At 70.0% G+C, this 53,741-nt stretch carries 62 protein-coding genes (2 of these 62 cut by a window edge); 40 read left to right on the top strand and 22 right to left on the bottom strand.

Translation table 11 applies throughout. The features are described 5' to 3' along the window. On the top strand, positions 1 to 578 hold the 3' portion of the coding sequence (locus LDL49_RS28985) for an ABC transporter ATP-binding protein (RefSeq protein ID WP_225295390.1). It extends 319 nt beyond the left edge of the window; only the last 578 of its 897 coding nucleotides appear in the window; the start codon falls outside the window, past its left edge; it ends in the stop codon at positions 576 to 578. Positions 579 to 639: 61 nt separating this feature from the next. Here the strand turns inward: LDL49_RS28985 and LDL49_RS28980 are convergent, their stop codons facing one another. After that, entirely contained in the window at positions 640 to 1,557 is a 918-nt protein-coding gene (locus LDL49_RS28980; RefSeq protein ID WP_225295388.1) for an LLM class F420-dependent oxidoreductase, read from the bottom strand. Between the two features lie 241 nt (positions 1,558 to 1,798). Here LDL49_RS28980 and LDL49_RS28975 point away from each other — a divergent pair, with 241 nt between their 5' ends. From LDL49_RS28975 to LDL49_RS28965, 3 genes are read left to right on the top strand one after another with little or no spacing between them, the layout of a single operon-like run. Next, complete coding sequence (locus LDL49_RS28975; RefSeq protein WP_225295386.1) at positions 1,799 to 4,171, top strand: glycoside hydrolase family 6 protein; 2,373 nt, start codon at positions 1,799 to 1,801, stop codon at positions 4,169 to 4,171. Positions 4,172 to 4,213: 42 nt separating this feature from the next. Continuing rightward, positions 4,214 to 4,558, top strand: a complete 345-nt coding sequence (locus LDL49_RS28970; protein ID WP_225295383.1) for an STAS domain-containing protein — start codon at positions 4,214 to 4,216, stop codon at positions 4,556 to 4,558. Further along, the gene (locus LDL49_RS28965) at positions 4,548 to 5,117 is read left to right on the top strand and encodes an STAS domain-containing protein (protein WP_225295381.1); all 570 of its coding nucleotides are present in this window, start codon (positions 4,548 to 4,550) and stop codon (positions 5,115 to 5,117) included. Before LDL49_RS28970 ends, LDL49_RS28965 begins: the two co-directional genes overlap by 11 nt. Before the next feature lie 26 nt (positions 5,118 to 5,143). Here LDL49_RS28965 and LDL49_RS28960 read toward each other — a convergent pair whose 3' ends face one another. Then, a complete protein-coding gene (locus LDL49_RS28960; RefSeq protein WP_225295379.1) occupies positions 5,144 to 6,559 on the bottom strand; it encodes a hypothetical protein in 1,416 nt (471 codons plus the stop codon). A gap of 558 nt (positions 6,560 to 7,117) precedes the next feature. Between LDL49_RS28960 and LDL49_RS28955 the strand changes: the two genes are divergently transcribed. After that, positions 7,118 to 8,437: a hypothetical protein gene (locus LDL49_RS28955; RefSeq protein WP_225295378.1), complete on the top strand. Its 1,320-nt coding sequence runs from the start codon at positions 7,118 to 7,120 to the stop codon at positions 8,435 to 8,437. Between the two features lie 326 nt (positions 8,438 to 8,763). Here LDL49_RS28955 and LDL49_RS28950 read toward each other — a convergent pair whose 3' ends face one another. Together LDL49_RS28950 and LDL49_RS28945 are read right to left on the bottom strand one after the other, a co-directional pair. Further along, on the bottom strand, positions 8,764 to 8,967 hold the full coding sequence (locus LDL49_RS28950; protein ID WP_225295376.1) for a hypothetical protein: 204 nt from the start codon (positions 8,965 to 8,967) through the stop codon (positions 8,764 to 8,766). Between the two features lie 338 nt (positions 8,968 to 9,305). Then, positions 9,306 to 9,983 carry a GntR family transcriptional regulator gene (locus LDL49_RS28945; protein ID WP_225295373.1) on the bottom strand — a complete coding sequence of 226 codons (678 nt, stop codon included), beginning with the start codon at positions 9,981 to 9,983 and terminating at the stop codon, positions 9,306 to 9,308. 97 nt (positions 9,984 to 10,080) lie between these two features. Between LDL49_RS28945 and LDL49_RS28940 the strand changes: the two genes are divergently transcribed. The 13 genes from LDL49_RS28940 to LDL49_RS28885 all read left to right on the top strand — a co-directional run bounded on the left by LDL49_RS28940 (position 10,081) and on the right by LDL49_RS28885 (position 24,318). Then, positions 10,081 to 10,917, top strand: a complete 837-nt coding sequence (locus LDL49_RS28940; protein ID WP_225295371.1) for an FAD binding domain-containing protein — start codon at positions 10,081 to 10,083, stop codon at positions 10,915 to 10,917. A gap of 138 nt (positions 10,918 to 11,055) precedes the next feature. After that, complete coding sequence (locus tag LDL49_RS28935; RefSeq protein ID WP_225295369.1) at positions 11,056 to 11,559, top strand: (2Fe-2S)-binding protein; 504 nt, start codon at positions 11,056 to 11,058, stop codon at positions 11,557 to 11,559. Then, on the top strand, positions 11,556 to 12,986 hold the full coding sequence (locus LDL49_RS57225; protein ID WP_263655636.1) for a xanthine dehydrogenase family protein molybdopterin-binding subunit: 1,431 nt from the start codon (positions 11,556 to 11,558) through the stop codon (positions 12,984 to 12,986). Before LDL49_RS28935 ends, LDL49_RS57225 begins: the two co-directional genes overlap by 4 nt. Before the next feature lie 2 nt (positions 12,987 to 12,988). Continuing rightward, positions 12,989 to 14,008 carry a xanthine dehydrogenase family protein molybdopterin-binding subunit gene (locus LDL49_RS57220; RefSeq protein WP_263655635.1) on the top strand — a complete coding sequence of 340 codons (1,020 nt, stop codon included), beginning with the start codon at positions 12,989 to 12,991 and terminating at the stop codon, positions 14,006 to 14,008. Further along, positions 14,002 to 14,304, top strand: coding sequence for an EthD family reductase (locus tag LDL49_RS28925; RefSeq protein ID WP_225295367.1), 303 nt, complete (start codon positions 14,002 to 14,004; stop codon positions 14,302 to 14,304). Before LDL49_RS57220 ends, LDL49_RS28925 begins: the two co-directional genes overlap by 7 nt. Next, on the top strand, positions 14,301 to 15,164 hold the full coding sequence (locus LDL49_RS28920) for an AAA family ATPase (RefSeq protein WP_225295365.1): 864 nt from the start codon (positions 14,301 to 14,303) through the stop codon (positions 15,162 to 15,164). Before LDL49_RS28925 ends, LDL49_RS28920 begins: the two co-directional genes overlap by 4 nt. Continuing rightward, the gene (locus LDL49_RS28915; RefSeq protein WP_225295363.1) at positions 15,157 to 16,326 is read left to right on the top strand and encodes a VWA domain-containing protein; all 1,170 of its coding nucleotides are present in this window, start codon (positions 15,157 to 15,159) and stop codon (positions 16,324 to 16,326) included. Before LDL49_RS28920 ends, LDL49_RS28915 begins: the two co-directional genes overlap by 8 nt. 3 nt (positions 16,327 to 16,329) lie before the next feature. Then, positions 16,330 to 17,217, top strand: a complete 888-nt coding sequence (locus LDL49_RS28910) for an amidohydrolase family protein (protein ID WP_225295361.1) — start codon at positions 16,330 to 16,332, stop codon at positions 17,215 to 17,217. 144 nt (positions 17,218 to 17,361) lie between these two features. Then, positions 17,362 to 18,993 (top strand): serine/threonine protein kinase, encoded by a 1,632-nt coding sequence (locus LDL49_RS59305; protein WP_372470450.1) that lies wholly within the window; start codon positions 17,362 to 17,364, stop codon positions 18,991 to 18,993. Between the two features lie 111 nt (positions 18,994 to 19,104). Beyond that, the gene (locus tag LDL49_RS28900; protein ID WP_225295358.1) at positions 19,105 to 20,943 is read left to right on the top strand and encodes a glycoside hydrolase family 97 protein; all 1,839 of its coding nucleotides are present in this window, start codon (positions 19,105 to 19,107) and stop codon (positions 20,941 to 20,943) included. 190 nt (positions 20,944 to 21,133) lie between these two features. Continuing rightward, on the top strand, positions 21,134 to 22,465 hold the full coding sequence (locus tag LDL49_RS28895; protein WP_225295357.1) for a BNR-4 repeat-containing protein: 1,332 nt from the start codon (positions 21,134 to 21,136) through the stop codon (positions 22,463 to 22,465). A 140-nt stretch (positions 22,466 to 22,605) separates the two neighbouring features. Beyond that, a complete protein-coding gene (locus tag LDL49_RS28890) occupies positions 22,606 to 23,505 on the top strand; it encodes a CHRD domain-containing protein (RefSeq protein ID WP_225295355.1) in 900 nt (299 codons plus the stop codon). A gap of 153 nt (positions 23,506 to 23,658) precedes the next feature. Next, entirely contained in the window at positions 23,659 to 24,318 is a 660-nt protein-coding gene (locus tag LDL49_RS28885) for a HupE/UreJ family protein (RefSeq protein WP_225295353.1), read from the top strand. 23 nt (positions 24,319 to 24,341) lie between these two features. Here LDL49_RS28885 and LDL49_RS28880 read toward each other — a convergent pair whose 3' ends face one another. Beyond that, positions 24,342 to 25,253 carry a LysR family transcriptional regulator gene (locus LDL49_RS28880; protein WP_225295351.1) on the bottom strand — a complete coding sequence of 304 codons (912 nt, stop codon included), beginning with the start codon at positions 25,251 to 25,253 and terminating at the stop codon, positions 24,342 to 24,344. A gap of 62 nt (positions 25,254 to 25,315) precedes the next feature. Next, entirely contained in the window at positions 25,316 to 25,888 is a 573-nt protein-coding gene (locus LDL49_RS28875; protein WP_225295349.1) for a MauE/DoxX family redox-associated membrane protein, read from the bottom strand. 161 nt (positions 25,889 to 26,049) lie between these two features. Between LDL49_RS28875 and LDL49_RS28870 the strand changes: the two genes are divergently transcribed. From LDL49_RS28870 to LDL49_RS28850, 5 genes are all read left to right on the top strand, one after another. Then, positions 26,050 to 26,190: a hypothetical protein gene (locus tag LDL49_RS28870; RefSeq protein ID WP_225295347.1), complete on the top strand. Its 141-nt coding sequence runs from the start codon at positions 26,050 to 26,052 to the stop codon at positions 26,188 to 26,190. Then, on the top strand, positions 26,175 to 26,768 hold the full coding sequence (locus LDL49_RS28865) for an ATP-binding cassette domain-containing protein (protein WP_225295345.1): 594 nt from the start codon (positions 26,175 to 26,177) through the stop codon (positions 26,766 to 26,768). The genes LDL49_RS28870 and LDL49_RS28865 overlap by 16 nt, the downstream gene beginning before the upstream one ends. Beyond that, a complete protein-coding gene (locus LDL49_RS28860; RefSeq protein ID WP_225295343.1) occupies positions 26,765 to 27,112 on the top strand; it encodes a S26 family signal peptidase in 348 nt (115 codons plus the stop codon). Before LDL49_RS28865 ends, LDL49_RS28860 begins: the two co-directional genes overlap by 4 nt. A 233-nt stretch (positions 27,113 to 27,345) precedes the next feature. Next, complete coding sequence (locus LDL49_RS28855) at positions 27,346 to 28,170, top strand: hypothetical protein (protein ID WP_225295341.1); 825 nt, start codon at positions 27,346 to 27,348, stop codon at positions 28,168 to 28,170. A 155-nt stretch (positions 28,171 to 28,325) separates the two neighbouring features. Then, positions 28,326 to 29,276 carry a slipin family protein gene (locus tag LDL49_RS28850; RefSeq protein ID WP_225295340.1) on the top strand — a complete coding sequence of 317 codons (951 nt, stop codon included), beginning with the start codon at positions 28,326 to 28,328 and terminating at the stop codon, positions 29,274 to 29,276. Positions 29,277 to 29,324: 48 nt separating this feature from the next. Here the strand turns inward: LDL49_RS28850 and LDL49_RS57215 are convergent, their stop codons facing one another. The 3 genes from LDL49_RS57215 to LDL49_RS28840 form a co-directional block, all read right to left on the bottom strand. After that, positions 29,325 to 29,447: a hypothetical protein gene (locus LDL49_RS57215; RefSeq protein ID WP_263655634.1), complete on the bottom strand. Its 123-nt coding sequence runs from the start codon at positions 29,445 to 29,447 to the stop codon at positions 29,325 to 29,327. 130 nt (positions 29,448 to 29,577) lie between these two features. Beyond that, positions 29,578 to 31,194 carry a phospholipase A2 gene (locus LDL49_RS28845; RefSeq protein WP_225295338.1) on the bottom strand — a complete coding sequence of 539 codons (1,617 nt, stop codon included), beginning with the start codon at positions 31,192 to 31,194 and terminating at the stop codon, positions 29,578 to 29,580. Positions 31,195 to 31,488: 294 nt separating this feature from the next. Next, positions 31,489 to 32,487 (bottom strand): endonuclease/exonuclease/phosphatase family protein, encoded by a 999-nt coding sequence (locus tag LDL49_RS28840; RefSeq protein ID WP_225295637.1) that lies wholly within the window; start codon positions 32,485 to 32,487, stop codon positions 31,489 to 31,491. 237 nt (positions 32,488 to 32,724) lie between these two features. On the opposite strand from LDL49_RS28840, the gene LDL49_RS28835 reads away from it, so the two are divergent. From LDL49_RS28835 to LDL49_RS28820, 4 genes are all read left to right on the top strand, one after another. Next, on the top strand, positions 32,725 to 33,135 hold the full coding sequence (locus tag LDL49_RS28835) for a DUF6069 family protein (protein ID WP_225295336.1): 411 nt from the start codon (positions 32,725 to 32,727) through the stop codon (positions 33,133 to 33,135). Between the two features lie 20 nt (positions 33,136 to 33,155). Beyond that, the gene (locus LDL49_RS28830) at positions 33,156 to 33,512 is read left to right on the top strand and encodes a YciI family protein (RefSeq protein WP_225295335.1); all 357 of its coding nucleotides are present in this window, start codon (positions 33,156 to 33,158) and stop codon (positions 33,510 to 33,512) included. Then, entirely contained in the window at positions 33,509 to 34,723 is a 1,215-nt protein-coding gene (locus LDL49_RS28825; protein ID WP_225295333.1) for an RNA polymerase sigma factor, read from the top strand. Before LDL49_RS28830 ends, LDL49_RS28825 begins: the two co-directional genes overlap by 4 nt. Positions 34,724 to 34,862: 139 nt before the next feature. Beyond that, a complete protein-coding gene (locus tag LDL49_RS28820; RefSeq protein ID WP_225295331.1) occupies positions 34,863 to 35,726 on the top strand; it encodes a hypothetical protein in 864 nt (287 codons plus the stop codon). A gap of 44 nt (positions 35,727 to 35,770) precedes the next feature. Here the strand turns inward: LDL49_RS28820 and LDL49_RS28815 are convergent, their stop codons facing one another. After that, the gene (locus LDL49_RS28815; protein WP_225295329.1) at positions 35,771 to 38,005 is read right to left on the bottom strand and encodes an Orn/Lys/Arg family decarboxylase; all 2,235 of its coding nucleotides are present in this window, start codon (positions 38,003 to 38,005) and stop codon (positions 35,771 to 35,773) included. Positions 38,006 to 38,096: 91 nt separating this feature from the next. Then, complete coding sequence (locus LDL49_RS28810; protein WP_225295327.1) at positions 38,097 to 38,525, bottom strand: hypothetical protein; 429 nt, start codon at positions 38,523 to 38,525, stop codon at positions 38,097 to 38,099. A gap of 188 nt (positions 38,526 to 38,713) precedes the next feature. On the opposite strand from LDL49_RS28810, the gene LDL49_RS28805 reads away from it, so the two are divergent. From LDL49_RS28805 to LDL49_RS28795, 3 genes are all read left to right on the top strand, one after another. Beyond that, positions 38,714 to 39,358 carry an acyl-homoserine-lactone synthase gene (locus LDL49_RS28805; protein WP_225295325.1) on the top strand — a complete coding sequence of 215 codons (645 nt, stop codon included), beginning with the start codon at positions 38,714 to 38,716 and terminating at the stop codon, positions 39,356 to 39,358. A 182-nt stretch (positions 39,359 to 39,540) separates the two neighbouring features. Further along, entirely contained in the window at positions 39,541 to 39,786 is a 246-nt protein-coding gene (locus LDL49_RS28800) for a hypothetical protein (protein ID WP_225295323.1), read from the top strand. A gap of 57 nt (positions 39,787 to 39,843) precedes the next feature. Further along, complete coding sequence (locus LDL49_RS28795) at positions 39,844 to 41,040, top strand: hypothetical protein (protein ID WP_225295321.1); 1,197 nt, start codon at positions 39,844 to 39,846, stop codon at positions 41,038 to 41,040. Positions 41,041 to 41,082: 42 nt separating this feature from the next. On the opposite strand, the gene LDL49_RS28790 is transcribed toward LDL49_RS28795, so the two are convergent. Then, positions 41,083 to 42,246: a glycerophosphodiester phosphodiesterase gene (locus LDL49_RS28790; protein WP_225295319.1), complete on the bottom strand. Its 1,164-nt coding sequence runs from the start codon at positions 42,244 to 42,246 to the stop codon at positions 41,083 to 41,085. Positions 42,247 to 42,435: 189 nt separating this feature from the next. Further along, positions 42,436 to 43,353, bottom strand: a complete 918-nt coding sequence (locus tag LDL49_RS28785; protein ID WP_225295317.1) for an aldo/keto reductase — start codon at positions 43,351 to 43,353, stop codon at positions 42,436 to 42,438. 275 nt (positions 43,354 to 43,628) lie between these two features. On the opposite strand from LDL49_RS28785, the gene LDL49_RS28780 reads away from it, so the two are divergent. Next, complete coding sequence (locus tag LDL49_RS28780) at positions 43,629 to 44,519, top strand: helix-turn-helix transcriptional regulator (RefSeq protein ID WP_225295315.1); 891 nt, start codon at positions 43,629 to 43,631, stop codon at positions 44,517 to 44,519. Between the two features lie 61 nt (positions 44,520 to 44,580). On the opposite strand, the gene LDL49_RS28775 is transcribed toward LDL49_RS28780, so the two are convergent. Further along, positions 44,581 to 44,802: a DUF397 domain-containing protein gene (locus tag LDL49_RS28775; RefSeq protein WP_225295313.1), complete on the bottom strand. Its 222-nt coding sequence runs from the start codon at positions 44,800 to 44,802 to the stop codon at positions 44,581 to 44,583. Next, positions 44,793 to 45,614 (bottom strand): helix-turn-helix domain-containing protein, encoded by an 822-nt coding sequence (locus LDL49_RS28770; protein ID WP_225295311.1) that lies wholly within the window; start codon positions 45,612 to 45,614, stop codon positions 44,793 to 44,795. Before LDL49_RS28770 ends, LDL49_RS28775 begins: the two co-directional genes overlap by 10 nt. A 219-nt stretch (positions 45,615 to 45,833) precedes the next feature. On the opposite strand from LDL49_RS28770, the gene LDL49_RS28765 reads away from it, so the two are divergent. Further along, complete coding sequence (locus LDL49_RS28765; protein ID WP_225295309.1) at positions 45,834 to 46,346, top strand: ATP-binding protein; 513 nt, start codon at positions 45,834 to 45,836, stop codon at positions 46,344 to 46,346. Here LDL49_RS28765 and LDL49_RS28760 read toward each other — a convergent pair. Then, the gene (locus LDL49_RS28760) at positions 46,330 to 47,175 is read right to left on the bottom strand and encodes an alpha/beta fold hydrolase (RefSeq protein ID WP_225295307.1); all 846 of its coding nucleotides are present in this window, start codon (positions 47,173 to 47,175) and stop codon (positions 46,330 to 46,332) included. The two genes, LDL49_RS28765 and LDL49_RS28760, sit on opposite strands and share 17 nt — an antisense overlap. Positions 47,176 to 47,234: 59 nt before the next feature. On the opposite strand from LDL49_RS28760, the gene LDL49_RS28755 reads away from it, so the two are divergent. Next, entirely contained in the window at positions 47,235 to 47,786 is a 552-nt protein-coding gene (locus LDL49_RS28755; RefSeq protein WP_225295305.1) for a helix-turn-helix domain-containing protein, read from the top strand. A 41-nt stretch (positions 47,787 to 47,827) separates the two neighbouring features. After that, complete coding sequence (locus tag LDL49_RS28750; RefSeq protein WP_225295303.1) at positions 47,828 to 48,343, top strand: HAD domain-containing protein; 516 nt, start codon at positions 47,828 to 47,830, stop codon at positions 48,341 to 48,343. 27 nt (positions 48,344 to 48,370) lie between these two features. Here the strand turns inward: LDL49_RS28750 and LDL49_RS28745 are convergent, their stop codons facing one another. Beyond that, entirely contained in the window at positions 48,371 to 48,808 is a 438-nt protein-coding gene (locus LDL49_RS28745; RefSeq protein WP_225295301.1) for a DUF6010 family protein, read from the bottom strand. 133 nt (positions 48,809 to 48,941) lie between these two features. On the opposite strand from LDL49_RS28745, the gene LDL49_RS28740 reads away from it, so the two are divergent. Then, positions 48,942 to 49,904 (top strand): GlxA family transcriptional regulator, encoded by a 963-nt coding sequence (locus tag LDL49_RS28740; protein ID WP_225295299.1) that lies wholly within the window; start codon positions 48,942 to 48,944, stop codon positions 49,902 to 49,904. Here the strand turns inward: LDL49_RS28740 and LDL49_RS28735 are convergent. From LDL49_RS28735 to LDL49_RS28720, 4 genes are all read right to left on the bottom strand, one after another. Next, complete coding sequence (locus LDL49_RS28735; RefSeq protein ID WP_225295297.1) at positions 49,859 to 50,098, bottom strand: hypothetical protein; 240 nt, start codon at positions 50,096 to 50,098, stop codon at positions 49,859 to 49,861. The two genes, LDL49_RS28740 and LDL49_RS28735, sit on opposite strands and share 46 nt — an antisense overlap. 71 nt (positions 50,099 to 50,169) lie before the next feature. After that, positions 50,170 to 50,406 carry a GNAT family N-acetyltransferase gene (locus tag LDL49_RS28730; RefSeq protein WP_225295295.1) on the bottom strand — a complete coding sequence of 79 codons (237 nt, stop codon included), beginning with the start codon at positions 50,404 to 50,406 and terminating at the stop codon, positions 50,170 to 50,172. An 18-nt stretch (positions 50,407 to 50,424) separates the two neighbouring features. Continuing rightward, positions 50,425 to 50,826 carry a DNA-binding protein gene (locus LDL49_RS28725; RefSeq protein WP_225295293.1) on the bottom strand — a complete coding sequence of 134 codons (402 nt, stop codon included), beginning with the start codon at positions 50,824 to 50,826 and terminating at the stop codon, positions 50,425 to 50,427. Next, a complete protein-coding gene (locus LDL49_RS28720; RefSeq protein WP_225295291.1) occupies positions 50,823 to 51,071 on the bottom strand; it encodes a type II toxin-antitoxin system CcdA family antitoxin in 249 nt (82 codons plus the stop codon). Before LDL49_RS28720 ends, LDL49_RS28725 begins: the two co-directional genes overlap by 4 nt. Before the next feature lie 252 nt (positions 51,072 to 51,323). On the opposite strand from LDL49_RS28720, the gene LDL49_RS28715 reads away from it, so the two are divergent. The 4 genes from LDL49_RS28715 to LDL49_RS28700 all read left to right on the top strand — a co-directional run bounded on the left by LDL49_RS28715 (position 51,324) and on the right by LDL49_RS28700 (position 53,019). Continuing rightward, on the top strand, positions 51,324 to 51,626 hold the full coding sequence (locus LDL49_RS28715) for a hypothetical protein (RefSeq protein ID WP_225295289.1): 303 nt from the start codon (positions 51,324 to 51,326) through the stop codon (positions 51,624 to 51,626). A gap of 82 nt (positions 51,627 to 51,708) precedes the next feature. After that, positions 51,709 to 52,146 (top strand): MarR family winged helix-turn-helix transcriptional regulator, encoded by a 438-nt coding sequence (locus LDL49_RS28710; protein WP_225295287.1) that lies wholly within the window; start codon positions 51,709 to 51,711, stop codon positions 52,144 to 52,146. A 166-nt stretch (positions 52,147 to 52,312) separates the two neighbouring features. Continuing rightward, positions 52,313 to 52,771 carry a hypothetical protein gene (locus LDL49_RS28705; RefSeq protein ID WP_225295285.1) on the top strand — a complete coding sequence of 153 codons (459 nt, stop codon included), beginning with the start codon at positions 52,313 to 52,315 and terminating at the stop codon, positions 52,769 to 52,771. After that, positions 52,768 to 53,019, top strand: coding sequence for a hypothetical protein (locus tag LDL49_RS28700; protein WP_225295284.1), 252 nt, complete (start codon positions 52,768 to 52,770; stop codon positions 53,017 to 53,019). The genes LDL49_RS28705 and LDL49_RS28700 overlap by 4 nt, the downstream gene beginning before the upstream one ends. Positions 53,020 to 53,036: 17 nt before the next feature. On the opposite strand, the gene LDL49_RS28695 is transcribed toward LDL49_RS28700, so the two are convergent. Then, on the bottom strand, positions 53,037 to 53,489 hold the full coding sequence (locus tag LDL49_RS28695; protein ID WP_225295283.1) for a winged helix-turn-helix transcriptional regulator: 453 nt from the start codon (positions 53,487 to 53,489) through the stop codon (positions 53,037 to 53,039). Positions 53,490 to 53,581: 92 nt separating this feature from the next. On the opposite strand from LDL49_RS28695, the gene LDL49_RS28690 reads away from it, so the two are divergent. Next, positions 53,582 to 53,741 carry the 5' end (the start) of a PPOX class F420-dependent oxidoreductase gene (locus LDL49_RS28690; RefSeq protein WP_225295281.1) on the top strand. Its footprint extends 227 nt past the window's final position, so the window shows 160 of its 387 coding nt (coding positions 1-160); it begins with the start codon at positions 53,582 to 53,584; its stop codon lies beyond the right edge, outside the window.

The following is a 53,741-nucleotide window of genomic DNA, read 5'->3' as shown; positions in this document are numbered from 1 at the left end:
CTGGCACGGCCGAAGAACTGCTGGAGCGGGTCAACCTGCCCGCCGCCTACGCCCGCAGGTATCCGCACGAGCTGTCCGGCGGCCAGCGGCAGCGGGTGGCGATCGCCCGTGCGCTGGCACCCCGCCCCAAGGTGCTGCTGGCCGACGAGCCGGTCTCGATGCTGGACGTGTCGATCAGGCTGGAGATCCTCAACCTGATCGACCGGCTCAAGAGGGAGGAGGAGCTGGCCGTCCTCTACGTCACGCACGACCTGGCCACCGCGCGCTACTTCGCCCGCGACATCATGGTCATGTACCGGGGGCAGATCGTCGAGCGCGGCCCGGCCGACGACGTCATCCTCGCGCCGCGGCACCCGTACACCCGGCTGCTGGCCGAGGCCGCCCCCGACCCGTGGGCGGCGCACGAGGACGGACGGCCCGCCCGGCAGGAGCGCAGGAGCGGGCCGCCCGTCGCCAGTGGGTGCCTGTTCCGGAACCGCTGCCCGTACGCCGCCGACGCGTGCGCCGGCCAGATCCCCACCTACGGCGAGGAGCACCGCGTCCGATGTGTCCTGGGGGAGGGCGAGCCTGCGGCGTGAGGCGTCCTGGGCGGCGGCGAGCCCGCGGCGTGAGGTGGGACGGCGAGTCGCGCCGGGACTGTCAGCTCGAGACCACGTCGCTTTGGGCCAGGATGCGCAGGTGTTCCAGCAGTTCGCCGCTGGTCTCGGCGAGCGGCTGGATGCAGACGTGGTCGGCGCCGGCGTCGAGGTGGGCCCGTACCCGCGCGATGATCGTCTCCGGGTCGCCCCAGGCCACGATGGCGTCGACCAGGGCGTCGCTGCCGCCGTCGGCGAGGTCTTTGTCGTCCCAGCCCAGCTCGCGCAGGTTGTTGGCGTAGTTGGGCAGCGCGAGGTAGTGCGTCGTGAAACCGCGGGCGATCTGCCGGGCCCGCTCCGGGTCGGTCTCGAGCAGGACCGTCTGCTCCGGTGCCAGCACCGGATCGGGGCCGAGGACCGCCCGGGCGCGCGCGGTGTGCTCCGGGGTGACGAAATAGGGGTGCGCGCCCTGGGCACGCTTCGCGGCCAGGTCCAGCATCTTGGGTCGTAGCGCGGCCAGCAGCCGCGGCGCCGGCTCGGGCAGGGGGCCGCCGTACTCCGACGCGTCCATGGCATCGAGGTACGCGCGCATAGCGGACACCGGCTTGCTGTAGTCATGGCCTCGCGCCGACACCAAGGGCGCGTGGCTCACGCCGAGGCCGAGCACGAACCGGCCGTCGTACGCCTCCGCGAGGGCGTTGGCCCCGGTCGCAACGGCGGTGGCGTCCCGGGCCCAGATGTTGGCGATGCCGGTGGCGATCATCATCTGCCGCGTTCCGCTCAACAGGATGGCCGAATGGACCAGCGCCTCCTTGGCCTTCGGCCCCTCACCCACCCATAGGGTCCCGTAGCCCAGACTCTCGATCTCGGCAGCCGCGTCCCGCTCGAAGGAGGCCGACTCGCCGCCCAGCGTGCTGTTCCAGACCCCCACTCGGCCCATGCGCCGCTTCAGCGCCGCGACATCAATCGTCGTATCGGGCATCACAACTCCCCGCCTCGTCGTCAGAGTGGATCTCACGATACGTAACGGATCATCGGGGCAGGTTAATGCCCGATTCACGGGTTGCCGTATTTCGGCGGTCCGCGGCGTGCCTGAACCCGGGTGCCGTGGGAGCCGTACCTTCTGACGACTGTCTGGAGCGGAAAGTCCTGTTGCGTGCAGGCGTCAGCAGGACCTGGCGCCTTTCTGGACAGGACCTGGCGTCTTTCTGGATGGGCAGGCGATGGCACACGGCACCAAGCACGGCGACGCGGTGGACGGGACGATCGGCGGTGACCCCCGGCGGGTCGGCGGCCATCGCATCATCCGCCGGCTGGGCGCGGGCGGGATGGGCGTGGTCTACCTCGCCGAGGGCGGGTCGCGGACCCTGGTGGCGATCAAGGTCATTCACCGGCACCTCGCCGGCGACCCGGAGTTCCGCCGGCGCTTTCGCCGCGAGGTCGCCACCGCGCAGCGGGTCGCCCGCTTCTCCACGGCTCCCGTGCTCGAGGCCGATCTGGACGGCGACCTGGCCTACGTCGTGACCGAGTACGTGCCGGGGCCGACGCTGTACAGCGCGGTCAAGGAGTGGGGACCGATGGCGGGCTCGGAGCTCGAAGGGCTCGCCATGAGCATGGCGGTCGCGCTGGGGGCGATCCACGCGGCGGGCGTCGTCCACCGGGACCTCAAGCCGTCCAATGTCCTGCTGTCCCCGGCGGGCCCGAAGGTCATCGACTTCGGCCTCGCCTTCGCGGCCGACTCCACCACCCTCTCCGTCACCAGGATGGGCACGCCGGCGTACATGTCTCCGGAACAGGTACGGGGGCTGCCGCTCGCGACGGCCTCCGACGTCTTCGCCTGGGGCGGGGTGGTGGTCTTCGCGGCCTGCGGGCAGCCGCCGTTCGGCTACGGGGCGGGGCACGAGGTGCTCTACCGGGTGGTCCACGACGATCCGGTGCTCCCCAAGCTGGAGGGGGTGCTCGGGGAACTGGTGCCACGGGCGCTGAGCAAGGACCCGGGGGCGCGGCCGACGGCGGCGGAGCTGGTGGAGGCGTTCGCCGAGGGCCCGACCACACGCCTGCCACCCGCCGCCACCGTCCCGCCCACCGCCGCCGCCGCCCCGCCCGCTGCCGCTTTGGCTCCGGCGGACGCGCTCGCCACCGAGCCCCGTCTCGGCGCTCGGCCACCTGCCCCCGTGAGCGAGACCTCGGCCGACGCGCTCGACCCCCAGCCTCCGGGCGCGTCATTCGAAGCGTTCGGGGCCGAGCCGGCGGGGGGCGATTCCAGGAGCCAGCCGACCACTCCGGAGCCAGGAGGCGGCGTCGTCGCCGGGGCGGGCAAGGACCGGCGCCGCCGCCGCAGGGCCACGTCGAGGCGGCGGGTGTCGAGACGACGGCGGGTGTGGGGCGGTGCCGCCCTCGCCTTGGTGACGGCGGGCGCCATCGTCACCTCCCTGGCGATCACCCACCGCGCCCCCCTGCTTCCCGGCCCGTCCGCGCGCCCCGCCGACGACCCCGCCGTGGCGCAGGACGCGGGCACGCGGTGGCGGAAACTCCCCGGCGAGAACCCCCTGCGCGCCGCCGGCGTCCGCTTCTACGCGCAGCCGGACACCGACGCGGCCCGCCAGGCGCGGACCTGGTCGGCGCAGGGCAGGACGGCCGACGCCGCCCTGATGCGGTCCCTGTCGGAGGTCCCCCAGGCCATCTGGCTCAGCGGCGGCTCACCCGCCGACATCTCCCGTACGGTCCGCGAGACGGTCACCCAGGCGGATCAGCAGCGGACTGTCCCCGTGTTCGTCACCAACAACATCCCGGGCCGTGACTGCTGGAACGGCGGCGCCCCGAACACCGCCACCTACCGCACCTGGATCGACGCCGTCGCCGAGGGCATCGGAAACCGGCCCGCCGTGGTCGCCCTGGAGCCCAGCGCCCTGGCCCGGCTGCCCGGCAGCCCGGAGTGCCCGCAGGGCGGGGAGATCGCCGCCGTCCAGCGGTACGCCGATCTCTCCTACGCCGTGGAGACCCTCACCGGCCTGGCCGGCACCGCCGTCTACCTCGATGGCGGGCTGGCGGGGTGGCCCGCGTTCACGCAGATCGCCGACCGGCTGGTCAACGCGGGGGCGGTCCGCGCCGACGGCTTCTACGTCAACGCGGTCGGTTACCGCCCGACCGCCCGCTCACTCGCGTACGCCGCGAAGCTGTCCAGATGTGTCTACCTGAGGGCGGCGTCGCGGACGACCTCGTGCGCCGACGCGGCCCTTGCCGCCGTACCGGACGCCGCGCCCGGTCTGCCGCACTTCGTCATCGACACGAGCCGGAACGGGACAGGCGAGTGGCAGCCGCCGGCCGGGCGGTTCCCGGCACCGGACGAATGGTGCAACCCTCCGGGCAGGGGCGCGGGGGCCCGGCCGACCGCCGACACCGGCAGCCCGCTGGCCGACGCGTCGCTGTGGCTCAACAGCCCGGGGTTCTCCAACGGCCAGTGCACGCGGGGCACCTCGGGACCGGCGGACCCGGCGTATGGCATCGTCACCCCGGCCGCCGGTCAGTGGTGGCCCGACCAGGCCCTTGAGCGGGCACGGAACGCGGTTCCGCCGCTTCGGCCCAGTGCCCCATAGTGTGGACGTGCCGGGGAGCACGGCGTCCCGCCTGCTCCCCATATGGTCGCCGCGGCCACCTATCACCACGACGCGCTGCTCCGCATCTGCCGCCAATACGCCCCGCCGGGCATCCGGCTGGCCGGGCAGCTCGACCGGTCGGCCGAAGACGCGCTCAGGCTGGCCCTGAGCGAAACCATTCGGGTCGATGACGACATCACCGTTAACATGGCCGAACTCTCCTTCATCGACCTGTCCAGCGCTCGTATGATCATTGACGCCGTCCGTAGCCTGCCCGAGCCGCGCAGAGCGACACTGCGCTGCAGCCCGGCCATCCGCCCGCGATTCGCCCTGCTCGGTGCCTCCGCGCTGCCCGGACTCAGCTTGGTGGCCACTCATGACGGGTAACCGGCCACCCGGCCGCCCGACGTCGTCCTCCGGAGAGCTGGAGGATCAGCGGCATCCGGAGGGCCCGGTCGAGTCGGCCGTACTCCTGGACCAGGCCTTCGACCGCGGCTCGCTCTACGCGCTGCGGGCGACACTGGAGGCGCACGCGAGCCAGGCGGGGCTGCCCGAGGGCCGAAGCGCGGACCCCGGCGGCACCGTCGTCACCGTGGATTTCGCGCTGCCCAGCCCGCTCCGCCCCGCCTTCAAGCTGACCCGCCATTCCCAGAACGGCCGCACCACACTGAGCCTGGTGGGCGATCTCGACCAGCGGACGGCTCCGGACGTCATCGCCACCGTCGAGGACCTGATCTCGACGACCAAGCGCTTGCGGCTCGTCCTGGACCTGAGCGGCATGACGTTCTGGGACTCCACCGGCATCACCGCCCTCGTCACCGCACAGGAGCACGTCGCCGCCGCTTCGGGCGCGACCATGGCCCTGGCCGGACTCTCGACGGAGCACCAGGGACGCCTTGACTCCCTTGGATTCGTCTCCTTCACCTACGACAACGCCAGCCACTAGAGCGGTGTCGTCGTCGACTTCCCTTGTCACCATGCATGCACCAAGGGTGGATTCTGCTTGACGGGAACCACCTGGGTGTGACCGGTTTCGAGGTCGAGGCGCAGCAGTTGTGAGCGGGCCCCGCCGCACGGAGGCGGTCCGGCCAGAGGCGGCTGGTCCATCTCCGCGGCCTCCCGGTTGACGCCGACCAGCACGTACCGACCGGACGGGTTCAGCGCCAGCGATTGGATGAGGCCGCAGTCCACCGCCAGGACCTTCCTGACCAGCCGCGTCCCCTCATACAGGACGAGCGTGCGAGCCGGCCTGCCTAACGTGCGCAGTTGCCGCCCCCCGGGCAGGGACAGGAGCGAACGGGTCAACTCGGGCTCGGGCGGCACGGCGACCTCCCCGATCGCGCCCGTGCCCACGTCGAGGGTGGTCAGGCCGCCGGTCGGGACTCTGTGCTCGGGGAGCGCGAGAATCCGGGCGTCCAGCCACTGGAGACCATCGCCGCTGACCGGCCATTCGCGTTCCAGGGTGCCCGCGAAGTGGGTTTCGCCTGTGATCCGCCCGTAGGCGATGCGGCCCTCGGCCGAGACGGCCAGACCGCTGACCGTGCCCTTGAGGGTGGGAGTGAGCTGCTCGCCGACCGTGATCCGGCCCTCGTTGCTCATGGACAGCCGGTAGAGGCGGGAGTAACGGCTCGACGGGCTGGTGAGCGCCGCGACGTAGTGGCCGGGTTCGGTGTCGCGGACGATGCGATCGTACTGAAAGTAGGTCCGCGTCGCCTCGGGCAGCAGGCTCACCGGCTCGCCGGACTCCAGGTCGAGCACGTACGGCCGGTCCACGCCGGCCACCGCGAAACGCGGGGTGCCGTCGGCGTTGACCGGCAGCCCGATCAGCGCGGTGAGCAGGAACGCGGCCAGTACAACGGCCGCCACCGCCACCCCGGCGGCGCGCAACTCGGTCAGACGCGGCCGAGTCCCCGCGCCCGCGATCCCGGCCAGCAGGACCATGGTGGCGGGGGAGAGCAACCAGACCAAGATCAGGCGCAGCACCAAGAACGACGGCGGCGGCACCTGCGCGTACAGGCACTCCTGCCAGGCGAAGGGCAGGTCGGGAGACAGCCGCTCCTCGGCCTCGGCCAGCGCGGCGGGGAGCAGGGCGACCACCAGTCCCAGCGTGACGGGCAGCAAGGAACTGCCCCGGCTCGCGTTGGGACCGCCCCGGGGCCACGACCGGATCGCCCAGCACGCGGCCAGCGCCAGCAGTACGGGCTGGAGCCAGACGGCCCAGTCACCGAGGAAGCCGGCCACCTGGGCAGCCGGAACGGGCTGGGGCCAGTCCATCCACCCGTCACCGCCGCAGCGGACCATCACCGTTTCGGTGAGCAGCGGCTCGACCAGCAGTTTCCACAGCGACAGCGCCACGGCCGCCGACCAGAAGAACCTAGTTACGCGCATCGGGGGGCTTTCCGCGTTCTGAGTAGGGGGCCGGAGCAGCTTAGCGGCCGCCGCGGCCGCCATGATCACCTATGCGCACCGGATCCGCCGGCCGGACGCCAACGCCAAGGGCGTCCCGTACGTCGTCAGCGACGATGCAGCCATGGTTCATGGCCGCGTCCGGCTCGGGGACACTGCCGGCGACGATTGCTTCACCCGTGCACGGAGATCGATCCATTATTCGTTCTTCCTCTGCAGAGCCTGGCCCGAAAGGTTCACTAAAGCCGGAAGTGTTACGGCTGGTCGCCATCGGAGAGCTACGCTCCCCCTTTGCCAGGCTCCTCTACGGAGGCCAGTGGACCGAGCTAGTAGCGATCAGCGAACGGAGGCCTCGTGGCACAGCCGCCCTACCAGGCCGGGCCCGGTGCGTGGCAGCCGCAGGGCCAACCACGCCATGCCAGTAGCGGGCCGCAGGGCATGTACGGGAATGCGCAGCAGCCGCAACCGTCCTACCCCCTTGGCCCGCCGTATGCGCAGGGAGGGCCACCGCCCCCGCGGCGGCGCAGGAAGTCGGGGTGTATGGCGGCGCTGTTGGGCGTCTCTGGGCTGCTGATAGCCGCCTTGGTGATCGCCGTCGGCTTCGTGGTGGTGCCCAAGCTGCGAGGCGATGTCCGTCCGAGCGCACGGGGAGACCGCACCGCCTCGCCGGAGCCCGGGCGGGACATCGCCAAGGGCGGCGGCAAGCTGAAGACGGTCGAGCGTGACGGCTACGACGGGCTGACAGGGGAGGAGGCGGAGGGGATCGCCGATCCTGGGCCGCTGGTGGCGAAACCCGGCCGCTCGCCGCGCCGGTACGCCGGCTCACCGGTCATCTCAGCCTGCACTCTGCTGACGTTCGCCGATCTGACCAAGCTCGGGCTGCTTCTACATCCCAATCCCCTGATCGGATCGTACCGGCGCTCCTACTTCGACGGGCAGGGCAACGGTCCGATCGAGAAGGGCGGGCTGTTCGTCCCGAGCGACCCGCCGAACAGCTGCGAGTACGTGCTGTTGCCGAAGTCCCCGGTGAAGATCTCGGTTTTTCAGGAGAGCTACACCAGTTCCCGCGCCATGGACTACTCCTTCGATCGCTACAGCACGAGGCCGGCGATCGGCGACGTGACGGTGCGGGAGCGCAAGCCCAGCTCGAGCCGGGTGAACGAGACCATCGACTACCTGTACTACGTTCTACGGCTGAAGAACACGGTCGTGCAAGTGGACTTGTCGCTACAGCGCGGACCCCGGCAGGCGAAGCTCAAGCGGGCGCTGCTGGCGACGATCGCCGGCAACCTGGTGGAGCGCTCGGCGGATCCGGCGGGCATCCCTTCTATCGCCTATAACAGCCCTCTGATCACCGCGAAGCCGGCGCCTGCGTGCGCCCTCATCGACGCCAAGGACTTCCAGACGCTGTTCCACCGGCCGGCCGCGCCGTTCGTCGGGGAGGAGTTCGGCAGCGCGGCCGGCAGGACGAACTTCAGCATCGGCACCAGCATCCCCGACCGGAACGAGTACGCCTACGTCTACACACGGTGCGAGCGGAGCACAGGGCACAACTACCTCACTGACCGGTACAAACTGCAGGTAGAGGTCATCAGCTACATGGCCGATGCCGCGCCCGCGCACTCTATCGGCTTCAGCAGGCCGCTCGACGGCGGGCAGCCGCTGACCCGTCCTGCGGGCGAGGAGTCGTACTGCGTGACCCGGCCCTATGCCCGATCGGCCGGCGCGCTGGTGTTCCGGAAGGGGCGATTCCTGGTGACGCTGTGGATGACTGAGCCCGATGATGTTCAGCGCTTCGACCCGCGCGAGCGGTGCAGGCGCATCGCCTCCGTGGCGCAGCGGGTGGCCGGCAGACTGTAAGGCCCCTGCCCTGGAAGGCACGCCGACCGCATGCGGCGGCTCGTCGCAACCGCGCCACCTTCGCGGAGTTCATCAGTGGTCGGGCGGGGAGAGGTGATGAAGATCCGCATGGTGATCTCGTCACCGCTCACACCGGTACACCGGCGCTGCCCACCATGGTGTTCTCGTTTTCTGGATCGCATATACAGCGCGGCGACGGCGAACTTCTCGATGATGGGTAACTCGCCAACACGCCGTCGCGGGGAGCTGATGTTGCGCCCTGGACCGGTGTCTATGGCCATGTCCGCCCCGGCCCGCCCTCGCGCCGATGGGCTGCGGTCAAGCCGCTAGGTCCTTCTCCTGGGGAACGACACGGCCTCCGCCTCCACCGAGTCGTCGACGCTCTGCCGTACTGCCGTACCCGTGTCGACGATCTCGCCGACCATACGCCTCGCCCAGGAGAGCACCAGGTCGGGGCCGTCGTCCTCCATGTACGCCCGCTGGAACTCCCTGCCCGCCGAGTCACCGCCCCATGGGGCGGCGACGTGCATGCGGAGTAAGAGAATAGGGGAGGAACTCCTGTTTCAGGAATGCGCTGTGACGTCGTTCGCGGAAATCTGTCGGTGGCATGGCGGCACGTGCGGTGGCGGAGGGGACCAGGGTCACCCATGGCTGGTGGTCCACCATTTCGGCTCCCGTGACGCGTTGATCGAGGAGGCCCTGGCCGCCCACACCGTCCATACCAGTCCCCGGCACCTGTGCTGAGGTAGCGCCGACCACATCGTGCGGAGAAAGGTCAGCCTGTCCTGCGCTCAGGAGGTGGCTTCCGCCCGGGCCGACTATGAACTTGGCGGCAGATGACCAGGGCGTGGGTGCGGGAGGCCGGTGGTCAGCCCGCGGCGGAGTCGCGGGTGCGCCCGTGGGCGTCGTGCGGGAGGTCGGCGTAGTGCCACTGGTGGTCGCGGGCGTGCCGGCACGCGGTCTCCAGGTCGCCTTCCTCGATCGTGGCCAGCAGGTCGGCGTGGTCGCGGGCGATGTCGTGCAGGTCGACCTCGGTGGCGACCATCGTGACCGACGTGCGCGCCTCGATCTGCAGGCCCTCCCATGAGAGCTTGAGCAGCTCGTTGTGCGCGGCCTCGACGATGCGCCGGTGGAAGGACACGCTGGCGCGGCCCGATGCCTCGCCGTCGCCGCTCTCGGCGGCGGCCCGCATCGCCGCCACGTCCGTACGCAATGCCTCCACCGGTACGGTCCCGGCCAGCAGGGCGAGCCGGGTGGCCGTCTCCTCCAGCGCCGCCCGTACGACGTAGCTCTCGCGCAGTGTCTCCTGGACGAAGGGCCGGACGAAGGTGCCGCGGCGCGGCTGGGTCTCCACCAGCCGCATCACCTCCAGCTCGCGCAGCGCCTCGCGCACCGGCGCCTGGCTGGTGCCGTACGTGGCCGCGAGCCGGGTCTCCACCAGCCGCTCGCCGGGCCTGAACTGGCCGGACACGATCCTGCCGACCAGCGAATCGCGGATCTGCCGGGCCAGCGTGAGACGCGGCAGCTTGGAGGGCTCATCAGCCATGGAGTGATCCTACCGATTATCGATGGCCATCTTGACTCCTCCTACCTCGATAATCAATTATCGATAATTAGACGCCGAGGGCAGGGAGGGCCGCGACATGGTGATCCAGGCGGTACACGTGCCGGAGTCCGCCGAGGCCGTGGTCACCTGCTCGGCACGGGGTGGCTGGATCATGGGCGGCGGCACCGTGGTGATGCCGCTGGTGAACAGCGGGGCCGCGTCCGTGACCGAGCTGATCAGCCTGCGCCGGGCGGGGCTGGACGGCGTCGAGGCGCGCGACGGGGTGGCCAGGATCGGGGCGGCGGCCACCCTGGCCGCCGTCGGCGAGCATCCCGGGCTCGCCTTCCTGCGCCCCGCGCTGCGGACGATCGGCTCTCCGACCATCCGCAACCAAGCCACTGTGGGTGGCAACCTGTTCGTCGCGCAGCCGTACGGCGATCTGGCCGTCTGCCTGCTCGCCCTCGACGCGACCTGCGAGATCGCCGGGCCGGACGGACGGCGCGACGCGCCGGTGGCCGACGTGCTGGGTTCCGGGGTCGGGTCGGGCGAGGTCGTCGTGGCGGTACGGGCTACGCTGCCGGAGCCGGGCACCTGGTACTACCACAAGGCCATGCGCCGCCGCCTCAACTCGGCGGCGATCGTGACCGTCGCCTCCGTGACCCGTACCTCTGACGGTGGGGTCACCTCCGATGGCGTGGTCGCCTCCGCCGCGATCGCGCTTGGCGGCGTCGCCCCGCGTCCGGTGCGCGCGGTGTCGGCCGAGCGGCTGTTGCGGGGGCGCCCGCTGACTCCCGAGGTCCTCACCGAGGCGGGTGAGGCGGCCGCCCGTGGTGACATCGACCCCTTCGACGACGCCTACGCCAGCGCGTGGTACCGGAGGCGGGTGCTGCCGGTGCATCTGCGGCGCGCGTTCATCCCTCCGGTGGTGCGGTGACCACGATGGTTGTCCAGGTGGTTCGTCACGCGACCGTCTCGATCCCCGTGACGGGTCCGTGGTGGCGGGGGTCCCCTGGGAAAGGCCCCTTCGGGGGAGCGGAAGAACGGATGCCTGCGCGTCAGAAAGAGGTGGACCGTGCCGTCACAGATCGTCTCGCTCGTCGTCAACGGTGAGCGGCGGGAGTTCATCGCCGTGCCGGGGGCCACGCTGCTCGCGAGCCTGCGGGAGTCGCTGGGGCTCACCGCGGCCAAGCGCGGTTGCGCGCAGGGCGCCTGCGGTACCTGCACCGTTCTGGTCGATGGTCGGCCCGAGGTGGCCTGCCTGGTCGCGGTGGAGACCGTCGCCGGCCGCGAGGTCCGCACGCTGGAGGGGGTCGCCGCCGGTGGTGAGCTGGACGAGGTGCAGAGTGCCTTCGTTGACTGCTTCGCCACTCAGTGCGGCTTCTGTACGGCCGGCATGATCATGGTCGCCGAGGCGCTGCTCGAACGGGATCCCGATCCGAGCGAGGAGGACGTCGTGGAGGCGATCTCGGGCAACGTCTGCCGGTGCACCGGCTACCGGCCCATCGTGATCGCCATCCTGGAGGCGGCCAGGCGCCGCCGCGCCAAGTCCCCGCAGGAGGAGGCGGTGGCGCGATGACGGATCGGCTCGCCCCCACGTACCGGCTCGCTCCCATCGACACGAGTACGTTCGCCGACGAGCGGGCCGCCGCCGGCACGGGCGTGGACGGTGGCGGCGACTTCACCGTGATCGGCTCGGTCGTTCAGCGTTCCGACGCGCGCGGGCACGTCACCGGGCGCACCGAGTTCTTCGAGGACGTGGCCCCGGCGCGGCTCGCCCACCTCAAGATGCACCGCTCCGACCGGCACCACGCCAGGATCCTGGACGTCGACCTGAGCGAGGCCCTGGCCGTGCCCGGTGTCCTGCGGATCCTCACCCACGCCGACATCCCGAACAACCTCTACACCCCGCTCAAGCTGATCGGCGTCGGACCCGACGATGAGCCCATCCTGGCCGTGGACAAGGTGCGGTACCTCGGCGAGCCCATCTGCGCCGTGGTCGCCGAGACCGAGGCGGCCGCGCTGGAGGGTGCGGCCAGGGTCAGGGTCGCCTACGAGGATCTGCCACCGGTCTTCGACGTCGAGGAGGCCCTGAAGGAGGGCGCGCCGCTGGTCAACGAGTACCACGGGCAGAACCACTTCATCTACGAGGGTCACCACTGCCGGCGGATCCGGTTCGGTGACGTGGAGGCGGCGTTCGCGCGGGCCGACCACGTTTTCGAGTGGCGCTACCAGTCCGCGCCGATCGAGCAGGCTCCTGCCGAGACCACCGGCTGCGTCGTGGTGCCGCAGGCCGATGGGCGGCTGCGCATCCACTCCGACACCCAGGCGTGCTTCTTCACCCTGGACAACACCGCGTTGATCCTGGAGACGCCGTTCAACAAGTTACGCATCGTCGGCGGTACGGTCGGCGGCGGCTTCGGCGGCAAGGTGGACGTGGTGGTCGAGCCGGTCGCGTGCGTGGCCGCGATGGCCACCGACCGGCCGGTCAAGTTCGTGTACGACCGGGCCGAGGAGATGCAGGTCTCCTCGCCGCGCGCGGCCGAGCGCATCTACATCAAGGACGCCGTGATGGCCGACGGCCGGATCATCGGCCGCAAGGTCACGCTGTACGTCGACGCCGGCGCGTACGCCCGCCACACCCCGTACGGCACCACCAAGGCCGCCGCTCACCTGCCCGGCCCGTACTCGATCCCGAACGTGTGGGCCGACTGCCACTGCGTCTTCACCAACCGCACGCCCTCCAGCGCCATGCGCGGGTTCGGCGTGACCATCGCCGACTTCGCGCTGGAGTCGCAGATGGACCGGATCGCCCGCGCCCTGGACCTGGACCCGCTGCGGCTGCGCCTGCTCAACGCCTACCGCGACGGGGACCTCAAGGCCCACCGTAAGGTCGCCGAGGGTACGGCCCTGGTCGAGGTGATCCAGAAGGCGGCGGAGATGGCCGGGCACGAGCTGCCCGAGGCGTACCGCCGCATGTCCTCCACGACCCGAGAGGGGCTGTAGCGATGGCGCTGCTGCGCGGGCGCGGATACGCGTCGGTCAACTACCCGACCGGCATGAACCTGGGCGGCGACCCCTCGCAGGCGCTGATCCACGCCACCACCACGGGCACGTTCGTGATCTCGCTGTCCTCGGTGGACCTGGGCCAGGGCATCAAGACGATCGCCGCCCAGTGCGCCGCGGAGACGCTCGGCCTGCCGATCGCGAACGTGCTCGTCGACACCGCCGACACCGACACCGGCCCGCACTGCATGGGTACCTTCGCCAGCCGCGGCACCCACCGCGTCGGCAACGCCGTCATCATGGCCGCCGCCGAGGCGCGCGGCGTGATGCTGGAGGTGGCCGCCGAGGAGCTGGAGGTGGACGCCGCCGACCTGGAGACCGACGGCACCGGCTTCATCCGGCTCAAGGGCGCGGAGGAGAAGCGCATCCACATCACCGACCTGGCGCTGGCCGCGCACTTCAAGCACGGGCGGACGATCTCCGGTCGCGGCATCTACCTCAAGGAGCCGAGCGCGCCGGTGCCCGAGACGGGGGAGATGGACCCCGACTCCTGCCAGGCGCACGCGTGTACGGCCGCCGTCGTCGAGGTCGACGACGAGACCGGGGTGGTGGAGGTGCTGGAGCTGTACAACGCGTACGAGATCGGCCGGGCGCTCAACCCGGCCATGGCGACGCAGCAGGTGGAGGGCGGGGCCTGGATGGGCGTGTCGCACGCCCTGTTCGAGACCACCGAGCCCTACTACCCGTCGCGCGAGCACGGGCCGCGCGACTTCGCCGGGTACCTGATGCCCGGCCCCGCCGACATTCCCGTACAGCACAGCCTGTTCCTTGAGCGCCCGGCCGGAAACGGGCCGTACGGCGCGAAGGGGATCGGCGAGATGACGGCGAACGCCCCGATCCCGGCCATCGCCAACGCGATCTTCGACGCCTGCGGCGTGCGCCTGGAGTCGATGCCGTTCACCCCCGAACGCGTCCTGCGCGGGCTCGACGCCCTGCGCCTGAAAGTGGAGGAACCATGCTGAAAGTAGTCTCCCTGCTCAAGCGGGCCGAGGGCCTGTCCCACGAGGAGTTCGCCAAGTGGGTGGTGGAGGACCACGTCGAGTTCGCCAAAAGGCTGCCCGGCCTGCGCAAGTACACGGTCAGCGTCACCACCGGCGACGGCGGGGCGTACGACTCGGTGAACGAGCTGTACTTCGACGACGAGGACGCCCGCGCCGCCGCGTTCGGCTCCGAGGACGGCAAGGCCGCCGCGGCCGACGCCGCCGCGCACACCTCCCAGCGCGTCCACCTGCTGACCACCGAGCACGCCCAGTTGTGACCCTCTGGCGCGAGGGCGAACTGGCCGCCGCGCTGGAGGGCGCGGGCTACTTCGCCGACGAGGGGCTGTGCACGGCCATCCACCTGGCGTTGCGGCTGGGCCGGCCGCTGCTGCTGGAGGGCGAGCCGGGCGTCGGCAAGACCGAGGTCGCCGCGGTGCTCTCGCGTGTCACCGGCCTGGACCTGATCCGGCTGCAGTGCTTCGAGGGGCTGGACTCCGGCCAGGCGCTGTACGAGTGGGACTATCCCAAGCAGCTCCTCCAGGTCCGGGTGGCCGAGAGCCGGGGCCAGGACGTCGGTGATCTGTACCGCGAGGAGTTCCTGCTGCGCCGGCCGCTGCTGCGCGCCGTACAGGCCGAGCGGGGCGCGGTGCTGCTGATCGACGAGATCGACCGGGCCGACAGCGAGTTCGAGGCGTTCCTGCTGGAGTTCCTGGGCGACTTCCAGATCACGATCCCGGAGCTGGGCACGGTACGGGCGCGCACGCCGCCGATCGTGGTGCTGACCTCCAACCGCACGCGCGAGCTGCACGACGCGCTCAAGCGGCGCTGCCTCTACCACTGGATCGCCTTTCCCGAGCCGGACCGCGAGCGGGCGATCCTGCGCGCGGCCGTTCCCGGGCTGGAGGAGCGGGCGGCGGAGGGGCTCGTACGGGCGGTGCAGCGTGTACGCCGGCTGCCGCTGCTCAAGCGGCCCGGCATCGCCGAGTCGGTGGAGTGGGCGCGCGGCGCGCGGGCGCTGGCCGAGGGCGGCAGCCCGTGGCCAGTGGCGCTGCGCCGGGCACTCGGCCTGCTGATCAAGGACGAGGAGGACACCCGGCTCCTCCTCGCGCACGCGGAGGAGGTGTTCGACGATGCCTGACCTGACCCCCGCCGCGGACCATCTCTGGGGGTTTCTCACCGCGTTGCGCAGCGTGGGCGTGCCCGCCGCGCCGACCAAGCGCGCGGACCTGCTGTGGGCGATCGCCGAGTCCCCGCCGCCCGACCTGACCACGCTGTACTGGTACGCCCGGATCACCCTGCTCCAGAACGTGGACGACCTGCCCGCCTTCGACCGGGTCTTCGACGCCTGGTTCCGGCAGGGGGGACCTGGCGGGGAAGACCCGCCGCCCGAAGGCGACGAGGGCGGCGCGCCGTCCCCCGGTGGACCCGGCGAGGACGACCCGCCACGTGAGGTACGGCCGGGCGACGGCATCGAGGCCAGCACCCTGAGCACCTACGGCACCCGCGAGTTCGGCCGGACCGGCGAGGGGCGGCACGCGCTCATGCGCACGCTCGAAGCCGCCTGGCCCGCCGTCCTCCCCGCCACGCCGTCACGGCGACGCCGCCCGGCCCGGTCAGGGGACCGGCTGGACGTGCGGCACGCGTGGCGGCGCGCCCATCGCCACGACGGGGAGATCATCGAGCTGCGCCGCCTCGCCCGCCCGCCGCGTCCGCGCCGCCTGCTGATCCTGGTCGACGTCTCCGGCTCGCTGCGGCTGCACACCCCGGACCTGCTCCGCGTCGCGCACACCGCGCTGCGCGCGGCGCCGGCCCGTACGGAGGTGTTCACCTTCGGCACCCGGCTCACCCGGATCACCGCCGCGCTGTCGCACCCGCATGCCGATCAGGCGCTGCGGGCCGTGTCGGGGCTGGTCACGGACGCGGACGGCGGGACGGCGATCGGCGCGGCGCTGGCGCGGTTCCTGGGCAACCCACGCTTCGCGGCGCTCGCCCGCGGCGCGCTCGTGATCGTGCTGTCCGACGGGCTCGAACGCGGCGACTGCGCCCCCATGGTGCGCGCCACGGCCCGCCTGTCGCGGCTCGGCCACCGGCTCGTCTGGTGGTCCCCGCTGGCCTGCTCGCCGACCTACCGCCCCGCCACGCGCGCCATGGCCGCCCAGCTCCCGAGCCTGGACCACCTCGGCGGCGTACGCGATCCGCCCACCGCATTGGAGGAGGTACGCCGCCTCCCCGCCGTCCTGTCCGGCCCCCGCCACACCGCGGCGCGACGCTGGTCCACCCCACCACCCTTGGGAGCTTGAGTTTTGGACGGAATCGTGGACGCGCACCATCACATCTGGCGGGCCGCCGATCTGCCCTGGCTCCAGGGGGAGATGGTGCCGCGCATCTTCGGCCCGTACGAGCCGATCCGCCGCGACTACCCCGCCTCCGAGTACGTCGGGGAGGCCACCGCCTGCGGCATCACCTCGGCGGTCTACGTCCAGGCCAACTGGCCGCTCGACCGCTCCGTGGACGAGGTGCGGTGGCTGCGCGACGTACACGCCGAGACCGGCTGGCCCACCGCCGTGGTGGGTTCCGCCGACCTGTTCGACGAGGGCGCGGCCGACGTGCTGCGGCGACAGGCGGCCGTCACCCCGCTCGTCCGCGGCACCCGGTTGCAGCTGCACTGGCACGAGCGGCCGGAGTTCCGCTTCGCCGCCGCTCCCGACCGCATGAAGGACCCCGTCTTCCGGCGCAACATCGGCGCGCTCGCCGACCTGGGGTGGCTGTTCGAGCTGCAGGTGTTCCCCGCCCAGATGGCCGACGCCGCGTCCCTTGTGTCCGGCTTCCCGGATGTGACGTTCGTGCTGGTCCACGCAGGAATGCCGGTGGGCGCCGAGCCGCCCGCCGTCGCGGAGTGGACCCGCGGTCTGAGGCTGCTGGCCGATCAACCCAACGTCGTGGTGAAGCTCACCGGCCAGGGCACCTTCGTGCACCGGGTGGACCGGTCGTTGATCGAGCGGGTGGCGGCCACGTGCCTGGAGCTGTTCGGCTCCCGTCGCTGCATGTGGGGCAGCAACTTCCCGATCGAGAAGCTGTGGACCGACCTGCCCACTCTGCTGTCTACCTGGCAGGACGTGCTCTCGGGCCGATCCGCCGAGGAGATCAGGGACGTGTTCGCCGCGACGGCCACCCGGGTCTACCGCCTCTGACGGCTCCGTGACGCGCCGCCCGCGACCCCGCGCCCGCGTGCACCTGGGCCTGCGGTGGAGATCGCGTAACGTGCCTGAAAATCGGGATCTATCCCGTTAAGGTGCGTGGGGTCCGTTCCGGCCGTCACAGGAGTCACCCCACTCATGCCGAATGCCGAACCGCTGCGCCCCGGAGACCCCGAGACGATCGCGGCCTACCGGATCCTCGGGCGTCTCGGCGAGGGCGGTCAGGGCATCGTCTACCTCGGCCAGGCCCCGGACGGGCGGCCGGTGGCCGTCAAGGTGCTGCGGCAGTCCGTCGGCGGCGACGACCGCTTCGCCAAGGAGATCGACGCGGCCCGGCGCGTGGAGCCGTTCTGCGTCGCCCAGGTGCTCGACGCGTCGATGGGCGGGCGTCCGTACATCGTCAGCGAGTACGTCGACGGCCCCTCCCTGCAGCAGGCGGGCCGCCACAGCGGCGGCGACCTGCAGCGCCTGGCCGTCAGCACGGCCACCGCGCTGACCGCCATCCACCAGGCGGGCATCGTGCACCGCGACTTCAAGCCCGCCAACGTGCTGCTCGGACGGGACGGGCCGCGCGTCGTCGACTTCGGCCTCGCCCGCGTCGCCGACTCCGCCGTCACCGTCACCAGCAGCGTCGTCGGGACGCCCGCGTACATGGCCCCCGAGCAGCTCGCGGGCGCGTACGTCGGCCCGGCGGCGGACGTCTTCGCCTGGGCTTCCGTCATGGTGTACGCGGCGACGGGCACGCCGCCGTCCGGCGAGGATTCGCTGCCCGCGGTCATCAACCGCATCCTGAACCAGGAGCCGTTCCTGGGCGACCTGCCGGAGCCACTGCGCTCGGTCGTGTACACCTGCCTGGCCAAGGACCCGAGCGCCCGCCCACGGATGCAGGACGTTCTGCTGCGCCTGATCGGCGGGGCCAACAGCGGCGGAAACCAGCACATGCCGCCAGCGGGTCAGCACACCCCGCCCGGCTTTGGGCACACTCCGCCTGGCCCCGGGTACGCCCCGCCCGGCCCTGGGCACGCCCCCGCAGGTGGTGGTCAGCGTCCCGCGCGGCCGCGCCGCCGTTTCCCGCTGGTCGCGGGCGTCTCCGGAGCGGTCGCCGTGTGCTTGGCGGCCGGCGTCGTCGTCTGGAAAGGCCCGCTGAACGGCGGCGCCGCGCTGTCGGCCCTGGCCGCGAACTCCAGCGAGCCGTCCCCCTCCGCCACCACGACCAAGCACAAGAAGACCGCCGCGCCCAAGAAGACGCGGACCGCACCGATCACCCCCAAGGCCACGCACTCGCGCTCCACCCCCGAGCCGACGCCCGTCCGCCCCACCCCCAAGAACACCCCCAAGAACACGCCGAAGCCCACGAACACGCCAAGAGACACACCGAAGCCCACGAACACGGCGACGAAGAAACCGGTGACAACGCGACCGTCGCCCACCGCGAGCAAGAAGACCAAGGCCGCCTCCTTCAGCCTCGCCTATGTGCGGGTCGCCGGGCGGTCGAAGATCAACGACGCGGGTGTCACCTGCTACTCGGGCTCGTTGAGCTTCGGCGTCGGCATTGACTCCTCCGAGATGGGAGCCCCGTTCTCCTATCAGTGGCTCGTGGACGGCCAGGTGATAGAGAGCGGCTCCAGGCGGATCCCGTCCTACGGCCGAAGCGACTACTTCGGCTCGAAGAAGCTGATCACTCCCGAGCTCGGGTCCCAGCACACGGTCGTCTTCCAGCTCACCTCGCCGACACAGCGCGCCAAGTCGACCTCGTGGACCATGTGTTGACCCAGGGCCCCAAAGGCCCCCATGGCCCCGACGGCTGGACAATTCAATTCTTGAGGAAGTTAATTACCAGTACAATCGGTTGCACACCCCAGCCCTCTCGGGAGGCACCAGTTGCACTGGGTCATCACCGGCACCCTGCTCGCCGGCTTGCTCACCGCTCCCACCACCACCCCCACCGACACCTGGACCGTCAAGGCCCCCACAGGCGGGCCCGTCGCCACCGTCCACCTCGACCCGCAGGGCCGCCCGTCCGTGGCCGTGTCGCGGGACGGCGCGACCGTGCTCGACCCCAGCCCGCTCGGCCTCACCACCGAACAGGCCGACCTCACCACCGGCCTGACACTGACCGGCCGCTCCGGCCGCGTGGTCGTCGAGAAGTACACCACCACGGCCGGCAAGCGCCTCAAGCGCCTGTCCGTGATGAACGAGACCCGCTTCCGCTTCACCCGCGGCAATTCCAGACTCGACCTGGTCGTCAGGGCCGCCCGCGACGGCGTCGCCTACCGCTACGAGCTGCCCGGCGCGGGCGCCGTCCTCAGCGAGGCGTCGGCGTTCGCCGTCCCCGCCGGGGCCACCGCCTGGCTGGCCGGATATCGCCGCGACTACGAGAACCCGTTCATCCAGTACGCCGACGTCCCCCCGGCCGAATACCAGATGCCCGCCCTGTTCGGGGTCGGCCGCAACCACCTCCTGCTGGCCGAGTCGGCGCTGAACGGCTCCTACACCGGCCCCCGCCTGGTCCGTGACCAGGGCGTCTACAAGATCGGCCTCTGGGACGCGCGCGTCCCCTACGACCACGGCCTGACCACGCCCTGGCGGGTCATGGTCACGGGCGACCTCGCGACCGTCACCGAGTCCACCCTCGTCGACGACCTCGCGCCCGGATCCCAGGTCGCCGACACCTCGTGGATCAAGCCGGGCAAGGTGCTGTGGAGCTGGCTGGCGGGTGGCCGGAGCGTGCAGCAGAGCCTTGAGCGCCAGAAGGAGTTCGTCGACTACGCCGCGCAGCACCGCTGGCCGTACGTGCTGGTGGACGCCGGCTGGTACGACGATCCGGTCACCGGCGAGCGGGCCTGGACGGATCGGACGGCCGAGTTCACCTGGATACCCGAGCTCGTCGAGTACGGCAAGGCCCGCGGAGTCGGCATCATGACTTGGCTGCGATTCTCCGACTTCGACACCCACGACAAGCGCGTCCAGCGCTTCGGGCTGCTGCGTCAATGGGGTGTCAAGGGTGTCAAGCTGGACTTCATCGACTCCGAGGCGCAGGAGCGGCTGCAGTGGTACGACGGGACGCTGCGCGACCTGGCCGACAACCAGCTCATGGTCAACTTCCACGGCTCGACCGTGCCCAAGGGGATCAACCGCACGTGGCCCCAGGTGATGACCATGGAAGGGGTGCACGGCGCGGAGAAGTCGTCGAACCTGACCACGAGCCACCTGGCCGCCCTGCCGTACACCAGGAACGAGATCGGCTCGATGGACTACACGCCGATGGCCTTCCAGCGTCCCGGCCGGCCCACCTCCGACGCGCACGAGCTGGCGCTGTCGGTGGTGTTCGAGTCGGGGCTGGAGAACCTGGCCGGGTCGCTGGAGGCCTACCGGGCGCGGCCCGAGGCCGAGCGCTTCCTCGACCAGGTGCCCACGGTGTGGGACGAGACGCGGCTGCTGTCCGGGAAGCCGGCCGACCACACGGTGATGGCCCGGCGCAGCGGCGACCGCTGGTTCATCGGCGCCGGAGTCTCCGGGGCGGCCCGGACGCTGCAGGTGCCGACGGCCTTCCTCCGAGGGCGGTGGCTGGTCGAGGTGACCGGGGACGGCGCCGACGGGCTCGTCCGTGAGACGCACGTGGTGCAGGGCGCCCCGCTGCCGGTGGAGGTCAAGGCGGAGGGCGGATTCGCCGCCATCGCCTGCCGCTGGCGCCCCGGTCTGACGACCTGCGCTCGCTGAGGTGACAGCGGTCAGGGACGCGGGCACCCAGTCCCGCGTCCCTGGCTGGCCATGAGAACGCTTCGTAGCCCGGCAAGCGGTTGTAGAAGCCGGGAACTCGGATCTTTACAGAGCCTTGACCGTACTCCACGCCAGAAATACCGTCATTGGTGCCCAACACCTCCGATCTCTGCACGATGAGAGGCACCCTATGGATCGGCGAGACCTGCTGAAGGCCGGGGGCGTCCTGGCCGGGAGCGCGCTGATGGCCGGCGGCTTACCCGGACCGGCGTCGGCGGCACGGGCGGTGAACTTCCGGGTGATGACGGCCGCGACCGGGGTGGCGGCGAGGACCGACCGGCGGCCCGTCGCGGGGGGAGTCCACGATCCGAAGGCGGGGACGACGTTCATCTCCTGGGGCGGGACGAACGAGGACAGCTACGTCCAGGCGTTCCGCCACGGCCGCTGGTCGGCACCGCTGAAGATCATCGACGGGCGTGGCGACTCCCACAACTACCCGACCATGGTGCAGGCGGACGACGGGCATCTCGTGGTGGTCGTCGGGATGCACAACGGCGAGACCGTGATCGCCAGGTCCCCGCAGCCGCACACCATCGACGGCGAGTGGAGCCCCCGGGTCGTCGCGGAGGGCGCGGCGGCCAGCTATCCGATGCCGTTCAAGGCGGCCAACGGGCACCTGTTCGTGTTCTTCCGGGAGACCACCCGGACCGTGGATCCGAGCGCGCCGACGGACAACCGGCCGATGCTGTTCATGAGGTCCACCGACCACGGGGTCACGTGGCAGAGCTCCAAGCAGCTCACTGGCCTGCCGTACGTGCTCGGCTCGACCGACAGGGCGGACAACCTCAACGAGATCTACGTCGGGCAGTTGCGGCACCAGCGCCGGCCCGAGCGCGTGCACCTGGCGTGGACGCTGGCCGGCGGCGGTCCTGGCCAGCACCGGCACGACTACTACCACCAGGACATCCACTACGCCTGGTTCGACCCCGACGCGCTGACCTTCCACGCCGCCGACGGCACCGACCTCGGGCCGCAGCTCACCAACGACGAGATCGAGGGGCCCTGCAAGGTGGTGGTGACGCCTCTTGAGCGCCCGGCCGACGTCGTCTCGCCCGACTACATCCAGCTGGTCGGCTGGCTGCGGAACGGGCGGCCGTTCGTCGTCTGGTTCACCAGGGACGCCGCCCTCGGATTCCACGACTTCGCCTCGGTGTGGACGCCGCGCGGCTGGCAGACCAGCGAGGTGGCCACCGGGCTGCGGACCAGGGAGATGGAGCAGATCGGGCCGGACACGTGGCGGGTCTACACCACGGTCGATGGACAGCCCGGCATCGCGACCTACCGGCTGGAGAACGGCCGGCGGTGGGCGGCGGAGACCGCGATCCCCACCCCCAAGCCGGTCCAGCGGGTCGAGCTCATCACCTGCTTCCGCGACCCGGCCAGGATCCTGGCCACTGGAGCGTCGAGCGCCCGCGAGGTCACCGTGGCCGACGGCGACGTCTACGTGACAGGCCTGGCCTGACAAGCGGGCGAGGCTCGGCGTCATGTTTCCTGAGGTCAGTGCCCCTGCGCCACATGTCGCCGAAAATGCTCATTTATCCGCAGTTGAACCCCACAAGGGAGGCAGCCGTACCAGGCCGAGAGAGAACGGAAAGGGTAATCATGAACAGGCGCACCCTCATTGTCCCCGGCTTGGCTGCCTCCCTCGTACTGATCGCCACTTCGCTCAACCCGATTTCCGCACAAGCGACCACCCCCATTTACCTGGCCGCGTCGCTCAAGGGCGCGAACGAAGTGCCCGCCCAGGGCATGAAGGTAGGTGACGTGGACGGGAGCGCGCTCGCCGTGTTCCGGATCCATGGCAACCGGGTCGACTACGCCGTGCGGTGGAGCAAAGTAGACGCCCCCAGCGGGTTCCACATCCACCGTGGCGAGGCGGGTGAGAACGGTGATGTCAGGGTCCCGTTCTTCGGTGAGGCGCTGCCCGCCACCTTCCACGCTGTCAAGGGCACGGTCCAGGTGCAGGACGGCGCGCTGCTCAGCCGCATCGTCAGCCACCCCGGCAAGTGGTACGCCAACCTGCACAACGCCGAGTTCGGCGGCGGCGCCGTACGGGCTCAGCTGTACCGGATCCGCCCGGTGGAGCTGGAGTCGGTGCTGGCGCACGGGTTCGGCGCCACGCTCACCACGCGGGCCGACGGGCACCAGGAGATACCGGCACCCGGCATGAAGGTCGGCGACCGCGACGGGCGCGCCGGGTGGCTGGTGCAGCCGGAGGGCAACCGGGTGTGGTTCGCCGCCGCGTGGGCGGGGGTCGGGCCACCGGTCGGCGCGCACATCCACCGCGCCCCGAAGGGCAAGAACGGGCCGGTGGTCGTGCCCTTCTTCGCCGCCGAGAAGGGCCTGCCCGCCAGCGTCAACGGCATCGCCGGCAGCACGACCACCTCCACCGCGGTGGCCCGCCGCATCTGGAAGAAGCCGAAGAACTGGTACGCGAACCTGCACACCGCCGCGTTCCCGGGCGGCGCGGTACGCGGCCAGCTCTACAAGGGCGACTGGTAAGCCGCCCCGCCCCTGCAAGGCAAGGCTCACGCGCCGTCCGAGCACGGCGCGTGAGCCTTTTAGAAGCGGGTGATCGACCAGGTCATGGCCGACGGCGGTGGCAGCGAGCACGCACGGCCCACGTGGGAGTGCCCGCCTGGGCGCGAGGGTGCCTTGATCTTTCGTCTGGAGCGCAAAAGCGCCCGTCAGCGTGCCAGCCGCGGCAAAGGCGGCCCGGTCTCCAACCGGGAACGCCGCACCTACGACCAGATCGCCCGGCTCCGCGCGACAGCCAAGCGCCGAGCCGTCGACTGGCAGCATCAGAACACGACCCGCCTCGCGCGGCGGTTCAGCGCGATCGTGGTCGAAGACCTGACCATCACCCACATGATGGCCTCGGCGTCCGGGACCATGCGGGAGCCGGGGCGGGGCGTCGCTCAGAAGCGGGGCCTGAACCGCTCGATCGCGGGTCAGGCGTGGGGCCTCGCGGGCTCGATCATCGTCGTGGCCCTCGCCAACCTCCTGGGCCGCGGCGAAGACTGGCTGGGCAGGTGGCGGCTGCCCATCGTGTTCGCCTTCGGCCTGGTGCACGGGCTCGGCTTCGCGGGCGCGCTGGACATCGACCAGAGCGGATCGTGGGAACTGCTCCTGTCGCTGCTGAGCTTCAACCTGGGCATCGAGGCCGCGCAGCTCGCGATCATCGTGGTGCTCTTCCCGCTGCTGGTGCTGCTGCGCCGCACGCCTGCCGCCCGCTGGGGGGTGGTCGCGCTGTCGGTCCCCATCGTGGCGGTCAGCCTGTACTGGTTCGTCGATCGCATCCCCCTGCCCCTCTGAGCGGAAAGGCCAGGTCGGGGCGATCAGAGGATGGTGAGCGGGTCGGCGGCGCGCTCGCGCAGGGCGGTGATGACGCTCGCGAGCGGGCCGCCGCGGTCCGTCGCGCCCGCGGGCCAGGCCACGCCGAGCCGGAAGTGCAGGTCCGGGTCGTCCAGCGGCACGAGGGCGAGCCCGGACTCGGTCAGGACGCGGCCCGCGATCGTGTTGGGCGTTATCAGGGACAGAGCACGCGAGTGGGTGATGTGCGCGGCGATCTGTACGACGTCGCTGTGCGGCATCTCCCGGATCCGGGTGATCCCGCCCGCGCGCAGGTGGTCGCGCAGCCCCTTCATCACCAGCGGATGCACCTTGAACGAGGTGAGCAGCATCTGCCGGTCGGCCAGGTCGCCGAGCGTGAGCCGGTCACGCCCGGCGAGCGGGTCGTCGGCCCGCATGGCGACGGCGAAGCGGTATTCGGCCAGGGCCAGGCTGTCGAGGCCGGGGGCGTCCACGGGCAGGTGGACGACGGCGATGTCCAGCCGGTGCGCCGCCAGCAGGGCGAGCAGCCCCGCCGACGGCTCCAGGCTCACCGGCAGCTCGATCCCGGGACTCACCCGCTCGAACGTCTCCAGCACCAGGTCCAGGACCTGAGTCGGAGCAAGCGGCGTGGCCCCCACCCGCACCGTCGGGACGACGGCGACGGGCCCGGCCGCGAGGTCGGCCAGCGCGTCGAAGCGGGCCAGCACGTCGCGGGCCGGCTCCAGGAACGCCCGCCCGAAGGCGGTCAGCTCGACCTGGTGGTAGCCGCGGTCGAACAGGTCCTCGCCGAGCTCCTTCTCCAGCTCCCGGATGCGGCGGCTGAGCGGGGACGACGTCACGTGCAGCCGTTCGGCGGCGCGCCCGAAGTGGAGCTCCCCGGCCACGGCCACGAAGTAACGGAGCTGCTGGATGTCCATTCCGCTCAGGGTAGCGACGGCTCCCGGCGATCAGTCGGCCCGGGATCGTGTGCAGACGATGATCACGACGGTGCCAGCAACGAGGCGAGATCGTCCCATCGGGCGAACAGCAGCCCCAGAGTGGCGCCGAAGACGCCGACCACCACGCTGAGCGCCGGATCGAAGGAACCGCTCACCAGCGACCCCGCCAGCCCGAGCAGGGCGATCACGACGAGCACGACGTTGCGCACCACGTGCCCCGCGCCCAAGGGCGTCTGGGTGGGGCCGAAGCAGCGGCAGGCCACCGTGCTCCCCCGCCGCACGACCAGCGCGACGGCGACGGCCAGACACCCGAGCAGCCCGGCCGCGAGGACGAACGCCGCCGATCCGGCCCAGCGAAGGGGGACCGCGGCCAGCACGATGACCCCGCCCTCGGCCGCCACTGTGGCGACCGCCGCCGGCACCTTCGCGCCGCCGGCCACCCCCATCGCGCCGACCGACGCGACGAACTCGTCCCAGGCCCGGCGGCTGGAGACCTTGCCCACCAGCGCGAGCGTGAACATCGTGAGCAGCAGCAGTCTGCTCGCCACGTCGACGTACTGCATGATCACAAGGTAGCCACGGGCGAGCGGATCCAGCAAGAGGGGCTTCGTCACGCTCGGAGATCCACGAGCAGGGAGTAGACCGTCGTGCTGATTCGGTTGCTCGGACCCGTCGAGGTCGAGCGTTCGGGCCAGACCCGTCCCGTACGGCCGCCGCAGGTCGCGCTCGCACTCGCCGCGCCGTCGTCCAGCGGCTCGGCGGCTACCTGCTCGACGTGGACGAGTCCGCGGTGGACGTGTCGCGCTTCCGGAGCCTCGCCTATCAGGCGATGGCCGAGCCGGACCCGGCGCCGCTGCTGGGCGACGCGCTGGCGCTTTGGCGCGGCGACCCGCTGACCGTGTGGCGTACGAGCTGACCGCGACCGACAACATCGCGTTGGGCGACCCGGCCGCCACCGAGGACCGGACGCGGGTCGAACGGGCGGCACGGGACGCCGGCGTCCACGACACCGTCGCGGCGCTGCCGCAGGGCTATCGCACGCTCCTGAACCGTCAGTTCACCCCGGAAGAGGAAGGCGAGGAGGGGGCGGGCGTGCTGCTGTCGGGCGGGCAGTGGCAGCGGGTGGCGCTGGCGCGGGCGTTCCTGCGCCGCGACCGCGACCTGATGATCCTCGACGAGCCCAGCGCCGGGCTGGACCCCGAAGCCGAGTACGAGGTGCACAGTCAGCTCGCGAGCCTGCGGTCCGGGCGCACCAGCGTGGTGATCTCCCATCGCCTCGGCGCGGTCCGCGACGCCGACCTGATCGTGGTGCTGGCCGACGGCGACGTCGCCGAGGAGGGCACGCACGCCGCCTTGCTGGCGGACGGGGGCACATACGCGCGGCTGTTCACCCGGCAGGCCACCGGTTACCGGGACGAGGCCCACCCGGCCTATCGGGACGAGGCCCAGCCGACTTACCGGGACGAGGCACATCCGACGGGAGCGGCGCGTTGATCGGGGCGCTCGCCGGGGTCGCCGTGGTGCTCGCGGGAGTGGTGAGAGGGGCGCGCGCCGGAGCGGTGGAAGGATCGCGCGCTGGAGCTGTGGGAGGGTCGCTCGCGGACGAGACGGGCACGGGCTGGATCGTCAAGAGAGTCGCGGCCGTCCCGGGCGACCCGATACCGAGGGACACGGTGCCCGCGCTGCGGACCGCGCCCGGCACCCGCGTGCCCGCCGGCCACCTGGTCGTGCTGGGGGACAACGCGGACCGTTCGTACGACTCCCGCCGCTCCGGATATCTGACGACGGACCGCTTGCTCGGCGTGGTGCTCCGCAAGGTCGGTCAGCCGCTTCACTGATTCGCTATTGAATACCCGAAGAATAGGCCGGATATTTCTGGCCGAAAAGCAGGCGACCTTTCATTGTTTCACCATGGTGACAAAAAGCGGTCACCAGCCTTGTTAAGCCGGTCGCACGGGCGCACAGTCGAGGCACCGCCCACCGGAATGGAGCGCTATTTATGGACGGAACGGTCGCACCACATCGCCGCGCGAAAAACCTCGTACGACGTCTCTTATCCGCTGGCCTCGCCATGTTCGTCGTGGCCTTCCTCGTCGCGCCGCCCGCGCAGGCCCAGGTTCTGCCGACGCCGAATGCATTCGTGACGAACCTCGACCTGGAATGCTTCAAGACCACCGCGTACCAGCCGCCGCCCATCACGCTGAAGCTGCGGCACCTCAACCCCGTACTCGCCAATCAGCCGAACCTGAACGTCACGCTCGGACAGCGCGAGCAGCTGTGCGTCCCGGTGGCCAAGAACAACGTGATCCCGCCGCCGAGCGTCCTCGATTTCGTCAGGTTCGTCGACCTGTCGTGCTACCGGGTCACCGGCCCCCCGCTCAACCTGAGCCTGGCGCTGCGCCATCTCAACCCGGTGCTGCAGAACGTACCGGGCATCGGGGTCGTCCTGAACATGCCCCAGCATCTGTGCGTCCCGGTCTCCAAGAACGGCGTGGTGCCCTCGCCGGACGTCCTGCGGCTCATCTCCCACATCGACCTGCTGTGCTACGCCCACACCCCCAACCCGGCCATGAACGTCGGCCTTGTCCTCACCCAGCTCAACCCCGTGCTGACCAACCAGATCCCGCCGTCGGACGCCGGGGTCACCGCCGCCCGCCAGCTCTGCGTGCCGGTGCAGAAGTCCGGTGACGCCATCCCGGCGGACATCATGAACGTCGTGCGGTGGGTCGACCTGGAGAAGTTCGACATCATCTCCTCGGCCATCTCGCCGGTGCCGCTGACCCTGAAGCACCTCAACCCGGTGCTGGCGAACCTGCCGGCTGAGGACGTCAGGCTGACCGGCGCCGTGCAGCTGGCCGTACCGGTCTCCAAGAACGGAATGATTCCCCCGAACTGAGCCATCGATGACGCCCGAGGAGAGCGACGACCGCACGCCGTCACCCTCCTCGGGCGGAACCCGGCGCGCGGCTCGTGCCGTTGACCAGGACTTGACGCCTTCCTTGCCTGACAGGTGCGTCCCCGGATCTAGCCTTGAGCTGGAAGGGGCACGCCATGATCATCAATATCGTGCTCGGGCTGATCGTCCTGCTGACGGTCTGGCTGGCCGTCAGCGCCGTCAGGGTCGTCAATCAGGTGGAGCGCGGTGTGGTCTTCCGCTTCGGCAAGGCTCAGCGGGAGGTCCGCCCGCCAGGGATCACCCTCCTCATTCCGGTCGTGGATCGGATGAAGAAGGTGAACATACAGATTGTCACGATGCCGGTGCCCACCCAGGAGGGCATCACCCGTGACAACGTCTCCGTTCAGGTCGACGCCGTCGCATATTTCCGCGTCGTGGAGCCGCTGCGGGCGGCCATCGCGGTGCAGGACTATCTGTTCGCGATCGAGCAGGTGGCGCAGACTTCACTGCGTTCGATCATCGGCAAGAGCGATCTGGACGACCTGCTGTCCAACCGCGAGCAACTGAACAAGGGCCTGGCGCTGATGATCGACAGCCCGGCGCTCGGCTGGGGCATCCACATCGACCGCGTGGAGATCAAGGATGTCCATCTGCCCGAGGGCATGAAGCGATCCATCGCCCGCCAGGCCGAGGCCGAGCGGGAGCGCAGGGCCCGCGTGATCACCGCCGACGGAGAGTTCCAGGCCGCGCAGAAGCTCTCCGACGCCGCGGCCATCATGACCGACGCGCCTGGCGCACTCCAGCTGCGGCTGCTGCAGACGGTGGTGGAGGTGGCGGCCGAGAAGACCTCCACGCTGGTCATGCCGCTGCCCGTGGAGCTGCTGCGCTTCTTCGAGCGCTCCGCGAGAGGTGGGCCGGCCGCGGACACAGCCAATTCGCCGGAGCGGCAGACCGAAGAGCGGTCGGCCGTGGAAACCGCCGGTTCGCCGGAGCGGCAGACCGAAGAGCAACCGGCTGTGACGGACGCCGCCACGCCCGAGCTGGCTCCGCCAGGGCCCTCCTTCGAACGCTCCGCCGCGAAGAACGGGGTCTCGCGCGCCACATAGCCACATAGAAGAGGACGCAGGCGTTCGGGCGGGCTTACTCATCAAGGCTCAGGGCCGTTCGGGCGGAAATTGGGTGCGCAGGTCGGTCGGGAGGAACGCGGCGCGCAGGCCCGCCGGCGCGAGGCGTCCGCAGAACTCGGGTTCGGCGCTGTCCGCTTTCGGCGCATGCACGGGAAAACGCTGGGCGATACGGGACGTGGCGAGAGTGAGCTGACGCATCGCCGCCGTACGAAGGCCGGCCGGATGGCGAGCGGACGATCACGCCATCCGGCCGGCACGCTCAGCTGTGAGCGAGGCGAGGTCAGGTCTTGTCGGCGCCGTTCTTGGGGTTGCCGAGGCGCACCCCTTGGCGGTAGATGAAGGCCCATCTCCTGCAGGCGGGGCGGACGAGGACGAAGTAGGCGTTGCAGGTCCAGTTCCTGAGCGTGCTGTAGAAGACGTCGTCCACCTGGGACTTGCGGTACCTGTCGAGGTAGTACTTGTAGTGCTTGTAGGTGTTGCCGATCAGGCCGTACCCGTAGTCGTGCATGTCACAGGCGGGCCGGAAGTCGAAGCCGGTCGGGCGGTCGGGGGCGTTCGTGCAGTGGTCGAAGGTGATGCCGACGACATAACGCTTGCTGGGGAGCTTCTTCCACAGCGGCTTGTGCCAGCCGTTGTGCGCGACCCAGGCCGAGCAGCCGGCCCGCTGGTAGTACAGCCACTTCCAGGCGTCGTTGCAGTACGACGGGTACGCCTGGGGGTTGGATATGTCGCCGGGCAGGAAGTCGCCCGGGGACGGCGCGGTGGCGTTGGGGTCGTTGATCCCGCTCGCGCCCTGGAACGGGTCGCCGGCGGTCGGCTGCGCGGTGCCGGTGGCGGTCGCGGTGGGGGCGGCGGTGCCGTTGGAGAAGGCCAGCTGCCAGCTGCCGTCGGTGGGGGACTCGATGGAGGTCAGGCGGCCGAGCTGGTCGTAGCCGTAGGTGGCGGCGGGGGAGCTGCTCTGGCCGGGGTCGGCCACGGTGCGCAGCAGGCCGTTGGGGTCGTATCCGTAGCTGGCCACGGTCTGCGGGGCGGCCGAGCCGGAGGTGAGGGTGATGTCTTTGAGCCGGCCCGCGTAGTCGCCGAAGGAGGCGGCGGTGGCCGTGGTCGTGGCGGCGTAGTGGATGGTGAGGGTTTCCTCGGGGGTCTCGCCGCCGGCCGGTTCCTTGATGGTGCTGATGCGGCCCTGGGGGTCGTAGGTCACCGATGAGGTGCCGTAGGCGGTGTTGCCGGTGCTGGTCGCGCGCCAGGTGTCGGTGCCCTGCAGGCCGTTGATCTTGTTCCAGGTGTAGGTGAGGCTGAGGTCGGCGTTGCTCTGGGTGAAGGTGTCGTCGCCGGCTTCCGTGGCGCCCTTGTCCATCGCGATGGTCTCGGTGATGGAGGTGCGCATCGCACCGGCGGCGGCGTCCCACCGGGTCGTTTCGGTGATCTTGGAGCCGTCGGTGCTCTCGTATCGCTGGACGCCGCCACCGTCGGGGAAGGAGATGCTGCTCTTGAGGTCGTAGCGGGCGGTGGTGCCGCCGTCGAGTTCGGTGACGACGATGGCGCCGTTCTGGGTCTCCAGTTTCCGGTCGACCATCCCGCCGAGGAACTCCGCCGTCCAGCCGGGCCCGAACACCGCCATCTCAGGGCGGGAGGCCAGTGCCGACTGCGGCCGGGCCAGGTCACCGCCTCCGGTGGCCACGCCGTGCGAGCGGCCGATCGCCCCGGCCGGCACGTCGGTCTCGCTGATCTTGAAGGTGTCGGCGTCGGTGAAGTACAGCCCAGGACCGACCTGCTGAACGTTGTCCGGGTCCGCCTCATTCGTGGCGCTGGTGGTGGTGGCGACGGCGGACGCCGTCGGGGAGAGCAGGGGGAGTAGCACTGCCGCGACGGCGACGGTGAATGTTAATCGACGCAACCGGTCCTCCTCATTAAGCGAGCGAATTGATCCCCTGGACGGTAAATGATCGAAAGTCGCTCGACAAGGGCCTGGACAGATGTTTAAGCCGATGTTCAAATCACGTACGAAGCCACGTCTGGGAGACGATTTCACAAAAGCGTGCCGACGGTCGATTAATAGGCATTCACGCAGGTCGAACCGCCTGTGTGGTGGAAATGTGGTGGTTATATGGCGCCTTCACGGATAATTCTCTGCGGGTAATGTAAAAAGCCGCGCAGCCTCAGGTGGCTGTTTCAACAACGTGCAAGTTGTTCAACGCGATTCCTGCGGGTGGACCCGAAGGTCGGCGAAGAGTGCCCGGTGGTCAGATCCGGGAAGGTCGTACACGCGCACGTCGGCCGCCCCCGCACGGCTGTCCGTGAGCACGTGGTCGATGGTCACCAACGGCGGCATCCTGCGCACCGACCAGGTGGGCGCCAGGCCGTGCCCGGTGGCCGCCGCCGCGTCCGTATAGCCGGTGGCCAGCATGCGCCGGAACACGGCATGGTCCAACGTGGCGTTGAAGTCGCCCGCCAGGATCCGTGGCGCGCCGGTGGCCGCGGGCGCCGGCGGCAACGTGGCGACCCCGGCCTCCCACTCCGCCACCGTGGAGGGCACCGGCGCCACCGGATGCACGACCACGACCTCCACCGTCGGGCCGCCCGGCAGCGCCACCTCCGCCACGGGCATGTGGTGCCCGACCGGTTGGAACAGTCCCGTCCGCTCGCGCAAGGGATGACGTGCGTACAAGCCGCTGCCGTCCGCCCCCCACATCTCCGGCTCGACCACCTGGTACGGCAGCAGTTCCGCCAGCCCGGCCGCCTCCAGCCGAGCACGCTCCGGCCAGGTCAGCTCCTGGAGGCTGAGCACGTCCACGTTCAGTCTGCGTACCAGATCGACGACCGGCTGGGCTTCCGCGCGCCCGCCGTTGAGGTTCGCGGTGAGCACCCGCAACGGCCGCCCCGCGGCGGAGACCGTACCGCCGACCGCTCGCGGCACGACGCACGCGGCGAGGCAGACGCACACCGCGAGCATGATCGCGGTCGCGACCCTGTTCCGCGCGGTGATCACCACCCCCAGCGTGACCAGCGCCGCGACCGTGAAGTAGGGCGTCAAGGAGACCAGCGGCACCAGCAGGGCCCCGGCCTCCAGACCGCCCAGCCGCACTGCGGTTCCCACCGCGAACAGCACCGCGACCACGAGGGCCGGCCACGTTCCCCGCTGTCGTCGCGACGGCTGAGCCGCCGGCGTACCGCCGGCCGTCTTGTCCATGAGCACGGCCACGAACCTAGATGGCCATTCTGAAATTCAGATGATGATGGGGCGGCCCGTTCTTCCTCTCCATCGGCGGGGCGTCCTGCCACGGAGCCTGTGCCGCGACGTACCGGCGCGGTCGGGGCGGGTACATCTTCTGAATTATTTCGGGGGTGGTGTCGAATGGCGTCGAGCCCGTTCGTAGCCAAGGTGAGAGACCGGCAACGGCCGGTCGCCACTCACCGGAGGCCCACGATGTCCAGCATCACCACCACCGTCACCACCACCGCTCCCGTCAAGCCACTGATCACCGGCGGCCTGACCGCCGCGGCCGTCGCCGCCGTGGCGACCGCGGCCGTCGCGGCGGCGGGTGAGTTCGCCGGGATCAGCCTCGTGGTCGGCGGCGCGCCGATCCCGGCCTCCGGGTTCGCCGTGCTGACCGGCATCTTCTCCGTGGTGGGCCTGGCGCTGGCCCTGGTCCTCGCCCGGTGGGCGCGCCGTCCGCGCACGGCGTTCGTCCGGACCACGCTCGTGCTCACCGCGTTGTCACTGGTGCCGGACGTGCTCGCGGACGCCTCCGCGGCCACGAAGGTGCTGCTGATGTTGACGCACGTGGTCGCCGCCGCGATCGTGATTCCGGCCATTGCCCGCCGCCTGTCGGCCTGATCCTTTTCAAGGAGTTCGCCATGAAGCAGTACCTGCTCGCCGTCCAGTTCGACGAGAGCGCGCCGACGCCGTCCGATGAGGAGATGCGGGCGCAGATGGCGCGGACGGGCAAGGTCACCGACGAGATGCGGGCCGCCGGTTCGTGGGTGTTCGTCGGCGGCCTGCTGCCCTCGCACGCCACCACGGTCGTGCACCCCGGCAACGGCACGACCACGATGACCGACGGCCCGTTCGCCGAGACGAAGGAGCAGCTCGGCGGGTTCTGGGTGATCGAGTGCGAGGATCTGGACCAGGCGCTGTCCTGGGCCGAGAAGTGCGCGCTGGCCTGCGGGGCCCCGATCGAGGTGCGCCCGTTCAACGACGGGTCGGGGGAATGAGCGCGGCTGGATCTGGACGGCTGGATCTGGACGGCATCTACCGCGCGGAGTACGGCCGGTGCGTGGCCACGCTGACGCGCGTCCTCGGTGACATCGGGCTCGCCGAGGAGGCCGTCCAGGACGCCTTCGCGGTGGCCGTCCAGAAGTGGGAGGAGCCACCGCCCAATCCCGGCGCGTGGATCGTGACCACCGCCCGCAACCGGGCGATCGACCGCCTGCGCCGGGAGTCCACCCGCGAGGCCCGTCACGCCCAGGCGCTGCTGCTGCACCATCCCGACGAGCCAGAGGAGGCAGGACCGGTGCGCGACGACCAGCTCCGCATGATCTTCACCTGCTGCCACCCGGCGCTGTCGCCCCTCGCGCAGACCGCGCTCACCCTGCGCCTGCTCGGCGGGCTGGAGGTGACGGAGATCGCGCGGGCCTACCTGGTGCCGGAGGCGACCGTCGCCCAGCGGATCGTCCGCGCGAAGAAGAAGATCCGCGACGCCGGCATCCCCTACCGGGTGCCCGGCGCCGCCGAACTCCCCGATCGGCTGACCTCGGTACTCACCGTGCTCTACCTGGTCTTCAACGAGGGATACACCGCCACGTCCGGGCAGCTGTTGCGGATGGACCTGTGCCTGGAAGCGATCCGCCTGGCCAGGGCGCTCGCCGAGCTGATGCCCGATGAGCCGGAGGTGATCGGGCTGCTGGCGCTGCTCCTGCTCATCGAAGCCCGGCGGCCCGCTCGGGTGGGGCCCTCGGGCGAGCTGGTGGTGCTCGCCGAGCAGGACCGGTCGCTGTGGAACCGGGAACTGATCGCCGAAGGGCATGAGCTGGTACGGCGCTGCCTGCGCCGTGACCAGCCGGGGCCGTACCAGCTGCAGGCCGCGATCAACGCCGTGCACACCGACGGGCCGGCCACCGACTGGACACAGGTGCTGGCCCTCTACGACCAGTTGCTGCACCACACCCCGACCCCGATCGTGGCACTCAACCGCGCGGTCGCGGTCGCCGAGGTGCACGGCCCGGCCCCGGCGCTGGCCGCCATCGACGAACTGGACCTGCCGGGCTACCACCTGCTGCCCGCCACCCGCGCGGACCTGTTCACCCGCCTCAGCCGTACCGCCGATGCCATCGCCGCCTACGACGAGGCCATCGCCCTGGCCGCCAACGACACCGAACGAACCTTCCTGCGGACGCGACGGGCACGCCTGGAGCGGGAGACCTGAGATGACGAGGAGCGTGCACACCGTGGCCCAGGAGAATGTGAGCGCCACCCTGACTGTCGCCGTGCCCGCCGCGAGGGCCTTACCGCACCAGATCGCCTGATTTACGTCATGGACGCAGTTCTTTCGACATGATCGGAATATGAACGCATCGCTGCGGGCCGCGCTCGTAGGGGCAGTGGTCGGACTGGCCCAGTTCGCCCTCCTCTGCATGCGGGGAGACAACATAGGACTGCTCGACCTGGTGATGACGGTCTTCCTGTCCTCCGGCCTGGGGTTCTTCCTGTCCTGGTGGGGCAGGCTGCCGCGCTGGTGGGGGGTGGGCCTGGTGGGGCCGGCCGTCACCGCGGTGTTCCTCCTCGCCGATCTCCCCCTCGTACGCGCCGCCGAGACCATGGACTCGGGTGACTGGCAGATGGGCCTGTCCCTCATGGCCCTGGGCGCGACCGCCTATCTGGCCGCGGGCGGCCTGTTCATGTCGGCGCACCGGGGACTCCGCGTCCTGACGGTCGCGGGCGTCGCCGTGGCGTACCTGGCCGTGTGGTCGGCACAGGACGTGCTCGCCGACGCGGCGCGCGCCCACAGACTGGCCCGCGCCGGGGTCCCGCTCGTCGCGCCCACCCTGCCGGATTACCGGCTCTGGTACCTGAAGGGCGTGGACGGGCGGCTGGCGCTCGGGTACGAGCACGAGGACGGAGTCTTGCAGGTCCACCTCGACGTCGAGGCAGCGAGCACGGGGAGTCCCGAGGACGTCTGCGAGTACGCCGAGCCGTACGACGGCCTCTCGACGCACTCGAAGTGCCGACAGGTGTCACCGGGCGTATGGTTCCTCCCCGGTGACTCCCGGAAGATCATCTGGGCATGGTACGGCGACGACTTGGTGCGGGTCGAGAGCCTGACGTTGGGCAAGAAAGAGCTGGTCACCGTGCTGCGCTCGTTGCACCCCGTCGAAGCCGGGGAGCTGGCCAGGCTCCACGAGGACTGGACCCCGTCACTGCCGAGCTGAGGGCACCGGCCCGGCCGCGGCACGGCCCGGCCGGTGACCACTCCTCAGCGTTCGACTTCGACGTGATAGCGGCCGCGGTCGTCGCGGTGCGCCCCGTGGATGTCGGTGGCCAGGTCCGGGAAGGAGCGGTCGAAGTCCTCCAGGGCGTGCAGGTACGCCATCAGCGGGCCGTCGGCGGGCCCGGTCGCCTCCCCGGGCATCAGCATGGGGATCCCCGGCGGCGTGACCACCACGGTGGCGGCGGAGATGCGGCCGGGCAGGTCGGCGAGCGGGACGCGTTCGGTGCGTGAGCGGATCAGGGCCTGGTAGCTGTCGGCCGGGGTGCGGACGGGCTGGGGGAGCGTGGTGAAGATCTGATCGAGGAGCCCGCCGAGCTCGAGGGCGCGGAGCTTGTCGTGTACGTCGGAGCAGAAGCGGCGCAGCGTGGTGGCCGGCGGCCCGAAGCCCGGCAGCACCTCGGCGAGCGGGAGGTCGTCGTCGTAGGCGCGCTTGAAGTCGGTGAGCGCGTCGATCAGCGTGCCCCACTTGCCCTTGGTGATGCCCATCGAGAACAGCACCAGCAGCGTGTGATCACCCGTCTTCTCCACGGCGATGCCGCGCTCCCGCAGGTAGGTGGCGACGATCCGCGCGGGAATGCCCCAGTCGAGCGTGCCTTCGGCGGCGTCGGCGCCCGGGCAGGTGATCGTCACCTTGATGGGGTCGAGCAGGCAGTAGCCATCGGTCAGGCCCTGGAAGCCGTGCCAGGCGGCGCCGGGCTCCAGCGTCCAGCAGGCAGGATCGGTGCTCAGCAGCGCGGGGTCGGCGTCGGCGAAGGGGACGGGCAGGCCGGTGTGGGGGTCGGTGACATGCGTGGGCTGCCAGACGCCGAAGTACCAGTCCGGCCGCCGGCCGTCCTCCCGAATGCGGGCGGCCAGCCGGACCATGGCCTGGCGGAACCTGACCGCCTCGATGACGGCCTCGCCCGTCAGGTACGGCCCGGCCGGACCGTCCATCATCCCGGCCGCCACGTCCAGCGAGGCGATCATCGGGTAGAGGGGCGAGGTGGAGCAGTGCATCAGGTACGTCTCGTTGAGCCGCTCGTAGTCCACCGGGGCGCGGTCGGCTGACCGGACGTGCAGCATCGCCGACTGCGACAGGGCCGCCAGGAGCTTGTGCGTGGACTGGGTGGCGAACACGGTGGGGCGGCCCGGCCCCGGCAGCGTCCCCTCGTCCACGGCCATGCCGTAGCGGCGGGCGTACAACGGGTTGAAGCGGGCGTAGGCGAACCACGCCTCGTCGAAGTGCACGCGGGGGACGCTCTCGCTCAGCAGCTCGGCGACCCGTACGGCGTCATAGCAGAGCCCGTCGTACGTGGAGTTGGTGATCACGGCGTAGGCCGGGTCGGTCCGCGCGAGCGGGTGGCCGGCCAGGCGGGCGCGCAGGGCGTCGGCCTGCAGCGCGGCGGGCGGGATGGGGCCGGCCAGGCCGAGGCCGTTGCGTTCTGGCACCAGGTAGACGGGGCGGGCGCCGCTGATGGTCATCGCGTGCTGGAGGGACTTGTGGCAGTTGCGGTCCACCAGGGCGGTCTCGTCGCGGGCGATGGCGTGGTGGCCGACGATGCGGTTGGCGGTGGCGTTGCCGTTCATCACGAAGAAGGTGCGGTCGGCGCCGAAGACGCGGGCGGCATTGCGTTCGGCCTCGCCGATCGGACCGGTGTGGTCCAGGGGTGAGCCGAGCTCGGGGACGGAGATGGACAGGTCGGTGCGCAGCAGGCGCTCGCCGTAGAAGTCGAAGAACGCCCGCCCGACCGGCGACTTCAGGAACGCGACGCCGCCTGCGTGCGCCGGGGTGTGCCAGGAGTACTGGTGGTGGTCCTGCAGCTTGCGCAGCGCGCGGAAGAACGGCGGCAGGATCCGCTCGGAGTATTCCTCGGCGGCGTGCGCGATGCGGCCGGCGATGAAGTCGGGGGTGTCCTCAAGCGGGAACACGTAGCCCTGGATGACCTCGTACACCCACAGCGGGAGCTCCTGTTCGGCGGTCATGAGGAAGACCGGCAGGCCGCGGAAGCGCTGGGTGACCGCGCCCAGCACCCGATCGGCGCCCGGCGCGTCCCAGTCGGCCAGCATCCCGGCCAGCGAGGCGTCCGAGCCGATCACCGCCAGCGCGTCCTGCGTGCGATGCGTCCAGCGCACCTGGACGCCGAGATCGTCCATCGCCGCGCCGACGCGGCGGATCTGCTCGGCGAGTGCCGTGTCGGCGTCGGGGCGCTCGGCGACTGCGGCGAGAACCGTACGTTCCATGCGAAACTCCATGGCCGGGGGGGACTGTCGCTCCGCTCTTTACCCTGAGTCGTTGATCGTCACTCAGGGTGCCCGGCCGGTCTGGCGCAGGTCAGTCGATCCGCTGGCAGATGGTCACCGGCAGCTTCGGAGACCATGTCCTGGTGGCCTCGTCATAGGCGCGGGCGTAGCCGTTGTTGCCGGGCGCGCACGGAGCCGCGATCGTCGTCTCCACGTAAATGGCCCCGCCGGGGGTTATGGGGTGCGTCCGGGCGATCTCCCACTTGGAGAACGCCACCCGGCCGGTGTTGAACTTGACGGCCAGGTAGACCCGGTGATCGACCGTGAAATTCCCGCCGGCGACCTTGAGATGGCCGTTGAAGGTGTAGGTGAAGAGGAAGGACTGACCCTGCTTGAGGCCGGCGGACGCGGCGGCGGACGTGGTCGACGCGTTCGCGGCGCCGGTGAAGGCCGGGACGCCCAGGGCGAGGATGCCGGCGGTGGCGGCGACTCCGAGCATGGTACGGATGGTGCGGTTCATCGGATCTCCTGACTGTGGAGGCTTGCTTCACCATTGACGGGCAGGGCGCCTGCAATGCGCTTTCAGTGCTCTGACTTCCACATGCAGGCCGCTGACTATTGCGTGAGGTGCCATCCGGAAACCGCGATTCCGCGAATGACGGAAAGAAAAGCGATCACCAGGAGTCGCTTCGTTCGCGGAGGGTGCACATGGACGATCCGCCGGTGGAGAAATGCGCGCAACAGATCGTCGCCGGCCGTGCGGGCGAACTGCCGGCATGGCTGCTCGACGGTATGTTCCGCCTGCGCCACGAGGTGTTCCACGAACGTCTCCGCTGGGACGTCCACAGCCTCCATGGAAGGGAACGCGACTTCTTCGACGACTGCGATCCGGTCTATGTGATCAGTTATGGGGAACGCTGCCGGGAGATCACGGGATGCTGCCGGCTGCTGCCCACCGAGGGCCCCTACATGCTCCGCGAGGTCTTTCCCGAGGCGTTACGCGGTGACCCGGCGCCTCGTGATCCGGCCGTCTGGGAGCTCAGCCGCCTGGCCACCGCCCGGGCCTGGTCCCGTACCGTGGCGGCGGGTTTCGGTCCCCGCGCCCGCGCGCTGCTGTGGGAGGCGTTCCGCTGGGTCGACCGGCGCGGTGACACGATCGTCGCGGTCTCCAGCGTGGCCGTGGAACGCAGCGTGCATGCCATGGGCGTGCCGACCCGGCGCCTCGGCGACGGCAAGGCGACGCGCTTCGGCAAGCTTCTCTGCTCGGCCTACGCCACGTCGACCAGGGTTTTCCTGGAGAACGCGCTCGCCGCGCCGGAGGGGGAGCCGCACTGCCACGACGGGCGGCGCTGAAATCCGTCTGGGCACTCCATCTGCGAAAAGCTGTACAAAACGGACTCTGGGGAATAATCTCGACATGCCTCAGTCGGGGGCCCTGAGGCACCAAAGCGCACGCTTGACGACGCCCCGGTCTCACCGGAGGCCGGGGCGTCGGCACGGGTGAATCCGGTGGCCGCGCGGACAAGGCAGGCCGCGTGGACGCCGCACACCGTCCGGGCTTCGCCGGCTTCTTGCGGCTCCCGCGCTACGAGAGCCCGCTGCGGGCCGCCGACGCCGGGCCCGTCGCGATCGTGAACGTCAGCCGCTACGGCTGCGATGCCCTGCTCGTCACGGCCGAGGGTATCCGCGTCGTGCCCCTGAACATCACCGCCGCGCAGGTCGAGGAACGGGCCGCGGCGTTCGCGGCGGCGGTGGACACCGGGGCAACGAAGCGGTCATGACCCGCCTCGACTGGCACCGAAGTTCGCCGAGATGGAAGAGCTGAAGGGGGCACACCGATGACCTGGCTGCGAGACGCGCTGAACGATGTGGCCGACGACGCGCCCCAGGTGGACCTGACCGAGCGGACGATCAGAACCCGCGAGCGGCGGCGGCGCAGGGCCACTCCACTCGTGGCGGCCGCCGCGGTCGTCGCCGCCGCGCTCGCCGTGACGGCCGCCGTACGACTGCTGCCGGCGGAGCCGGAGGCGGCGACCGGCCCCAAGGCGGTGTCCGACCTGCCGGCCCGCGGGGTGGAGCCACTGAGCCACGCCTATATGACGTTCTGCCGGCCGCAGAGCGGCGAGGCGCCGGCCGGGTGCGTGGGCGGCGGCTGGCGGGTGGTCACCCGGGATGGCAGGACCTACCGGGTGACGCAGGCCCTGCGCGGTACCCACTCCGGGCTCGTGGACAGCCCCCTGGCGATCAGCCGGGACGGCCGCAAGATCGCCTACTACGACATCGGGGCCCGCACCTTCGCGGTGGGTGACCTCGCCTCCGGATCCGTGCTGACGGCCCCGACGAAGGTGCCCGAGCCCTGGCTCGGCAGCATCGCCCATCTCTTGCTGTCGGACGACGGCCGCTTCCTGGCCTTCACCAAGAGCCCGGCGCTGAAGGACCCGGCCATGCTGTTCGACATGCGCGAGCACATGGTCCGGCCATTGCCCAACGGCTGGAACCCCATCGGCCTGTCCCCGGACGGCGACACGATAACCATGGCGGAGTACGCGCCCAAGACGCGGCTGCGGACCATCACCCGCCTGTGGCAGACGTACACGGCGGGCAACGCGAAGACCGTCGACGTCACCGGCCACTACCTGGCCGGCGGGCTCGGTCCCGATGGGAAGACCGTCGTCGCGGTGGAGAGCGTAAAGGTTCCGGGCACCGGATGCGTCAGAAGCGGCGAGGATCTCGTGCAGCTGGACCGGGAAACCGGCAAGGTGGTCCGGAGAGTCCCCGTACGGGTCCTGTCCATGACCGGCAATTTCGTCTATCTGCGCAGTTGGACTGGCCCTCAGGAAGTCACCGCCCTCACCCAGCCCTTTGCGTGCAAGAAGAGCGGTGACTTCGACCCTGCCCCGACCCTCGACCCTCCGTACGCTCCCTTCACGGCCTACGCGGTGAACGTCAAGACCGGCCAGGCCAGGAAGCTCGCCACCTACACCGCCCAGGACTTCTTCGCCCTCGTGCTCCCCGGCACCCCCGGGACCCTGTGACGGGACCCCGCCTCCCGGCCGGCCGGGAGGCGGGGTGCTTGTCTACTCCTGCCCCTCTTCCGGCAGGCCGTTGTCGAACTGCTTCGGCTGCACCTGCTCGCGCGGCTTGCCCTGCTCCGCCTTCGCCAGGGCGGCGGTGTCGGGATAGTCGGTGACGAAGGCGTCCACGCCCAGGTCTATGTGCGCCCGGTATTCGGCCAGCGCGTCACCGTGGTCCGTCGGGGTCTGGCCGCGGCGCAGTTGCAGGGGCAGGTACTGGTTCTCGCTGCGGAAGGTGTACACGCCGATCTTCAGGCCGGCCTTGTGCGCGTCGGACACCAGCGTCGTCGGGGTGCCCGAGCCGCCGTCCGGGTTGAGGGGGATCGCCGATGACTTGTCCGGCCCGATCCACTGCGCGTACTGCGCGATCTTCGCCAGCCCTTCGGGCTTCATCATGTCCGCGTACGTCGTCGGGTCTCCGGCCGCGGTCAGGTCGTACGGCTGGCCGGTGGTGCCCAGAGCCTGCCACAGCGGTACGCGGAGCTCCTTCGCCACCCGCTTCAGGCTGGACGGCTCGAACGACTGCACCACCACCGGGCTGTTCGGCCGGTTGAGCCCGTTGCGCTTGACGGTCTCGATCAGCGGCTCCTCCAGCGGCAGCCCGATCGACCTGAAGTAGGTGGGGTGCTTGGTCTCGGGAAAGACCCCGACCTGCTTGCCGTACTGGCGCGAGAGGCGCTTGGCCAGGTCGAGCACCTCCTGGAAGGTGAGCACCTGGTAGTAGTCGTTGTAGACGGTGTTGCGCTGGCGGATCGCGGGCAGCCGCTCGACCGCGCGCAGCGTCTTCAGCTCGGCCAGGGTGAAGTCCTCGGTGAACCACCCGGTCACGTTGCGCCCGTCGACGACCTTGGTGGTCTTGCGCGCGGCGAACTCGGGGCGCAGCGACACGTCGGTGGTGCCGGAGATCTCGTTCTCGTGCCTGACGACCAGCTTGTGGTCCTTGGTCGGCACCAGGTCGGGCTCGATCCAGTCGGCGCCCATGGCCACGGCCAGCTCGTAGCCGCCCTGCGTGTGCTCGGGACGGTGGCCCGCCGCGCCGCGGTGGCCGATGACGACGACCTGGGACCGGTCGGGTGCGGACTCGGTTGCGGCTGCCGCTGGAGCTGTGCCGGCTCCGGCTCCGGTTCCGGCGAGGATGGCGAGGGTGGTGGCTGCGATCTTCCGCACGTTGAAACTCCCTGCGGCATCTGTACCGGAGACTCTCACCGATGATCACCGCGGCAATTATGGTAATGACCGAAATCTAGCCACGGGCCAATAACGGCGGAATTTCCGGTGACGAGCCGTCCCTCATGGGCCGGGAGGGTGATGTGCCCGCCGCGCAGGGCGGCGGGCGGCGACCTTCGAGCGCGGCGATCAGGCGGCGTGAGTGGGATCGGATGATCCCCACGCGACGCCCTGGCCGCGGTCCATCGCGGTGATGGCCCGCATGTCATCGTCGTCGATGGCGAACGAGAACAAGTCCGCGTTCTCTCGTATACGTGCGGGGTTGGTGCTCTTCGGCAGGACCGGGTACCCGTTCTGGACGCCCCACCGCAGCAACAACTGCGCCTCGGTGACCTCGTACTTCGCGGCAAGGACCTTGAACGGCGAATCGCCGCTGGCGCTGTCGGCCCGCATCTCATCCGTCTTGCCGCTGTGATGGCCCGGGGCTGTCCGCCAGGTCGAGAGCGGCACCAAGCTGCTGTAGGCGATGGGAACGACGCCGTTCTCGTCGAGAAAGCGCACGAGATCGGGCTTCTGAGACCAAGGGTGCAGTTCGATCTGGTTCGCGTGGGGCAAGGGGAGACCCGCCGCGGTCAGTTCCTCGATGTGTGCGGCATTGAAGTTGGACACGCCGATCGTCCGCGTCTTGTGCTTCTCGTACAGCTCGACCAGTGCCCGCCACTGCTCCAGCCGCTGCGTCCGGTTGAACGGTGCGTGGATCAGGTACAGGTCGACGTGGTCGAGACCGAGCCTCTGGAGGCTCTCCTCGAAGGCGTCGACGGCCTTCTGCGTCGACTTGAAGGACTCGCCTCCGTCTCCCGGCCACAGTTTGGTCGTGATGAACAGGTCGTCGCGGGTGAGCCCCTCGGCCGCCATCCCGCGGCGAAGACCCTCACCGACGCCGCGTTCGTTCTGGTAGATCTCCGCGGTGTCGATGTGGCGGTAGCCGACGCGCAGCGCTGCCTCGACGGCGTCGGCGGCCTCTCCGTCGGGGATCAGGTAGGTGCCGAACCCGAGGAGCGGGATGTCGACCCCGGGTGCGAGTGTCCTGCTGTGCGAGGTGGTCACGGGTCCTCCTGAATGTGTGCTCGGGTTACGGCCATGACGCGATGCGCGTGGCCTGCGGCTTTGCGCCCACGAGTGATCTGTTTCCGACTCTAATGCCGGGCGGTGGGTCTTACCGCGAGCCAGGGGGGTACTGCTAGGGACCCCCTTCTTGATCTGGAGCCCGGTCTGCCTGCGGGCCGATGCGCCCTGGGTGCTGGGGGTTTCTGCCAGTACCCCTCACAGCGGGGACTCTCACGTGCCCTCACCGACCGCAAGATCCTTCCTATGCTGGGGTCATGGACAACCGGGCCGAGGTCAGCACCTTCCTGAGATCCCGCCGCGACAAGATCACGCCGGAGGACGTGGGTCTGCCCGCGCACGGGCAGCGGCGCGTGCCCGGCCTGCGCCGGGGTGAGGTCGCGACGCTGGCCGGGGTCAGCGTCGAGTACTACACCCGCATGGAACGCGGCAACCTCGGCGGGGTCTCCGACAGCGTCCTGAACGCCCTCGCCCGGGCATTGCGCCTGAACGACACCGAACGGGACCACCTGTACGCCCTGGCACGCGCGGCCAACGCTCGCCCCCTCCACGGACGCCCCCGCCCCAAACAGGCGGCCGTGCGGCCCAGCGTGCTGCGCATCATCGAAGGCCTGCACGACCAGCCGGCCTACCTGCGCAACAACCGCATGGACATCCTGGCGGCCAACCCACTGGCCCGCGCCCTGCACTGCGAGTGCTTCGAACAGGAGCCGGCCAACTGCTGCCTGTTCGTCTTCCTCGACCCTCGGGCCAGAACGTTCTACCCCGAATGGGAACGCGTCGCCCGCGACGGCGTCGGCGTGCTGCGGGTCGAAGCCGCCAAGAACCCGTACGACCGCGACCTGTCGAACCTGATCGGTGAGCTGTGCACCCGCAGCGACGCCTTCCGCACCCTGTGGGGCGCCCACAACGTGCACGTCTACACCAGAGGAACCAAACGCTTCCACCACCCGGTGGTCGGCGCGATGGAGCTGAAGCACGAGTCCCTGGACCTGCCCGGCGACGAAGGCCTGACCATCACCGTCTACAGCGCCGATCCCGGCACACCGTCCGCGGACGCCCTGCAGCTCATGGCCAGCTGGGCAGCCACTCAGGAGTACGACAAAGCCGCCGCACACGCCGACGCCAAAGGCGGTCGGCGAAATTGATGGGTTGACCAACGTGTGCGGCCCCCGATGGATTTGTCAGGGGCCGCAGCGCTTGGTGACGCTAGAAGTCGAAGATCCCGTTCTTCGCGCCTGCTACGAACTTGTCCCAGACGGCCCGCCGGACCACCCAGGGCTCGGCGTCCGGTTGCTCAGTGTCGCGCAGGGCGACGCGGCCGTCGGACAGATGCTTGGCTTCCAGGCAATCGCCGCCTTGACCGCTCGACGCGGTGATCCATCCGATCGGGTTTGCGAGCTCCTTGATAACTTCCTCATTCAACTCCACGCTGCCACTCTCTCCTTGATTCGCTGCACTGACAGATACTCGGGGAGCGCCGCGCTGCGTATGAGTTCGAGTCGGTCCACGAGTCGCTTGATGTCGCTGGTGGAGTCGACTACGCGACCGTGGATGGCTGATTCGACGTAGGCGGCGATCGGCACTCCGTTTTCCCGCGCCAAGAGAGCCGAGCCCACCAGCACCGCCGTGCACCGGGCTGCATAGGGGAGGAGTTGGACGGTGAACCATTTGCTCTCGGCCATGGCGATCAGGTGTTCCAGCTGACGGCGGGTCACGAAGTCATCTCCAATCGGACGATACAGGACGCCCTCGTCCAGCACAGCAAGGAACTGAGGGGGATTCGGCCGGTCGAAGATGGTTTGCCGCTCTATTCGGGCCTTGACCGCTTCTTCGGCCTGTTCCGGCGTCGTGTGAGGTTCTCCTTGGAAGATCGCGCGAGCGTATTCCTCCGTCTGTACCAGCCCAGGCACGATAAGGGGAGCCCAGGTGATGAGTTGGTCGGCCTTCCGCTCAATCGGTGGCCACTGCCGGAACCAGTCGGGCATTCGGTTGCCGCTGATGGCCGGCCAGTGGGTGAGTAGCGCGCCGTCCAGCCCCAGCGCCTTTTCGCAGAGCTCGATCAGTTCGCGCGTGGGCTTCTCGTCTCCGCGTTCTACGTTGCCAATGCGACTCTTGCTGTAGCCGATGCGCTCGGCGAGCTGTGCCTGAGTCCATTTAGCCGCGTATCGGTATTTTCGTAGATCGGCACCAAAACGTGCCACTGGGCCGGCGGTTGGGTCGAGCTCTTTGGGTGCTGGCATCGATACCCCTGTGACCGTGACTGTTCCAGCTCTTCTGGTTTGATGCCAGGAGAAGTCTGGGACCGCTCTGGGATTGTTTCCCCACACAATGTAGCCCGTTGCATGCAGTGTTTGAAGTGGCAATCCAAAGCTAGGCGTCGCCAATTCGCATAACAGAATCCTGGCGCGAGCGACAGTGGCATGCGCCCAACTTCAATGACTGGGAAATGGGTGGTAAATATGACAGAAGCCAGCATGCGGCTCGTCGGCGACAGACGGTTTCCCGGATGTCCCGAGGTCGTCAGTGATGTGCGCATCTATGCTGCTCGCTGGCTGGTCATGGAACTGCCTCGAGCCGCCGACGATGCAAATCTTCTGGATAACGTACGACTTCTAGTTACCGAAATCGCCACTAACGCAATAAGGCATACTATTTCTGGCCGCTGGAGTAATGGAGCTTTTCGCGTCCGCATGTGGCTCGGCAACGGCGGCCGGATCCGTGTCGAGGTCAGAGACCAGGGCTGGTGGTCGGGACCGCGACTGCGCAGCGACGCGAACGAGACCGGCGGGCGAGGGCTGCGGATCTTGGCAGCCGTGGCCATGAAATGGGGCGTCAGAAGGCACTGGTTCGGCCGGACCGTATGGTTCGAGCTGCTTGCCCAGGCCCCTGTCGCGGCAAGCCCGGCGTACCTGGACGCGCCAGAGCCGATCGTCGATCAGGTAAGCGGGCGGGTGATCAGGAGTTGCGGCTGAGGAGCCGGCCTATCCGGTCGGCGACGAGGTGCGGTTGCTCGGCCTGGATGAGGTGCGCCGAGTCGACGGCTTCGTAGCGCCCGTCGGGCAGGATCTCGGCGTAGCGGCGCTGGTGCTCGCGGATGGCGGCGCTCTGGCGCTCCCGCCCTTTGGCGGCGCGCGACGCGGACAGCACGATCGTCGGGCATTTCGGGAGCTGGGGCGGCCGGGCGCGGAACTGCGGGATGGCGGCGGCCACCGCCCGCATTTCCTTGCGGGTCTGGGAAGTCCCGGCGGGGGTGAAGTTCTCGGCGAGCATGGTCTGGTAGGTGTCGGCGGAGAACAAGGGCCGGACGTTGCCGCTGAACAACCGCGCCAGGGGACGGAACCGGCTGAGCGGCTGCGTCACCGCCAGCATCCGGTCGATCTTCTTGGTGGTCTGGTCCCACGTGTCGTACACCGGGGAGGTCTCCGGTGTGGGGTCGACCAGCAGGAGCCCCCGCAGCCGGGGTCCCAGGCGCTCGGCGGCGCGGCGGGCGACCAGCCCGCCCATGCTGTGCGCGACGAGCACGAACTCGCCCGGGACGACGGCCTCGGTCATTGCGATCAGGTCGGCGGCCAGGTCATCGACGCTGAGCTGCTGGGTGATCGGGCCGCTGAGCGCGCGCCCGGCGCGGTCGTAGGTCACCAGCCGCGCCTTGCCGGCCAGCGGCGGCAGCACCGGGTCCCAGCAGGTACGGCCGCAGCCGCCGCCCGCCTCGAAGACCACCCAGTCCTGCCCCTGGCCGGACTCCTCGACATAGACGGTTCGGCCGTTGACGGGCACCTGCTGTCCGGGGACATCTCGCATGGCTCCTCCTTCAACGTTTTCATTTTGGATAACGGTATCGCATATGAAATCGTTGAGCCATGGATCCTGTCGAGCAGCTGTTGCACCCGGTGCGGCTGCGCATCGTGCACGCCCTGTCCGCAGCGGGCGCGCTGACGATCGCGCAGATGTGCGCCCGCATGCCCGAGGTGCCGAAGATCACGATGTACCGGCAGGTCGCCCAGCTGACCGAGGGAGGGTTCCTGGAAGTGGACGGCGAGCAGCGGGTACGCGGCGCCGTCGAGCGCAGCTACCGCCTGCGTCAAGACCGGCCCACGATCGGCGCCGGCGAGGCCGCGGCGATGTCGCTCGACGACCACCGCCGGGGATTCGCCGCGGCCATGGCCGTCCTGATCGCCGAGTTCAACGCCTACCTGGACCGCGAGGGCGCCAGCCCGGAAGCCGACTCGGTCTCCTACCGGCAGGGCACCGTGTGGCTCAGCCCGGACGAGCTTACCGCCATGCTGGCCGACCTGCTCGCGGTCCTGCGCGACCGGGTGGCCAACACACCCACACCAGCCCGCGCACCGTACCTCCTCAGCGCGATCTTGTTCCCTGCCGAGCAGCCGCCCGCGCACGAAACCGGTCGTTAGCGCCGCGATCACCGTCGGGCACCGGCCGATATCGTGCGACCATGGCCGATCACGCCCAGCGCCCCCTGCTGTTCCTGGACGTCGACGGGACGCTCCTGCCCTACGGCGGCGGACGACTCCCGTCAGCCCTCGGTGAGTGGGCGGCATGGCAGGATGCGGCCAATCCGCAGCTGGCGAAGATCGATCCCGCGCACGGCCCGCGACTGCTGGCGCTGTCCTGCGAGCTCATCTGGGCCACGGCGTGGATGCACGACGCCAACGAGGTGATCGCTCCGCTGCTCGGCCTGCCGGAGCTGCCGGTGGCCGACCTCCCGGACGCCCCGGAGGAAGACGACCCCGGTGTGCTGCACTGGAAGACGCAAGCGCTCGTCGAGGCCGCCGCCGGCCGTCCGTTCGTCTGGGTCGACGACGAGATCACCGAACTCGATCGGACCTGGGTCGCGAGACACCATCGCGGACCGGCCCTTCTTCACCGCGTCGACTCCGCGAACGGTCTCACCCACGAGGACTTCGGCGTACTTGACGCCTGGCTACGGGAGACATCCGGCAACTCGTGATCTATGGGGGAGCCGTACGACTGAGCCCTATTGGGGTTGCCCATCGGGGGAGGCGAGCGGGCCCGCAGGCCGGCGGGACAGGCGGGTGCGAAGCCAGCCGAAGACCGAAGGGCCGCCCGCGAAGCACCACAGCGCTATCACCGGGTCGCAGATGGCGCAGCCGAAGGAGGAGTCAGCGGCGAAGGGGAGGAGCGGGCTGCCCTGGAGATGGTGCAGTACGTCCCAGGCGGTGTGGAGCAGCCAGCCGATGCCGATGAACGTCCAGCTCTCCAGCCCCCGGTAGGCGACGTACGACATGAGGACCGGCAGCACGAACTCCCAGTACCCGAGCCCGCCTCCGCTGAGGTAGGCGGCGCCCGCGCCGGCGACCACCACGGCGTTCACGCGGCGCCGATGCGGCTCGGGGATCAGGGAGATGAGAGAGACGGCGATCAGACCGATGAGGATCGGCATGAAGATGGACATGAGGAGTGATGATCCGTTCTATGAACATGCGAGGGCAGCGCCAGGCTAGATCGGCTCGCCCTCTCGGCCCCATGGGCTGAATCGACAATTTCCAACGGCTTCCCGCCATGTAGCGGCGGCCTACCGTGTCCCTATGCACACGGTGGCGGTTCTGGCTCTGGACCATGTGGTGGCGGCCGACATGGCGACCCCGATCGAGCTGTTCGGGCGGGCCCGGCTGGCGGACAGGCGCCGCCCGTACCGGGTCATGGTCTGCGCGGCGACGCCGCAGGTGGCCAGCGACACGTTCACGATCCTCGCCCCGTACGGGCTGGAGGCGCTGCGGGAGGCGGACACGATCGTCGTGCCCGGCTGCTCGGAACAGGCCGCCCCGCCGGACAGGGAGGTGCTCGACGCCCTGCGCGCGGCGGCGGCCGCGGGCACCCGGATCGCCTCCATCTGCGCGGGGGCGTTCATCCTCGCCGCGGCCGGGCTGCTCGACGGGCTGCGCGCCACCACGCACTGGATCGCGGCGCACCGGCTGGCCGCGCTGTTTCCGCGGGTGGATGTGCGGCCGGACGTGCTGTACGTCGACAACGGCCAGATCCTGACCTCGGCCGGCGCCGCGGCCGGGCTGGACCTGTGCCTGCACATGATCCGGCGGGACCTCGGCTCGGCGATCGCCGCCGACTCGGCCCGGCTGTCGGTGATGCCGCTGGAACGGGAGGGCGGACAGGCGCAGTTCATCGTGCACGCTCAGCCGCCGGTGCCCCAGGGCTCGCTGCTGGAGCCCGTACTGTCGTGGATCGAGGACAACCTCGCCCGGGAGGTGACTCTGGCGGAGATGGCCAGGCGCGGTGGGCTCAGCGAGCGGACCTTCAGCCGCCGCTTCCGGGAGCAGACCGGCACCACGCCGCTGCAGTGGCTCCTACGAGCCCGGGTACGCCGGGCGCAGTTCCTGCTGGAGACCACCGACCACGGTGTCGAGCGCATCGCGACGCAGGCCGGGTTCGGTTCGCCCACCGCCTTTCGGGAGCGGTTCAAGCGCGTCGTCGGGGTCACCCCGCAGTCCTACCGCTCCTCCTTCCGGAGCGTTCCGGGTCGCCGTCCGGCCTGAATCTCCAGCCGCCACTCCTTGTGCTCGTCGAAGAGCTCGTATCCCATGGCCTCGTTGATGGCCAGCATGTGGGCGTTGGAGACGGCGTTCCACGTGATGAGGCGCTCGATGTGCGGCTCCCGGTCGCGCAGCCAGAGCAGGTTGCCGATCTTGAGAAGCAGGCCCAGGCGGTGGCCCCGGTGCTCGCGCAGCACGGTCGTGTTCGCCTAGTAGCCCCAGCTGTCGGAGCGGTCCGCGTCGCGCGGGGCGTCGTTCATCCCGCCCATCAGCGTGGCCAGGTCCTGCAGCAACTCGGGGCCCGCCGCTCCGGCCGCACCACGAGGGTGAACAGCCGGCCCGTGCGGGTGTTGTCGTGCTGGGGCAGCGCCAGGGCGTACCCGACGATCACCTTGCCGCCCTCGACCGTCACCCACGCCTCGGACAGCTGGCCCGCCCCGCCCGTCCTGACGAGGTAGGAGAACCAGGGCAGGGACGGTACGGGACCGGGGTCGTCTCCAGGCATCGAGGGCAGTATTACGCCTCAGATGCCGATGAGCCGGACACGGTCGCCGCACAGCCGGGCCATGTCGTCCATATCGGAGGTCAGCATGACCACCGGTCTCGGCTGGCGCAATGCCACCTCGGCGACCGTCGCGTCGATCGCGTACTTGTGGCCGTGCAGACCTGCGGCCTTGAGTAGTTCCGCGGATGCCTTCGCCGCATCTTCGGTCACCGGCTCGACCTTGACACGGGAGAGCGCCCACTGCAGCCGAGGCATGTTCACCCGCGTGTGGCTGACTTCCACGATGGTGTTGGCGCTGATGGCGAAATCGGCACCCATGGTATGGAAGACCTGGAACATCGCGAGAATCTTGCGATCCTGCGCGATCCAGGCGGAGAGCCCTTGGGAGTCCAGGACGACGGTTTCGACGTGTTCGATCACGCCGCGCTCGCCGACCCACCGGGGCCCGTCGCTCCGAAGATCCTGGAGCTGGCCTGAGCCAGCTCGTCTTCGGTGAACTCCCCGTGCTCCTCTTGGTGACGCAGTAGGTCGGCACCTAGGAGCTGGTGCCGCAGTTGGCGTGCCACCGCCTCGGCGACATAGCTGGAGACGTTGTCGGTGAGTTTCCTGAGCTCGGCGACCTGGTCACTCGGCAGTGTCACCGTGATGCGTGTCGTGTCCGCCATGAAGCAAGCATACTGCGGTATGCACCGGCGCCGCCGCCGCGCCGCAGCACCGCCTCAACCGTCTGACAGCCGTGCCCGCCGCCGCTCAGACGGCCTGTTGGCTAGGCTTCGTGGTGATGTTGGAATCGGGTTTCTGAGCGTCAACGTCGCTCTCTGCCCTGATATGGCGTGCGTCACGTCGGAGGTGATCGCGGTGCATCCGGTCTCATGACAGCCCCATCCCGGGGTGTCACGGAGCCGAAAGGTGACCGTATGAGCAAGACCGACAAGACCCGGCCCTGGTGGGTGCGGATCGCCGACGAGCCGATGGTGACCTGTCTGCCCATCCATGATCATCGGTTCGGGCCATGTACGCTCCCGGGCGAGATCAGCGCTGACAGCGCGTCCCTGAGCCACCGCACGAGCGGCTGTTACTGGCGCGCCAGCGATCACTACTGGTTCGATTGCGGTGGTGGCGAGGGCGGCCGGGAGTGGTATTCCTTCCGGCGTGAAGAGCGTCGCCGCAGCCGTCGCCGAGCGCGCCGCGAATTGCGCGCCTATCACGGCGAAGACTGACGGAAGGCGGGTGCCTGGATATCCGGCCCGCCGCTCGAACGGCACCCGTCGCCTCGGGCTCGAGGTGCGGGAAACTGGGGAGATGACCACCGAGAACGGCCGTCCCGGTCCGCCCGCGACCAGTGTCTCCATCATCCTGCTGACCCTGGCGCGCCGGATCGAGGCCGAGCTCAATGCCGCCCTGGCCGGGCTCGACCTCACGGTCAGCAAACTCGGGCTGCTGGGTCACATCGCCGGGGTGCCGGGGGTGTCGTTCAGCGATCTGGCTCGCATGTCGGGGACCACGGTGCAGAGCGTCCACAGCGCGGTGAAGGCGCTCGCCGCCGCTGGGCTCGTGAGCGACAGTGTCGCCCGCGCCGGCTCCGCCTCGACGATCGAGCTCACGCCCGACGGCGCGCGCCTGCTCGGGGCGGCCAAGGAGGCGGTGGCCGGAGTCGATGAGCACCTGTTCGGCCCCGAGGCCGACCCGATCCAGCGGCAGATCGCCGACACCGTCCGCGTCGCCTTCGAGGGTCGCTGACCGCTTTCCAGGGTCGCTGGCCGCTTTCGAGGCTCGCTGACTGCTTCGAGGGCCGCTGACTGACTGGTTCCGCCACTTATTGGCGCATCTCGCCTGGACGGCCTTCAGGCTGCCTGAAGCTTTCGTGCTAGCCTTCAGGCTACCTGAAGGCTATGCGGGAGGATCCATGGAAGGTCTGTTGCTGTCGATACACCTACTCGCCGGCATCGTGTTCGTCGGCGGCTCGGCCATCGCGGCCAGCCTGTTTCCGCGCTACGCACCCGTTGCCGCCGACGCGCCGACGCCAGTCCCCACCGAGCGGAATCGGGCCGTGGCCGTCGCGCTGCACCGGGTCACCCGGGGCTACGGACTCTTCGGCATCGTCGTGCCGGTGGTCGGGATCGCCGCGGCCATGGTCCAGGGGCGGATCGGCGAGATCTGGATCACCGTCTCCATGATCCTCACCGCTGTGGCGGGCGGCCTGCTGGCCCTGCAGATCTACCCGAGGCAACGCGACGCGCTCGCCACCCCCGACGGCGGCGAACGACTGCGCAAGCTCTCCATGCTCGCCGGGATCTACAACCTGCTGTGGGCGACCGTCGTCGTGCTGATGATCGTCCGCCCCGGCTCGGCCACGGCGGCATGACCCTCCTGCGTACGTTGCGGCTCGCCGCGGCCGTGGAGATGGTCTCGCTCATGATTCTGCTGGGCAACCTGCTCACCACGCACACGCGGGCGGTCGCGACGCTGGTCGGCCCGCTCCACGGCATGGCCTACCTCGTGATCGTCGTGACCGTCCTGCTGAGCCCGGCCGCCCTCCCGCCGGGCGTCCGCTGGCGCGCCGTCATTCCGGGCGTCGGTGGACTGCTCGTCGTACGGCGGATGCGAGGGTGACGGCGCCCCCGCCGCGATCATCCGGCTGCGCCGGGGCCTGGCAGCAGGTCGACGTCGCCCGCGTGCATCGGCTCGCCGCAGTGGGCGCAGCGCAGGTCGACGCCGCTGATCTCACCGCACGCGTGGTGACGGTAGAGCACCGGCGGGCCGGCCTCGCCCGCGAGCCACTTGTCCCCCCAGCCGGCCATGACCATGAGCAGGTCGACGAGCTCGGCGCCCTTCGCCGTCAGGCGGTATTCGTAGCGCGGCCGCATGTCGTAGGCGTGCCGTTCGAGTACGCCCTGGTCGATGAGGTGGTTGAGCCGCTCCGTCAGCACCTTGCGCGAGATCCCGAGGTCGGCCTGGATCTGGTCGAACCGGCTCACCCCGGCCCACACGTCCCGCAGGATCAGCGGCGACCACGGCTCTCCGATCACGTCGAGGGTGCGCGCGATGGAGCAGGCCATCTCCCTGAAGTTCGTGCGTTGCATGAGAGCAGTCTAGCAATCGGGGTTCCCTTAGGGAACTTCGAGTGTTACGGTGATGGAGTCTCTTCAAGGAACTCCAAGTCAGCTGCCAGGAGATGATCAGGATGCTCAACCCCGACGTACGCCACGTGCTCGACGGCACCTCGCTCGCCCACCTCGCCAGCCTCCTCCCCGACGGCGCTCCCCACTCCGTTCCCGTCTGGATCGGCACGTACGGCGACCACGTCGCGATCATCACGGGCCCGGGCTCCCAGA

Origin of the sequence: Nonomuraea aurantiaca (genome assembly GCF_020215705.1) — a bacterium.
Lineage (GTDB): Bacteria > Actinomycetota > Actinomycetes > Streptosporangiales > Streptosporangiaceae > Nonomuraea > Nonomuraea aurantiaca.
The sequence above is the reverse complement of the archived record's forward strand: the minus strand, read 5'-3'. Positions and strand labels throughout refer to the sequence as shown.

What these genes read in the sequence shown, in the direction of transcription:
- LDL49_RS28980 (WP_225295388.1), bottom strand. Translation starts at nt 1,557, where the DNA reads ATGCCCGATACGACGATTGATGTCGCGGCGCTGAAGCGGCGCATGGGC.
- LDL49_RS28975 (WP_225295386.1), top strand. Translation starts at nt 1,799, where the DNA reads ATGGCACACGGCACCAAGCACGGCGACGCGGTGGACGGGACGATCGGC.
- LDL49_RS28970 (WP_225295383.1), top strand. Translation starts at nt 4,214, where the DNA reads ATGGTCGCCGCGGCCACCTATCACCACGACGCGCTGCTCCGCATCTGC.
- LDL49_RS28965 (WP_225295381.1), top strand. Translation starts at nt 4,548, where the DNA reads ATGACGGGTAACCGGCCACCCGGCCGCCCGACGTCGTCCTCCGGAGAG.
- LDL49_RS28960 (WP_225295379.1), bottom strand. Translation starts at nt 6,559, where the DNA reads ATGCGCGTAACTAGGTTCTTCTGGTCGGCGGCCGTGGCGCTGTCGCTG.
- LDL49_RS28955 (WP_225295378.1), top strand. Translation starts at nt 7,118, where the DNA reads ATGGCGGCGCTGTTGGGCGTCTCTGGGCTGCTGATAGCCGCCTTGGTG.
- LDL49_RS28950 (WP_225295376.1), bottom strand. Translation starts at nt 8,967, where the DNA reads ATGCACGTCGCCGCCCCATGGGGCGGTGACTCGGCGGGCAGGGAGTTC.
- LDL49_RS28945 (WP_225295373.1), bottom strand. Translation starts at nt 9,983, where the DNA reads ATGGCTGATGAGCCCTCCAAGCTGCCGCGTCTCACGCTGGCCCGGCAG.
- LDL49_RS28940 (WP_225295371.1), top strand. Translation starts at nt 10,081, where the DNA reads ATGGTGATCCAGGCGGTACACGTGCCGGAGTCCGCCGAGGCCGTGGTC.
- LDL49_RS57225 (WP_263655636.1), top strand. Translation starts at nt 11,556, where the DNA reads ATGACGGATCGGCTCGCCCCCACGTACCGGCTCGCTCCCATCGACACG.
- LDL49_RS57220 (WP_263655635.1), top strand. Translation starts at nt 12,989, where the DNA reads ATGGCGCTGCTGCGCGGGCGCGGATACGCGTCGGTCAACTACCCGACC.
- LDL49_RS28925 (WP_225295367.1), top strand. Translation starts at nt 14,002, where the DNA reads ATGCTGAAAGTAGTCTCCCTGCTCAAGCGGGCCGAGGGCCTGTCCCAC.
- LDL49_RS28915 (WP_225295363.1), top strand. Translation starts at nt 15,157, where the DNA reads ATGCCTGACCTGACCCCCGCCGCGGACCATCTCTGGGGGTTTCTCACC.
- LDL49_RS59305 (WP_372470450.1), top strand. Translation starts at nt 17,362, where the DNA reads ATGCCGAATGCCGAACCGCTGCGCCCCGGAGACCCCGAGACGATCGCG.
- LDL49_RS28895 (WP_225295357.1), top strand. Translation starts at nt 21,134, where the DNA reads ATGGATCGGCGAGACCTGCTGAAGGCCGGGGGCGTCCTGGCCGGGAGC.
- LDL49_RS28890 (WP_225295355.1), top strand. Translation starts at nt 22,606, where the DNA reads ATGAACAGGCGCACCCTCATTGTCCCCGGCTTGGCTGCCTCCCTCGTA.
- LDL49_RS28880 (WP_225295351.1), bottom strand. Translation starts at nt 25,253, where the DNA reads ATGGACATCCAGCAGCTCCGTTACTTCGTGGCCGTGGCCGGGGAGCTC.
- LDL49_RS28855 (WP_225295341.1), top strand. Translation starts at nt 27,346, where the DNA reads ATGTTCGTCGTGGCCTTCCTCGTCGCGCCGCCCGCGCAGGCCCAGGTT.
- LDL49_RS28850 (WP_225295340.1), top strand. Translation starts at nt 28,326, where the DNA reads ATGATCATCAATATCGTGCTCGGGCTGATCGTCCTGCTGACGGTCTGG.
- LDL49_RS28840 (WP_225295637.1), bottom strand. Translation starts at nt 32,487, where the DNA reads ATGGACAAGACGGCCGGCGGTACGCCGGCGGCTCAGCCGTCGCGACGA.
- LDL49_RS28835 (WP_225295336.1), top strand. Translation starts at nt 32,725, where the DNA reads ATGTCCAGCATCACCACCACCGTCACCACCACCGCTCCCGTCAAGCCA.
- LDL49_RS28830 (WP_225295335.1), top strand. Translation starts at nt 33,156, where the DNA reads ATGAAGCAGTACCTGCTCGCCGTCCAGTTCGACGAGAGCGCGCCGACG.
- LDL49_RS28825 (WP_225295333.1), top strand. Translation starts at nt 33,509, where the DNA reads ATGAGCGCGGCTGGATCTGGACGGCTGGATCTGGACGGCATCTACCGC.
- LDL49_RS28820 (WP_225295331.1), top strand. Translation starts at nt 34,863, where the DNA reads ATGAACGCATCGCTGCGGGCCGCGCTCGTAGGGGCAGTGGTCGGACTG.
- LDL49_RS28815 (WP_225295329.1), bottom strand. Translation starts at nt 38,005, where the DNA reads ATGGAACGTACGGTTCTCGCCGCAGTCGCCGAGCGCCCCGACGCCGAC.
- LDL49_RS28810 (WP_225295327.1), bottom strand. Translation starts at nt 38,525, where the DNA reads ATGAACCGCACCATCCGTACCATGCTCGGAGTCGCCGCCACCGCCGGC.
- LDL49_RS28805 (WP_225295325.1), top strand. Translation starts at nt 38,714, where the DNA reads ATGGACGATCCGCCGGTGGAGAAATGCGCGCAACAGATCGTCGCCGGC.
- LDL49_RS28795 (WP_225295321.1), top strand. Translation starts at nt 39,844, where the DNA reads ATGACCTGGCTGCGAGACGCGCTGAACGATGTGGCCGACGACGCGCCC.
- LDL49_RS28780 (WP_225295315.1), top strand. Translation starts at nt 43,629, where the DNA reads ATGGACAACCGGGCCGAGGTCAGCACCTTCCTGAGATCCCGCCGCGAC.
- LDL49_RS28770 (WP_225295311.1), bottom strand. Translation starts at nt 45,614, where the DNA reads ATGCCAGCACCCAAAGAGCTCGACCCAACCGCCGGCCCAGTGGCACGT.
- LDL49_RS28765 (WP_225295309.1), top strand. Translation starts at nt 45,834, where the DNA reads ATGACAGAAGCCAGCATGCGGCTCGTCGGCGACAGACGGTTTCCCGGA.
- LDL49_RS28760 (WP_225295307.1), bottom strand. Translation starts at nt 47,175, where the DNA reads ATGCGAGATGTCCCCGGACAGCAGGTGCCCGTCAACGGCCGAACCGTC.
- LDL49_RS28755 (WP_225295305.1), top strand. Translation starts at nt 47,235, where the DNA reads ATGGATCCTGTCGAGCAGCTGTTGCACCCGGTGCGGCTGCGCATCGTG.
- LDL49_RS28750 (WP_225295303.1), top strand. Translation starts at nt 47,828, where the DNA reads ATGGCCGATCACGCCCAGCGCCCCCTGCTGTTCCTGGACGTCGACGGG.
- LDL49_RS28745 (WP_225295301.1), bottom strand. Translation starts at nt 48,808, where the DNA reads ATGTCCATCTTCATGCCGATCCTCATCGGTCTGATCGCCGTCTCTCTC.
- LDL49_RS28740 (WP_225295299.1), top strand. Translation starts at nt 48,942, where the DNA reads ATGCACACGGTGGCGGTTCTGGCTCTGGACCATGTGGTGGCGGCCGAC.
- LDL49_RS28730 (WP_225295295.1), bottom strand. Translation starts at nt 50,406, where the DNA reads ATGCCTGGAGACGACCCCGGTCCCGTACCGTCCCTGCCCTGGTTCTCC.
- LDL49_RS28720 (WP_225295291.1), bottom strand. Translation starts at nt 51,071, where the DNA reads ATGGCGGACACGACACGCATCACGGTGACACTGCCGAGTGACCAGGTC.
- LDL49_RS28715 (WP_225295289.1), top strand. Translation starts at nt 51,324, where the DNA reads ATGAGCAAGACCGACAAGACCCGGCCCTGGTGGGTGCGGATCGCCGAC.
- LDL49_RS28710 (WP_225295287.1), top strand. Translation starts at nt 51,709, where the DNA reads ATGACCACCGAGAACGGCCGTCCCGGTCCGCCCGCGACCAGTGTCTCC.
- LDL49_RS28705 (WP_225295285.1), top strand. Translation starts at nt 52,313, where the DNA reads ATGGAAGGTCTGTTGCTGTCGATACACCTACTCGCCGGCATCGTGTTC.
- LDL49_RS28700 (WP_225295284.1), top strand. Translation starts at nt 52,768, where the DNA reads ATGACCCTCCTGCGTACGTTGCGGCTCGCCGCGGCCGTGGAGATGGTC.
- LDL49_RS28695 (WP_225295283.1), bottom strand. Translation starts at nt 53,489, where the DNA reads ATGCAACGCACGAACTTCAGGGAGATGGCCTGCTCCATCGCGCGCACC.